The 57,671-nt window shown below is 42.9% G+C and carries 39 protein-coding genes, 2 tRNA genes and 1 rRNA gene (1 of these 42 running past the window's edge); 13 read left to right on the forward strand and 29 right to left on the reverse strand.

Going from position 1 to position 57,671, the window contains the following annotated elements; genetic code table 11:
• Window positions 1–696: 696 nt before the first annotated feature.
• The 5 genes from HMPREF1212_RS17445 to HMPREF1212_RS17465 form a co-directional block, all read right to left on the reverse strand.
• Window positions 697–770 (reverse strand) — tRNA-Ala (locus tag HMPREF1212_RS17445).
• 27 nt (window positions 771–797) lie between these two features.
• Window positions 798–871 (reverse strand) — tRNA-Ile (locus HMPREF1212_RS17450).
• A gap of 157 nt (window positions 872–1,028) precedes the next feature.
• A 16S ribosomal RNA gene (locus tag HMPREF1212_RS17455) occupies window positions 1,029–2,555 on the reverse strand.
• A 403-nt stretch (window positions 2,556–2,958) separates the two neighbouring features.
• On the reverse strand, window positions 2,959–4,107 hold the full coding sequence (locus tag HMPREF1212_RS17460; RefSeq protein ID WP_046150486.1) for a 6-bladed beta-propeller: 1,149 nt from the start codon (window positions 4,105–4,107) through the stop codon (window positions 2,959–2,961).
• A gap of 151 nt (window positions 4,108–4,258) precedes the next feature.
• The gene (locus HMPREF1212_RS17465; protein ID WP_046150487.1) at window positions 4,259–5,950 is read right to left on the reverse strand and encodes a hypothetical protein; all 1,692 of its coding nucleotides are present in this window, start codon (window positions 5,948–5,950) and stop codon (window positions 4,259–4,261) included.
• A gap of 141 nt (window positions 5,951–6,091) precedes the next feature.
• On the opposite strand from HMPREF1212_RS17465, the gene HMPREF1212_RS17470 reads away from it, so the two are divergent.
• Window positions 6,092–7,381: a 3-keto-disaccharide hydrolase gene (locus HMPREF1212_RS17470; RefSeq protein WP_046150488.1), complete on the forward strand. Its 1,290-nt coding sequence runs from the start codon at window positions 6,092–6,094 to the stop codon at window positions 7,379–7,381.
• Window positions 7,382–7,440: 59 nt separating this feature from the next.
• On the opposite strand, the gene HMPREF1212_RS17475 is transcribed toward HMPREF1212_RS17470, so the two are convergent.
• The 9 genes from HMPREF1212_RS17475 to HMPREF1212_RS17515 all read right to left on the reverse strand — a co-directional run bounded on the left by HMPREF1212_RS17475 (window position 7,441) and on the right by HMPREF1212_RS17515 (window position 22,280).
• Window positions 7,441–7,806, reverse strand: a complete 366-nt coding sequence (locus HMPREF1212_RS17475) for a hypothetical protein (RefSeq protein WP_028727804.1) — start codon at window positions 7,804–7,806, stop codon at window positions 7,441–7,443.
• A gap of 110 nt (window positions 7,807–7,916) precedes the next feature.
• Entirely contained in the window at window positions 7,917–9,509 is a 1,593-nt protein-coding gene (locus HMPREF1212_RS17480) for a beta-N-acetylhexosaminidase (protein ID WP_046150489.1), read from the reverse strand.
• A 182-nt stretch (window positions 9,510–9,691) separates the two neighbouring features.
• The gene (locus HMPREF1212_RS17485; RefSeq protein WP_046150490.1) at window positions 9,692–10,546 is read right to left on the reverse strand and encodes a sugar phosphate isomerase/epimerase family protein; all 855 of its coding nucleotides are present in this window, start codon (window positions 10,544–10,546) and stop codon (window positions 9,692–9,694) included.
• Window positions 10,547–10,567: 21 nt separating this feature from the next.
• Window positions 10,568–12,082, reverse strand: a complete 1,515-nt coding sequence (locus HMPREF1212_RS17490; protein ID WP_046150491.1) for a Gfo/Idh/MocA family oxidoreductase — start codon at window positions 12,080–12,082, stop codon at window positions 10,568–10,570.
• A 108-nt stretch (window positions 12,083–12,190) separates the two neighbouring features.
• Complete coding sequence (locus HMPREF1212_RS17495; protein ID WP_046151218.1) at window positions 12,191–13,588, reverse strand: sugar porter family MFS transporter; 1,398 nt, start codon at window positions 13,586–13,588, stop codon at window positions 12,191–12,193.
• Between the two features lie 10 nt (window positions 13,589–13,598).
• On the reverse strand, window positions 13,599–15,743 hold the full coding sequence (locus HMPREF1212_RS17500; protein WP_046150492.1) for a hypothetical protein: 2,145 nt from the start codon (window positions 15,741–15,743) through the stop codon (window positions 13,599–13,601).
• Between the two features lie 79 nt (window positions 15,744–15,822).
• On the reverse strand, window positions 15,823–17,556 hold the full coding sequence (locus tag HMPREF1212_RS17505; RefSeq protein ID WP_046150493.1) for a RagB/SusD family nutrient uptake outer membrane protein: 1,734 nt from the start codon (window positions 17,554–17,556) through the stop codon (window positions 15,823–15,825).
• 11 nt (window positions 17,557–17,567) lie between these two features.
• A complete protein-coding gene (locus HMPREF1212_RS17510; protein ID WP_052725041.1) occupies window positions 17,568–20,960 on the reverse strand; it encodes a TonB-dependent receptor in 3,393 nt (1,130 codons plus the stop codon).
• Between the two features lie 264 nt (window positions 20,961–21,224).
• Window positions 21,225–22,280: a FecR family protein gene (locus tag HMPREF1212_RS17515; RefSeq protein ID WP_046150495.1), complete on the reverse strand. Its 1,056-nt coding sequence runs from the start codon at window positions 22,278–22,280 to the stop codon at window positions 21,225–21,227.
• Between the two features lie 149 nt (window positions 22,281–22,429).
• On the opposite strand from HMPREF1212_RS17515, the gene HMPREF1212_RS17520 reads away from it, so the two are divergent.
• Complete coding sequence (locus HMPREF1212_RS17520) at window positions 22,430–22,993, forward strand: RNA polymerase sigma-70 factor (RefSeq protein WP_028727795.1); 564 nt, start codon at window positions 22,430–22,432, stop codon at window positions 22,991–22,993.
• Between the two features lie 321 nt (window positions 22,994–23,314).
• Window positions 23,315–26,107 carry a TonB-dependent receptor gene (locus HMPREF1212_RS17525; protein ID WP_046151219.1) on the forward strand — a complete coding sequence of 931 codons (2,793 nt, stop codon included), beginning with the start codon at window positions 23,315–23,317 and terminating at the stop codon, window positions 26,105–26,107.
• A 102-nt stretch (window positions 26,108–26,209) separates the two neighbouring features.
• Here HMPREF1212_RS17525 and HMPREF1212_RS17530 read toward each other — a convergent pair whose 3' ends face one another.
• Together HMPREF1212_RS17530 and HMPREF1212_RS17535 are read right to left on the reverse strand one after the other, a co-directional pair.
• Window positions 26,210–27,496 carry a Gfo/Idh/MocA family protein gene (locus tag HMPREF1212_RS17530; protein ID WP_028727793.1) on the reverse strand — a complete coding sequence of 429 codons (1,287 nt, stop codon included), beginning with the start codon at window positions 27,494–27,496 and terminating at the stop codon, window positions 26,210–26,212.
• Window positions 27,497–27,605: 109 nt separating this feature from the next.
• The gene (locus tag HMPREF1212_RS17535) at window positions 27,606–28,199 is read right to left on the reverse strand and encodes a rhomboid family intramembrane serine protease (RefSeq protein WP_028727792.1); all 594 of its coding nucleotides are present in this window, start codon (window positions 28,197–28,199) and stop codon (window positions 27,606–27,608) included.
• A gap of 98 nt (window positions 28,200–28,297) precedes the next feature.
• On the opposite strand from HMPREF1212_RS17535, the gene cls reads away from it, so the two are divergent.
• On the forward strand, window positions 28,298–29,737 hold the full coding sequence (gene cls, locus HMPREF1212_RS17540; protein ID WP_046150496.1) for a cardiolipin synthase: 1,440 nt from the start codon (window positions 28,298–28,300) through the stop codon (window positions 29,735–29,737).
• On the opposite strand, the gene rsmD is transcribed toward cls, so the two are convergent.
• From rsmD to HMPREF1212_RS17555, 3 genes are read right to left on the reverse strand one after another with little or no spacing between them, the layout of a single operon-like run.
• On the reverse strand, window positions 29,734–30,282 hold the full coding sequence (rsmD, locus tag HMPREF1212_RS17545; protein ID WP_028727790.1) for a 16S rRNA (guanine(966)-N(2))-methyltransferase RsmD: 549 nt from the start codon (window positions 30,280–30,282) through the stop codon (window positions 29,734–29,736). The two genes, cls and rsmD, sit on opposite strands and share 4 nt — an antisense overlap.
• Window positions 30,270–31,097 carry a DUF3822 family protein gene (locus HMPREF1212_RS17550; RefSeq protein WP_046150497.1) on the reverse strand — a complete coding sequence of 276 codons (828 nt, stop codon included), beginning with the start codon at window positions 31,095–31,097 and terminating at the stop codon, window positions 30,270–30,272. The genes rsmD and HMPREF1212_RS17550 overlap by 13 nt, the downstream gene beginning before the upstream one ends.
• Window positions 31,098–31,107: 10 nt before the next feature.
• On the reverse strand, window positions 31,108–31,734 hold the full coding sequence (locus HMPREF1212_RS17555; RefSeq protein ID WP_046150498.1) for a hypothetical protein: 627 nt from the start codon (window positions 31,732–31,734) through the stop codon (window positions 31,108–31,110).
• A gap of 94 nt (window positions 31,735–31,828) precedes the next feature.
• On the opposite strand from HMPREF1212_RS17555, the gene HMPREF1212_RS17560 reads away from it, so the two are divergent.
• The 7 genes from HMPREF1212_RS17560 (at window position 31,829) to HMPREF1212_RS17590 (ending at window position 39,037) form a co-directional block, all read left to right on the forward strand.
• The gene (locus tag HMPREF1212_RS17560) at window positions 31,829–33,244 is read left to right on the forward strand and encodes an ATP-dependent DNA helicase (RefSeq protein WP_028727787.1); all 1,416 of its coding nucleotides are present in this window, start codon (window positions 31,829–31,831) and stop codon (window positions 33,242–33,244) included.
• A 110-nt stretch (window positions 33,245–33,354) separates the two neighbouring features.
• Complete coding sequence (locus HMPREF1212_RS17565) at window positions 33,355–34,065, forward strand: hypothetical protein (protein ID WP_046150499.1); 711 nt, start codon at window positions 33,355–33,357, stop codon at window positions 34,063–34,065.
• A gap of 3 nt (window positions 34,066–34,068) precedes the next feature.
• Window positions 34,069–34,773 carry a 16S rRNA (cytidine(1402)-2'-O)-methyltransferase gene (gene rsmI, locus HMPREF1212_RS17570; RefSeq protein WP_028727785.1) on the forward strand — a complete coding sequence of 235 codons (705 nt, stop codon included), beginning with the start codon at window positions 34,069–34,071 and terminating at the stop codon, window positions 34,771–34,773.
• An 18-nt stretch (window positions 34,774–34,791) separates the two neighbouring features.
• On the forward strand, window positions 34,792–35,664 hold the full coding sequence (locus tag HMPREF1212_RS17575) for a Cbp1 family collagen-binding glycoprotein adhesin (RefSeq protein WP_028727784.1): 873 nt from the start codon (window positions 34,792–34,794) through the stop codon (window positions 35,662–35,664).
• Complete coding sequence (locus HMPREF1212_RS17580; RefSeq protein ID WP_028727783.1) at window positions 35,664–36,356, forward strand: YjjG family noncanonical pyrimidine nucleotidase; 693 nt, start codon at window positions 35,664–35,666, stop codon at window positions 36,354–36,356. Before HMPREF1212_RS17575 ends, HMPREF1212_RS17580 begins: the two co-directional genes overlap by 1 nt.
• 280 nt (window positions 36,357–36,636) lie before the next feature.
• Complete coding sequence (locus HMPREF1212_RS17585) at window positions 36,637–37,500, forward strand: Rpn family recombination-promoting nuclease/putative transposase (RefSeq protein ID WP_046150500.1); 864 nt, start codon at window positions 36,637–36,639, stop codon at window positions 37,498–37,500.
• A 538-nt stretch (window positions 37,501–38,038) separates the two neighbouring features.
• Window positions 38,039–39,037 carry a glycoside hydrolase family 43 protein gene (locus HMPREF1212_RS17590; protein ID WP_046150501.1) on the forward strand — a complete coding sequence of 333 codons (999 nt, stop codon included), beginning with the start codon at window positions 38,039–38,041 and terminating at the stop codon, window positions 39,035–39,037.
• A gap of 95 nt (window positions 39,038–39,132) precedes the next feature.
• On the opposite strand, the gene HMPREF1212_RS17595 is transcribed toward HMPREF1212_RS17590, so the two are convergent.
• The 10 genes from HMPREF1212_RS17595 to HMPREF1212_RS17640 form a co-directional block, all read right to left on the reverse strand.
• Window positions 39,133–40,713: a peptide chain release factor 3 gene (locus HMPREF1212_RS17595; protein WP_046150502.1), complete on the reverse strand. Its 1,581-nt coding sequence runs from the start codon at window positions 40,711–40,713 to the stop codon at window positions 39,133–39,135.
• 81 nt (window positions 40,714–40,794) lie between these two features.
• Window positions 40,795–43,977: a beta-galactosidase, LacZ type gene (locus HMPREF1212_RS17600; RefSeq protein ID WP_046150503.1), complete on the reverse strand. Its 3,183-nt coding sequence runs from the start codon at window positions 43,975–43,977 to the stop codon at window positions 40,795–40,797.
• A 10-nt stretch (window positions 43,978–43,987) separates the two neighbouring features.
• On the reverse strand, window positions 43,988–46,000 hold the full coding sequence (locus tag HMPREF1212_RS17605) for an MGH1-like glycoside hydrolase domain-containing protein (protein WP_046150504.1): 2,013 nt from the start codon (window positions 45,998–46,000) through the stop codon (window positions 43,988–43,990).
• Window positions 46,001–46,169: 169 nt separating this feature from the next.
• On the reverse strand, window positions 46,170–47,693 hold the full coding sequence (locus tag HMPREF1212_RS17610) for a RagB/SusD family nutrient uptake outer membrane protein (RefSeq protein ID WP_046150505.1): 1,524 nt from the start codon (window positions 47,691–47,693) through the stop codon (window positions 46,170–46,172).
• A gap of 18 nt (window positions 47,694–47,711) precedes the next feature.
• On the reverse strand, window positions 47,712–51,128 hold the full coding sequence (locus HMPREF1212_RS17615; RefSeq protein WP_052725042.1) for a TonB-dependent receptor: 3,417 nt from the start codon (window positions 51,126–51,128) through the stop codon (window positions 47,712–47,714).
• Between the two features lie 116 nt (window positions 51,129–51,244).
• Window positions 51,245–52,225 (reverse strand): FecR family protein, encoded by a 981-nt coding sequence (locus HMPREF1212_RS17620; RefSeq protein WP_046150506.1) that lies wholly within the window; start codon window positions 52,223–52,225, stop codon window positions 51,245–51,247.
• A gap of 75 nt (window positions 52,226–52,300) precedes the next feature.
• Complete coding sequence (locus HMPREF1212_RS17625) at window positions 52,301–52,888, reverse strand: RNA polymerase sigma-70 factor (protein WP_046150507.1); 588 nt, start codon at window positions 52,886–52,888, stop codon at window positions 52,301–52,303.
• Window positions 52,889–52,904: 16 nt separating this feature from the next.
• Window positions 52,905–53,774, reverse strand: a complete 870-nt coding sequence (gene rfbD / locus HMPREF1212_RS17630) for a dTDP-4-dehydrorhamnose reductase (RefSeq protein WP_046150508.1) — start codon at window positions 53,772–53,774, stop codon at window positions 52,905–52,907.
• 4 nt (window positions 53,775–53,778) lie between these two features.
• Window positions 53,779–54,327, reverse strand: a complete 549-nt coding sequence (locus HMPREF1212_RS17635; RefSeq protein WP_028727778.1) for a DUF4924 family protein — start codon at window positions 54,325–54,327, stop codon at window positions 53,779–53,781.
• Window positions 54,328–54,329: 2 nt separating this feature from the next.
• On the reverse strand, window positions 54,330–55,250 hold the full coding sequence (locus HMPREF1212_RS17640; RefSeq protein WP_028727777.1) for a Mur ligase family protein: 921 nt from the start codon (window positions 55,248–55,250) through the stop codon (window positions 54,330–54,332).
• 95 nt (window positions 55,251–55,345) lie between these two features.
• Here HMPREF1212_RS17640 and HMPREF1212_RS17645 point away from each other — a divergent pair, with 95 nt between their 5' ends.
• Complete coding sequence (locus HMPREF1212_RS17645) at window positions 55,346–56,176, forward strand: MBL fold metallo-hydrolase (protein ID WP_046150509.1); 831 nt, start codon at window positions 55,346–55,348, stop codon at window positions 56,174–56,176.
• Window positions 56,177–56,299: 123 nt separating this feature from the next.
• Window positions 56,300–57,671 carry the 5' portion of a glycoside hydrolase family 20 protein gene (locus HMPREF1212_RS17650; RefSeq protein ID WP_046150510.1) on the forward strand. It continues 950 nt past the right edge of the window, so 1,372 of the gene's 2,322 nt are visible here — the first part of the coding sequence; the start codon lies at window positions 56,300–56,302; its stop codon lies beyond the right edge, outside the window.

The raw sequence follows: 57,671 nt of genomic DNA on the forward strand, positions 1-57,671 counted from the left end.
GCTCCGACCGCTTGTAGGCAGACGGGTTCAGGGTCTATTTCACTCCTCTGTTCGAGGTTCTTTTCACCTTTCCCTCACGGTACTGGTTCGCTATCGGTCTCTCGGGAGTATTTAGCCTTACGGGATGGGCCCCGCAGTTTCACACAGGATTTCTCGTGCCCCGCGCTACTCAGGATACCACTAGGCTTCGTTAGTAAGTCGTATACGGGATTTTCACCCTCTATGATCACTTTTTCCAAAGTGTTCTACTTTACTAATTTCTTGCCACAGCGTGGTCCTACAACCCCAATACTGCCTAAACAGTATTGGTTTGGGCTCTTCCGCGTTCGCTCGCCACTACTTGCGGAATCATTTTTATTTTCTTCTCCTATGGGTACTTAGATGTTTCAGTTCCCCACGTTCGCCCCTCTTACGAGGTGACTGGCCTTCAACCAGCCGGGTTGCCCCATTCGGAAATCTGAGGATCAAAGATTATTTGCATCTCCCCCCAGCTTATCGCAGCTTATCACGTCCTTCATCGCCTCCGAGAGCCAAGGCATCCACCGTCTGCCCTTGCTTACTTTCTTTTTTCCGGTCACATTGCTGTGAACTTGGATTGATATATCTTCAGCTTGCTCTTGTTACTTTATTTTACGTTGTCCATCATGTCAAAGATCTTCTGTATTACTTCGTTTCTTATGTGTCTGTAATTTTGTGTGGAGAATAACGGATTCGAACCGTTGACCCTCTGCGTGCAAGGCAGATGCTCTAGCCAGCTGAGCTAATCCCCCAGAGTCTTCTCTTTACCAGAGATTCTGTAGTCCCAGGCAGAGTTGAACTGCCGACCTCTACATTATCAGTGTAGCGCTCTAACCAACTGAGCTATAGGACTGGCTTATCTTAATCTCCTGAAACTGCCGGATTTCCTTCAGCTTCATCTTTCTCTACTGGGTATCCAGTTTATAAGATCATATATAAATACATATTCAACCGTAGTACAAGTTAACTAATACCTCTTAGTCAACTTGATAACGAACTCTTCGCTCCAGAAAGGAGGTGTTCCAGCCGCACCTTCCGGTACGGCTACCTTGTTACGACTTAGCCCCAGTCATCGGTTTTACCCTAGGCCGATCCTTGCGGTTACGGACTTTAGGTACCCCCAACTCCCATGGCTTGACGGGCGGTGTGTACAAGGCCCGGGAACGTATTCACCGCGCCATGGCTGATGCGCGATTACTAGCGAATCCAGCTTCACGAAGTCGGGTTGCAGACTTCGATCCGAACTGAGATGGGGTTTAGAGATTAGCATCCTGTCGCCAGGTAGCTGCCCTTTGTCCCCACCATTGTAACACGTGTGTCGCCCCGGATGTAAGGGCCGTGCTGATTTGACGTCATCCCCACCTTCCTCACAGCTTACGCTGGCAGTCTCTTTAGAGTCCTCAGCACGACCTGTTAGTAACTAAAGATAAGGGTTGCGCTCGTTATGGCACTTAAGCCGACACCTCACGGCACGAGCTGACGACAACCATGCAGCACCTCGCAAACGGCTATTGCTAGAGATCCTCTTTCAAGGACTGTCCAAATGCGTTCAAACCCGGGTAAGGTTCCTCGCGTATCATCGAATTAAACCACATGTTCCTCCGCTTGTGCGGGCCCCCGTCAATTCCTTTGAGTTTCACCGTTGCCGGCGTACTCCCCAGGTGGATTACTTAACGCTTTCGCTGTAGAGCTTACTGTGTATCGCAAACTCCTAGTAATCATCGTTTACTGCGTGGACTACCAGGGTATCTAATCCTGTTTGATCCCCACGCTTTCGTGCTTCAGTGTCAGTTATAGTTTAGTAAGCTGCCTTCGCAATTGGAGTTCTGCGTGATATCTATGCATTTCACCGCTACACCACGCATTCCGCCTACCTCAAATATACTCAAGTTAACCAGTTTCAACGGCAATTTTATGGTTGAGCCACAAACTTTCACCGCTGACTTAATAAACCACCTACGCACCCTTTAAACCCAATAAATCCGGATAACGCTCGGATCCTCCGTATTACCGCGGCTGCTGGCACGGAGTTAGCCGATCCTTATTCATAAGGTACATACAAAACAGGACACGTCCCGCACTTTATTCCCTTATAAAAGAAGTTTACGAACCATAGATCCTTCATCCTTCACGCGACTTGGCTGGTTCAGGCTCTCGCCCATTGACCAATATTCCTCACTGCTGCCTCCCGTAGGAGTCTGGTCCGTGTCTCAGTACCAGTGTGGGGGACCTTCCTCTCAGAACCCCTATCCATCGCAGACTTGGTGAGCCGTTACCTCACCAACTATCTAATGGAACGCATGCCCATCTATCAGCAATTAATCTTTAACAAATATTCCCATGCGGGACCCCTGTTTTATGCGGTATTAGTCCGACTTTCGCCGGGTTATCCCCCTCTGATAGGTAGGTTGCATACGCGTTACTCACCCGTGCGCCGGTCGCCACCAATGTATTGCTACACCGTGCTGCCCCTCGACTTGCATGTGTTAAGCCTGTCGCTAGCGTTCATCCTGAGCCAGGATCAAACTCTTCGTTGTATAAATTGTTTTGTCTTGCTCAGAATCCGTTTTTTATTTCAAGTTTTGACGGTATTAATTATAATACTTGTACTACTTGTTGATATGTAAATCTTTCAAAGAACTTTCGCTTTCTTTTCGATTGCGGCTGCAAAGGTAAGGACTTTTTTTTAACTACCAATTTTTTTAGAAGAAAATTTGAAAAGTTTTTTTTCAGTCGCTGTGACGGTTGGATTGTTGCTTAGCATCGCTAACCTCATCCCCTCTACACAGGTTACCTCTTTCATCATGTATCATGCGCCGTTCTCTCTCGAATGCGGGTGCAAAAGTAGAAGAATTACTATTACACTCCAAACTTTTCACCAATTATTTTTTATTTATTTTTTCACGGTAGGCACTGTATTATAATGTACGGGCGAATAGGCTAGAAAATGTTTTTTATCTTAGCCAGCATGACCACAGGATTATCCTCTTCTTTTAAATGAGCTGCAATATCTCTCAATTTGCCTTTCAGTTTACCTTTCTCTTCAATAAGTGACAAAGCTTCCAAAGATACGGCGAAAGCAATCTCTTCATTCAAAGCACATACTGATAAATCCTCTTCACGTTTATCGAAGTCTGCATTATAAACAATAGAATGATAAATCTTTTTTTCCTTCTTGTCATATATTAAATCAACAGTTAGCATTTTGTTATCCTTTTCGAAATTGCATTCCTTTTTCACCGTCTGCATAAAATAGTAACGATCCGTCAAGATTCCCGGAAATAGGAAGACTTCCGGCGTCATTGTCTGTACAGAAGGAATTCTGACCATAAACGGGCGAAAATCCCCGTTTGGCCGATGGGCATAGATAGTATCGGCTGAAGGTTCGCTCAAAATCCAATCACCCTGATAAGAAGATACAAAACTATTACCGGGAACGCTTGCATACACCCCATCCGCAACACGCTTTACGATTATCGGCGATATTCTCTTCTCGTATGGAACCTCAATATCCGTCCAACTTCCATCTTGTGCAGACAAAAGAAAGAATGTAGATGTAGAAGACTCGTTCTCTGGCGAATAAACATTCTGAGAAAGAAAATGATTTTCATCATAATCGTACAAGTTCGTAACAAGTGCACCTTTTTTATAAGGAATTGTCCTTTTATAATTTCCATCCAAATCATATACTTGAATTTTACTTGAAGGACCATCATTCACAAATATCTCATCCTCTTCTTTATTTAAATGAACATTAAAAGGCAATATATACTCCTCCGGACCTTGCCCTCTACGATTAATCTTCTTCAATCCTTTGCCAGTCGACCGGTCAAATATCAAAATTTCCCCCTGATGCACATTCGTCAATACCAAGATATCCTTACCGACATCCGCGATCTTTCCTTTGACAATAAATTCATCCGTCGTTTCCAACAAAACATATTCCACATCTATAAAATCCTGCAATATCAGTTCTTTCTTTGGATAATCCGCCGTAACATCTACCGTGATAAGACTGTCTGATTTATTACCTTCACATCCCATTAATATTAATAGGATAGTTCCCAAAATAAGATTTCTACTTTTCATGTTTCCAGTTATATTAGTTATTAAACATTGACTATTTTGTTTGGATTGGTAAAAGTAGAAACCGACCCAAAGACAACCAAGGATTTGATGTCACAAAAATGTCACATTTTTAAGCTACTAATAGACAACATTATAGAAGGAAAAGGAAACATTAAAAAGTTTTAATGAACTTATCGAAATCTTGTGCGGATCCACTCTCTTGAGTCAGCTTTTCATACAAACGCTTACGTTTATTGGATATCGCCTGGCTATTCACCGACAACAATACAGCAATACGTCCTACCGGAATCTGCAATTTTACCAAACAACATACATTCAAATCCAAGTCAGATATACGAGGATACAACATTCTTATCTTACCTGTAAAATCTTTATATAATATATGATCTATCATTTTTATAACCTCCGGCCACTGTGTCTCATTCAGTTTTTTCCAATCCGTATATACTCCCCGATATAAATCGGAGGAAAAGAACGGATGTGCAGAATTCATCTTCCCCTGAATAGACCTTGTAAACTGGGTGGATTGTTCTGATAGTTGCGCCACAACCGCTTCATACTGTTGTTCCAATTGCGCCACAACAGCATTTCGCTCTTCCAAATATTGCTGGCTATTCAAGTATTGTTGTTCCTTACGACGCAAAGATTGATTAAGCTGCTCCTCCCTCTTTTTCCTTTCTCTCCACAGATAAAAAACGAGACAAACGACGAACAGCAGACATCCGGCTCCTCCCAGAGAAAGTTTATACAAGTTGCCCGTTTTACGATCCGACTCTTGCCGATAATATTCCTTTTTCTTTTCAATCTCCCGATAATCATACAAACGTTGTAACCTGGCAAGAGTTTCCATTTGGGTCAGGTTATCAATCGAATCACGAAAAACGTTATATTGTTCCTGATAAAAGGCATAAGCCGACCAATTTTTCCGGGACTTTTCCAACTGCGCCAAATTTAGATAAAGATCTTTCAATGTATACGGATTTGTACTTTGACGGCAAAAAGATAAATAATGATATGCCGAATCTTTTTCCCCCATTCTCAAATAAAGACTCCCCAACCCCAGAGTGACTAAGCAAGAATCCTCCGTAGTCCTAGCCCGGGTATAAGCATTATAGGCATAAGACACCCCTTTTGCATAATCTCCCATTTGTTCATACGTACCTGCCAATTCATTATACATACAAAACTTGTGTGCATCCGAAGTGTACTCCAATGCTTTTGTATAATTAGTGACGGCACTATCCAAACGATGCTCATTCACATGAATCCGAGCAATATCCCTGAGGGCTAATGATAAACGAACCGTATCCTGTTTTTTCTCAAAATAGCCGACAGCCTTTTGCTGAAAATGCGAAGCCTGACCATACAATTTTTGATAGGTGTACAACCTGCCCAAATTGGTACATATACGCCCTAAAAATGTGTATTTTTCCAATTCAAGTCCCAATTTATACGCTTTTAAGTAATAATCCTGTGCCTGAATTGCATCATTTAAATCTTGAAGAACAATTCCATAATAATAATATGCCTGCATCTTACGCTCGGGCAAATCATTCTTATCATAATAACTCACTGCAATCTGTATCAAAGAATCAGAAGTATGTCTTATCTGCTTTCTATCTATCACCGATGTATATAACAGACACCAAAGAGCTTGTTGCTGCTCAGACAATTCTTCTATTTGTTGAATACTATCCAACAATATCAATGTATTGTCCGGTTCTTTCTCTATAGATTTTTCTGCCACTCTCAACAATGCAGTCACCTCCCCTTTCTTGCTTCCAAAAAACACAAAGCCGAGCAGAACCAATAGAAGGGAGAAATGTAGTATCCACTTATCCATTAAGTATGATTTAATGCATGCAAGATAAAACTTTATTTTCAGAAATGCAGTTAGCCTCTCTGCGTATTTTTTGCAGAATCTTTTAAATAACTTTTTTATCTTTGCAATTTATCAATATCATTAATTTAAACTTAATCTAAAATGGAATCAGTAATGAAAAGAGTAACAGCCACAAGCTTGTTAGCCTCTTGTGCAGTATCATTGGCTTTGTTTACTTCGTGTGCGGGTGCAGAGCAAAACACACTTACTCCCGAAGAGGTCGCCGATGGATGGCAACTCCTTTTCGACGGAAAAACACTCAACGGTTGGAAAGATTACAATGGGACAACCCTCACTCAGCCTTGGCATGTTGTTGACGGATGTATCCAAGCAAAAGGTGACGGCAGTGATGCCAGCGGTTATATTGTAACTGACAAACAGTATGAAAACTTCGAATTATCATGGGATTGGAAACTATCTAAAGGAGGAAACAGCGGTATGCTTTACCATGTTGTTGAACGTCCCCAGTTTGCAGTACCTTATGTAACAGGCCCGGAATATCAGTTGATTGATGAACCGAATTTCCCGGAACCTCTGGAAGAATGGCAGAAATTAGGAGTTGACTACGCTATGCATTTACCAGACAAGTCCAAAATGAAAGTAAATCCGCAAGGAGAATGGAACAACTCTAAAATAGTATTCGATAACGGTCATGTAGAACATTGGTTAAACGGAGAAAAGATTTTGGAATTTGAAGCCTGGACAGATGACTGGTATGAAAAGAAGAATAGCGGTAAATGGTCGAATGCCCCAGAATACGGCTTGGCTAAGAAAGGTGTCCTTTGTTTACAGGATCACGGTTATCCCGCATCATTCCGTAATTTAAAGATTAAAGAACTTCCCCGTAAAAGCAAAGAAGTTAACTTATTTAATGGTGTCGACCTGAAAGGCTGGGAAGCCTATGGTACTGAATTATGGTATGTGAAAGACGGCTTGCTGATTTGCGAAAGTGGTCCTGACAAGAAATACGGTTACCTGGCAACCCGCGATTATTACGATGATTTCGATTTGACCGTTGAGTTCAAGCAGGAGGCTGATGGTAACTCGGGGGTATTTATCCGCTCTTTCATCGAAGAAGATGTTAAAGTAAACGGATGGCAGGTTGAAGTTGCCCCCAAAGGTCATGATACCGGAGGTATTTACGAATCATACGGACGCGGATGGTTGATCCAGATCCCGGACGAAAAAGAAACAATCCTGAAGGAAGGTGACTGGAATACTATGCGCATCAAAGTGCAGGGTGACAATGTTCAGACCTGGTTGAATGGTGAAGAAATGGTTAATATCAATGACGAAAAGATCGGTGCCGGTCAAGGCCGTATTGCTTTGCAGATCCATGATGGAGGTGGCATCAAAGTATTATGGCGTAATCTGAAGCTGAAAACTTTATAATCCCATTTATAACAGACAAAAAAGCCCGATGGATATTCCACCGGGCTTTTTCATTTTTATCATTTACGTCCATGCCCTTTACGAGGGCCATTCGCTTTTTGTTTCTCCTGATAGAGTTTGTACTGTTCGTCTGTCAGTATCTTCTTTATCTGAGCATCCTTTTCACTAAGCATTGTCGACATTTTTTCGCGCATTTTTGAACGATCCTCCTTTACAGCCTCACGTTCTTTTTCCATTTGAGCTCTGAACTCGGTTTCTACCTTACGGAACTCCGCAGCTTGCTTATCATCGAGTTTTAACTCTTCGATCATTTTTTCACTACGCTTTGAGGGATCTCCCTTCTTTCCCTGGCGATTACCACTCTGAGCAAAAACTGTTGTTGAACTGATCAAGATAACCAAAAACAATCCTATTACCTTCTTCATAAACTATTACTTATTACTTAATTAATATACTTTTGTTTGTGAAGCGCTTCGAAGTAATAGACACTGTTATTTGGAAATAGTTTAATCGTCCCGCTAAAAAAAATCTTTTTTTATTCGGTTGGCCCTATAACGATTCCCTCAGCAGTCCACTTACCAGTAAAATAATCAAGCGATCTCAGGAAACGGTTATAATCTTTTTTATCAGCACCCGTCCATCCTGTTTCTGCATAAGCTGCAATACGGGGATAAACCAGCCGGTTCATGCTCTCAACCGTTGGGATAAATTCCCCCCACATCTGACAGCCCAATCCCAGCACTCTGCTCTGTTCTTCCGGAGATAATCCTTCCGGAACCGGATTAAATGAATAAGCCTTAGACAAAGGGATTGACTCATAATTATAATCTACATAAGTATATTCATGATAAGAGTTCACCACATCATATCCCTTATCAATCGTTTTCTTGATAAGAGCCGGATCACCTTTCCAGAAATGAACGATCGTTCCTTTAGCTAACTGTTGTTCCACCTCTTTCGTATCTTCGGCAGACTGATACTCATGCAGTTTATCACCGGTAATCTCGTTCCATCCCATCATTCGCTTCCCTTTTGATGCTAGCATGTTGGAAATCTCATTCGTAAAATAAACCTGAAGCTCAGCCGGTGTTTTCAATCCGTTCTTTGCCATATAGCTACGGATAACCGGAGAAGCTTTCCACTGATCGTATTTAACTTCATCCCCTCCGATATGGAATACCGAACCAGGGAACAGAGCTATCACTTCATTCGTTACATCATCAAAGAACTGCATCACTTTCGGATCAGACACATTAAAAACTTCATAATGTACACCGAATTTACCTGGAACTTTGATCTGCTTGCCACTGGTTCCCAACCAGGGATAGGAAGCGATAGCGGCACTGGCATGTCCCGGCATACTTACTTCCGGCACAATCGTGATATGACGTTTAGAGGCATAATCAACAATTTCTTTGATTTCCGCCTGGGTATAAAATCCTCCGTGAGGTTTACCGTCATACACATCGCTACCAAAATGATTGATCTCAGATGAGTCACGGTAAGCTCCCACCTCCGTCAATTTCGGATATTTCTTAATTTCAATTCGCCAGCCTTGATCATTCGTAAGATGCCAATGGAACACATTCATTTTCAATCCTGCCATTTCATCCAACAACTTAAGCACAACATCTTTCCCTTTAAAATAACGTCCTTCATCCAACATAAAGGCACGCCAGGAAAAAGCCGGATAATCGGAAACAGCCGCTCTTTGTACTACATATTTACCGTCTTTTTCCTTTATAATCTGACGCAGGGTTTGTACTCCGTTCAAAACGCCGGCTGGAGTTCTGGACTTTATTGCGATCTTACCGGAAGCGACTTCCAGTTGATAACCTTCCGGTTTATCCGCCAATACAGCAGGGTCAAGTACGAGGTTTATATCCCCCTTCCCTTCCTTAAGGGTTGCATTTACTGAAAAATCAGCAGCAAGGACATTCTGTAAATACTGAGCTTCATTAACAAGATTCCCGGAGTAAGATATTACCGGCTGATTACTCATTTTAAAGAACCCCGGAGTATAACTGATCTCCTGAGGTTGCGGAATGATCGTGTACTCTTCAACGGGAGGGGTCTGACAGGCACACAGGAATAAAAAACACAAAGAGATTAACAAGTTTGTTCTCATAGAATTAAATTTAAATTAGGATAAAAGCATAAACACCTTACATAAATACCCTTTATTCAACAATTGTACAAAGATAAAACATAAATACAGATCCTCAAAAACTAAAAACTGGAATGTCTATTTAACATTCCAGTTTTCACAATTATTCATCAAACACAAACGATTAAGTGGTTCATTGGGTACTAAAACAGCTCATTTGTTACTTGATTGAAATAGGTTATGCATTCTTTTATATCAGAAACAGAATTTTCCCAGTTATATTCATATTCGATTGAGAATACCCCTTTGAAACCCTGTTCCTTCAGTTCCTTCAACATCCCTTTAACATCGAGTATACCTGTCCCCCAAATCACATCATGTTGTTCCTTTTCTCCAACCTTTTTTATTGCTATATCTTTAAAATGAAGGGAAATAATGCGTCCACTCAATTTTTTCAGACATTCTATCTGGTCGAGTCCTTCTCTGCGCCAATGTCCAACATCGGCACACGAACCGATCAAATGGCTGCGGTGAGAGATAGCCTGCAATAAATTCTCCGGTTTCCAGTAATCGGATGGCTGAGGGTGATTATGTACCGAAATGTTGATTCCGTATTGTTTCGACAATTTTTCTACCAAATCCCAGTCGCCGGGTGCCGGTTCACAAGTGATAAACTCCATTTCCATCGCCTTGGCAAAACGGAACATTTTTTCCCAGTCGGAAGATTTCTCGGCAACATATACACCAGTTCCAACAATTGTTATTCCCTTAGAAGCAGCCAGTTCTTTCAACTCCTTTTGAGTTTGGGTATCCAGGTTGAAGTTGAACACCCGGTCACCCCATTTACCTCCCAACTTGTGTCCGGGATATACTTCTATATATTTTAAGCCTAATTCCTGTGTCTTATCGAGAGCTTCTGTTAGTGAGAACAGGTGAAAACTATATGATTGCATCCCCAGCCGCCAGCCGTTCTTTCCTGCTTTGGTCTGTGCCTGTACAGGAATGGAGAATAAACCGCAAACCAACAACAGTAAGATATTGAATATTCGCTTTTTCATGATCGATTTATTTTATTCTGATTATTTAGGCATATCCGGTAAGGAGAAACCATTGTTGTAAGTGTGCCTGATCCATTCGTTAGCCATTTCTACCGCATTAAATTCAGCAAAGCGGCGGTCGAAACGAGGATCACCGTCTATTACTTTGAAATCGTCTACCGTAACGATCTTAATTTTGTCTGTCGGAGAGATATTGGTAAAGCACATATTCTCGCCGTCCCATTGCAATTCACGGTGTAACCCCTGCAATCCAGATAACCGTACGGCCAAGACTCCCATCACAACCATTTCGTTGAACGGACCGGAAAACTGGAAGTTAGAAGAAGCTTCTGTCCGGTTTTCGGGAGACTCTTTACATGCACGTATCCAATCCTGTTCGTGGGCATTTGTCGACCAGATATCTCCGTTACCGCCTTTGATCCTAGCAATAGAGGGTTTAGGCTGATTAAAATGTTCCATATCAGAGACAGGTAATAAAGTCGGATTCATCCCATAACATCCTGTCATGATTTTACCTTTCGTACCCATAAAGATAATACCTCCGTTTTCATCACCCATCATTTGTCCATCTTTCAGTTCTTCCGGACGGGGTGGCATCAACCCTCCATCATACCAGTAAACTTTTACTTCCGGCATTTTTATATTTCCTTTTGCCGGCCGCTCCGGGAAAGTATAAGTAACAACCTGAGCATGGGGAGGAGAGTACAGATTACTCAATGTGGAACTACCGATAACGCTGGTCGGATATTTAAGATCAAGAGCCCAGTACAACGGATCCATGATATGGCAGGCCATATCTCCTAGCGCTCCTGTTCCGAAGTCCCACCAGCCGCGCCAGTTCCAGGGGGTGTAAACCGGATTATATGGGCGTTTCTGTGCCGGCCCGATGAATAAATCCCAATCCAAAGTCTTCGGGCATTTGGCAGCCTCCTTGGGTTGCATCAATCCCTGTGGCCAAATCGGGCGATCAGTCCAGCAATGGACTTCATACACTTCACCAATGACACCTGCTTGTATCCACTCCGCAATCTGGCGACACCAGTCAAATGAGTTACCCTGGTTTCCCATCTGTGTGGCTACCTTATATTTCTTAGCCAGTTTGGTAAGTAAACGTGACTCGTAAACAGAATGAGTAAGCGGTTTTTGTGTATAACAATGTTTACCCAATGTAACGGCATGAGCTGTTACACCAGCGTGCGTATGGTCGGGTGTTGCTACCATGACAGCATCAATCGACTTTCCGATCTCATCAAACATCACACGCCAATCTTTAAAACGTTTTGCATTCGGATAATCCTTAAAGGTCTTATCTGCATAATGCCAATCGACATCACAGAGTGCAACAATATTTTCCGTATTCATATTTGCCAGATTACGACGTCCCATACCACCGACACCGATACCAGCTATATTCAACTTATCGCTCGGAGCAATATGTCCGTAAGTTCTGCCTAATACAGAACTCGGAATAATGGTAAGACCAGCTGTCATAACAGCACTTGTCTTCAGAAAATTTCTTCTTGAAATGTTTTTCATAACTATTACTATAATACAAATCAGCAGTTAATACTGATTTTGTTAATTCAAAAATTAGCCTAACAACTACGATAGTCACTATCTAGCTTTACCACGTAGCATATTTTCTCATTTTATCCAGTTTTGTTCTATTTCTTCCAATGATTTACCGGTTGTTTCCGGAAGTAATTTCCATATTATTAATATGTAAGGTACACACATGACCGCAAACAGGAAAAATGTACCTGACGGGGTTAAAGTCAGGAGCATCCAAGGTGTAAGTTGCCCTATTAAATAAGTTCCGACCCACAAGGCAAAACCTGCAATAGACATGGCCAGTCCTCTAATTTTAGCAGGATACATTTCCGAAAGAAGCACCCAAACCACAGCACAGATAGAGACAGCACAGCAAAAAATATAACACAAGAAAAATACCAATAAAAAAAGACTAGGTATAGACATTGATCTATTCAGTATAAAATAACCACCGATAAGCAACAAAGAAACAATCATCCCTGACACACCATAATATACTAACTTTTTTCGCCCAACCCGATCTATTATTACCAATGCGAGAATGGATGTCATCATATTAACAAGCCCAACCAACACCTGAGATAAAAGAGAATCTCCACTGGAAAGACCCGCACTTTCAAATATAGATGGTCCATAGTAAAGAACTGCATTAACACCCATAAACTGTCCCAAAATAGCGATACAAACACCTATTAACACTATCTTTAGGATTTTCGGTTTAAATAACAGAGCCCATTCAGACTTTGATTCACTCCGGATGACAGATAATGTTTCATTCAGTTGTATCTTAATTTCATTCACATTGCGATAAATTCCGGAAAAAACAGAAAAAGCTTCCGTTTCTCTCCCTTTCAACAGTAACCAACGAGGGCTTTCAGGTATAAAGAAAATAATCACAAGAAAAAACAAAGCCGGAAAAATTTCCATCCCCAACATGCCCCGCCAAACTTCCGTTATGAACAGACGGTTTAGCCACGAAGTCGTTAAAGAAATATCTCCTTTCCCTAACTGTAATAAAATGTAATTAGTCAGATATGCACCTAAAAAACCAACTGTAATTGCAACTTGATAAAGTGACACCAACCGCCCACGGTATGCAGCGACTGAGACTTCTGAAATATAGAGAGGAGACACGATTGAGACTATACCAATACCAACACCACCTATGATGCGATAAATGACCAGTTGATTAAAATTTGTACTGAATGCACAACCGATAGCAGAAGCAGAAAACAAAATGGCTGAAAAAATCATTGTCCGCTTTCTCCCCGTTATATCACTCAATATACCAGCCATAAGCCCCCCTACTATCGAACCGATAAGTGCACATCCGACATACCATCCTTGTTGCAGCGAATCCAACTGAAACAATTGGGTGACCTGAGCGATCGTCCCGGAAATAACAGCCGTATCATATCCAAACAGGAAACCGCCCAGAGCTGCCACCACGGAAAGAAAAACAAGATAACCAAAGTTGATTTTCGTTTTCATACTCACTTTATTAGTTTCCAAACATTGTTTGTATCACCTCATCCATATGAGGTTTCATTGAAACACCCTTTGTTTTATCCCAAAAGCTGGTATCATCCTCAATCAATACCTGAGTACCAATGATCCAACTCTGGATCCAACCGGTCAAGGTAGACCATGCCCCCCAACCATGATCGGCATTTGAAGCCCAGTAGTCCCACCGGTTATAATCGAATGCACGATACCAGGCTCCATCTAAATGGGCATATCTGTCACTTTTTACCTGAATACGGATCAGGAAATCCGACAATTTTTCTACCGCTTCTTGATATTGGGTATTACCTGTCGCTCTTGCAGCTTCGTTCAATGAGAAAAAAGCAAAATTCGAAGTATATAACATATCCGCCACCGGATCACCGTTATGTGAAATAAGCGGAGCCTCCGTCACACCATAATCCTTATTTGATTTAGCTTTTCCAAACGTACCGGTACTACTATTACCTAATTCTTCCCTGATCGCTCCTGATATTTGTTGATTTTCCAACAAACGACTTACTACCTGATCTAGCCATTCCCTATGCTCCGAAGTATCCTGCACCCGTACTAACCAAGCCAACGGCAGTATCATTCGAGCCCGCTCTTGCTGAATTCCATTTGTCCACTTCCAACCCTCCGGATAGTTTTCCATTGTAAGCCTGATAGCTTTTTCAGCTTTTTCTAATAATGGTTGATAACCTGTTTTGTCATAAAGCCATAGATAACAGGCCCACATCCAGGATTCAAAATGAGGATGAGGATTCACCAGTTCCGGACGCTTAGCATAATATTGCCAACCTTTTTCCAAAATCTGAGGTTCCTCCAAACGACCACCATTGCCGAAAAAACCATTTACATTACTTAAACGGAAATTAGCTAGTATATTCTCGATAATTTCTTTATTCCACCGATCATAATCCATAAAAGCAGAAGCCCCTATCAATCCTAATACCAAACGAGCATTGTCATCAGCATAAAAAACATAAGGATGAGTATCAGACCATCCGATCAAACCATAGACCGGACTGGAAGGATCTATTCTTTTTCCAGCTCTAAATGCTGATTTTTTCAGTACATATTCCATCAGATTCTTAGACACTTCTTCATAGGTTGAATTATTCAAAGACTTCCCTCCAGCAGCAAGAGCAAATGCAACTTCCCCTTGCACATCAGCTCGAAGCCAATACCGGAAATCTTGTTCTCCATCATAATAGATATTGGATGCATGGCCTTCAAGAATTCCCATCGAGCCATTTCCAACTTTGCTATCAGCCGGAAGTGCGCGGGCTACAGGCATTAACCCGTCCCCCTGTCGTTCCAACTGCAATTTTTTCCATGAGGGATCAATAAAGAAACGGCCATTGAAAAACCACTCCAGACCTCTGCTTATCATATCCTTTCCTGCATCAGCCGGAAGAGATTGTTCTCTACTGTAAGTAGGTCTAACATCAGACGGCCATTCTGTTGAAAATGTGAAATCAGAATCATTTGTTACAAACGAAATAATATATTTCCATACAGATTGCCAGGCGCCAAGAGGTTCGTAGCGACCTGTCCGGAAATTACTGAGTTTTGTAAATGCGACCAATATATTATCTTTCTCACATAACAAAGGATAGCTCTCCACATCTTCTATCCCATACTCTGCCTGATCAAAACCTGCAACACGAGCTAATACAATCAATGGGTCATTCACTTTTACTACACGAGTATAGCAATCATTAACACCTATAATATCCATCGGTTCCAGATTCATCAGTTTGTCACTGGTTATTACTCCACGTTCCAAAGATGCATGAAAAGTTTCTTTTTCAACACATAGATCTGGTAACTTATCCGGATATTCCAAATAAAGCCTAATCTTTTTCTGTTGTGCCAATTTATATGTTTCCTGTGTAATTTCCAGAGGACACATCGGATAAGTATCACAAACGATAACGGCTCCTGAACCGTTGGTCGCATTTTCAATCATTACTTCCGGAGAGTCAAATATTATCAATTTGAACCCCTCACTTTTAAGTAATTGATACACTTCATTCTGCTCACTACCACAATAATATATTGTTTTATTTTCAACACAACTGCATAACAAAAGAAAGAGACCCCAAAAACATAATAATTTTAATTTCATATTTTTCATATATTACTATTTGAAAAAAACTGTCACGAAAATAAAGGAGGATATATAAAAATCCCCCTTTATATACTCATTTTGAATATCAATATCCTGGATTTTGTTCTAAGTTCGAGTTTAGAACTAATTCATTTGAAGGCAACGGTTTCAACCAGTTTTTCTTTTCATCAAACTGCCAACCATTCTTTGCCGGACTATTCCAATGAGGAGCAATATAACCGGCATCACTCACTGGTATTGCGCTAGGATCAAGAACTGGTTTGAACTGGTCTTTGATATCTGCAAATTGTTTCATTTTTGCTCCTAACATAGGACGTTTAATCAAATTAACAGCCGCCCATCTCATTAAATCATCAAAGCGATATCCTTCGCAAGCAAATTCAACCCTCCGTTCACGACGTATCTCATTCAGTAGCGGGCTCAATTCCGGGAAGTCCCACCTCGGATCAATAAAGCCGACATCCACTGTCATATGAGGCATGTCCACCCGATCACGCAATTGGTTTACCGAAATATCCAGATCATTCTGACTACACTCACCCAGCTCAGCCTTGGCTTCTGCATAATTACATAAAACCTCTGCATACCGGAAAATAATACTTGCTGTAATATATCCACCTTCATGTACTGCGGCCGGATCACATCCTTTATATAATTGATAACCGGTTGTATTTCTCAAACGGGAATCATATGTCATATCCGGTACAGTAAAAGAACCGCTCACTTGTCCGTTCACAATCACACGTGGATCACCTTTCTGGTAAATTGTTTGTCTCAAACGAGGGTCTCTATCCTGTACTTCTTTCTCCACCAAATCATCCCCCTGGTAAAGAGGACTGATACTGATAGGTTTACCATCTGAACAGAGATAAGCTTCTATCATATACTTAGATACTCCGGTATTATTATCACTTACACCCCAAATACTCTGGCTGTTATTATATACCCCTAATCCCATATCATATTTTTTCCAAAGTAAAACTTCTTTGTTAGCAGATAAATCTGTCTGATTAAACAAGTTCCAGTAACCTTTACTTTTATCTCCCCCTACCGGTTCTATTGCATAGACGTCCTTATCGATCACCGCCCGTGCTGCATTTGCTGCAATCCGGAAGAAACGATTCGGATCTGCATTTGCAACGCCAAAGGCCGTTCCGTTATGGTATTTTTCCCACGTTCCTTCATATAAAGCGACACGACTCTGAAACAACAGAGCTACATCTTTATGAATTCGTCCGGAAGTAGCCATACTCTTTTCCGGTAATAGACTAATAGCCTTATCTAAATCAGCTATAATAGAATCTGCTATTACCGTCCGTGAAACCCTGCTATCAAACAGTTCTTCTGAATCAGCATACAAAGCTTTCCCAATCCAGGGAAGATCACCAAACTGTTTCAATTTGTCATAATAAAACCAGGCACGCCAAAAATAAATTTCACCAATATAAGGAGCCGTTTCAGAAATAGGGTCCTGCGATTTATGGTAGTTATCAATGAAGAAATTCAGTCCTCTAAGCATTGTCCAGTCCCATCCACCTCCGGAAGATGGAACTGTAATCGTTCCGGATATTTGGGCATCATAATTATATGACCCGGAGACCAGATTATCTGAAGCATTATCCTTCTCATATGGTCCGTAATCATGACCACTCAATACCGGGAAATTCCCATAATACTTATTGGCATAAAGTTCCATTTCCTTTGCTGAAAATGTCATCTGCTGATCTGTGATCTTATCCAAAGGATCCCGGTCTAGGAAATCTTCACAAGACGTAATGAACAATCCTAACAGTACGATAAATAAGCTATATTTTTTCATAATAATTCAATTTAAAAATCAACATTAAAACCAAAAGAGAATGTCTTCGATAAAGGATAAACTTTTCCGGCTCCCCAACTTCCGTTTAAAAGTTCAGGATCAAAATTTTTCTGCAAAGATGTAATTGTAAAGAGATTTTCTCCACTGATAAACATACGGATACGCTCTAAACCGATCTTTGACATAATAGTCTTTGGAATTGTATAACCTAACTGAAAATTCTTCAGGCGTAGATAAGCTGCATTCTGTAGATAACGAGTTTGCGACTGTTGGTTTTTATATACTTCAGAAGAATTATAGGGCTTCGGATAATAAGCACTAGTATTTTCCGGAGTCCAGAAATCTGATGTTTCTTCATACATATTAGAACCAAACCCACCAGTGAATCCCCAGAAGAAAACTCCGCTATTTCCACCTGTCGGAGGACAAAAATCACGCTTCCCTACCCCTTGCAGGAAAATGTTCAAATCAAAACCTTTCCACTGTGCACCTAAAGAAATACCATAGCTAAAACGTGGAGTTGTATTTCCAATAACAGTTAGGTCTCCATGATCATCTTTCGTATTTTTACCTTTATCAATTTTACCATCATTATTTAAATCCTTATACTCCACATCTCCAACTGTCCAGTTTCCATAGATATATGACTGATCAGATATCTTTTTCAACTGCTCTTCCGTTTGTATGATACCTGCTGTTTTATATCCCCAGATTTCTCCGATCGTCTGCCCTTCATAGTAGGTTGACAAAATCTTTGTGGGATTATTATAAGTGATAACCTTGGATACATAATCAGATAAAACCAAATTTACATTATAAGAGAAATCGCTTCCTATCTGATCTCTCCATCCCAGATTCAATTCGAAACCAGAAGTACGTAAATCGGCATTATTTTCTTGTGGTACACTTGCTCCCAATACCGCCGGCAGGGCATTGGCAGGGCCAAACATGTCAGTTGTCGTACGACGATACCAGTCAAATGAAAGATTCAACTGATTTGATAAGAATGAAGCATCTACTCCCACATCAATGGTAGAAACTGTTTCCCAAGTCAGATTACGGCTGACCAACCCGGGTGCTTCCAGATAGTTCGGACGTACCCCGTCTATCAGATAACCATAATTATTGCCTACATTCACTGTACTCAAATACAAATAATCACCCACATTCTGATTCCCCAACGATCCATAAGAAGCACGTAGTTTCAATGAGTTCACAATATGTTCGATTGTCCAGAAGTTTTCTCTGGCAATATTATAACCGACAGAAACGGAAGGGAAAAATCCAAAACGGTCACCACGCTGGAATTTGGAAGAACCATCATAACGAGCATTAAACTCAATCAGGTATTTTTCTTTATAGTTATAATTAGCACGGATAAAAGTACCCATATTTGCCCAATGCGTCAGTGTCTGGGAATTCGTCTGTTCACCAATCGCAGTTGATAAAGAAGGAATATCCTGATTTATCAAATTACGACGCATAGCAGTCAAATAATCATATTTACTTAACTCCAATTGCTGACCAACCATGACCGACATAAAATGGTCGCCAAACAAATGTTCATAAGAAGTATAAGCATTAAATGAGCTATAATCAGTTTGAGCCTGCAAAGTTGAAAAAGCATCATGATTTGGAGCCATTACCGGAACTTCGGAGACCGTATACTCCCAGATTACCGCTTTGTCGTGAGTAGACTCTTTTCTTGCCGTATTTCGGTAAGTATAATCAACGTTTATCTTCCAACCTTTAATCGGCTCAGCCTCTAAAGCTCCCGTTGCACTAAAAACATTGGTATTGTCAAGTGTACGTCCCCCGTCTATTTGTTTATAAATATGAGAGGTTGAAGCCCAATGTCCGTTCGGATCTTTCAAAGACCAGTTCGGATAGCGGGTTGTTGCCAAATGTACCCAGTTACCTATATCCCCATTATAAGCCTCTGAAACGGTATTATTTTTATCCCGGCTGAATTTGACTCTGACATCTCCACGCAACCATTTATAGGGTTCAAAATGTAAATTGCTTGTCAGGTTAAAACGTTCAAAACGATCTTTTCCATATCGCAACAATCCATTTTCCTTATAATAGCCGGCTCCCACATAATAATTGGATTTCTCCGTACCACCTCTTACACTCAAGTCATGTTTATGATTCCATGATCCCGGTTTAAAGAATGCCCTGAACCAATCCACATTATCATTATCCAATGTAGCATACGACCAATAATCCGTATTATTCGGATTCGGAATGTTTGACGGATAATGTCCCGGATCTGCCATATAAGCTTTGATGCGCCCAATATGTTCATCACTGAACATCGGAGACTGTCCTGAGTTTAGTGATGCGATATTATACGCATTCGCAAAATCAAGTGAGTTTACCTGATTCGGAATACATGTTGCATGATTATAGCCTATCACATTATTATAAGATACGGTCACCTTTTCATTTTTAGCCCCCTTCTTAGTCGTTACCAGAATAACACCATAAGCAGCACGTGCACCGTAAATAGCAGCAGAAGCCGCATCCTTCAAAACAGTCAGAGTTTCTACATCGGCAGGATTAATATTATTAATATTATCAGCCGGAACTCCATCTACAATAAATAACGGAGCCCCCCCGGAAAGACTGGTTGTACCACGAACATTATAATCCATCGTTGAGCCGGGAGCCCCACCATTTCCAGAAACTGTCATATTCAAGTTTCCGACTACTCCCTGCAAAGCCTTTCCAATGTTTGTAACAGAGCGGTTTTCCATTGTTTTATTATCTATTTGTGCAACAGCACCAGTCAGATTCACCTTCTTGGTTGTACCGTAACCAACCACTACCACTTCTTCCAACGCCTGACTATCTTCCAACAATGAAACAGAAACATCAGATTTACTTCCTACAGCAATATCTCTTGTTGTATATCCGATATAAGAAAATTGAAGAACCGCATTATCACTGGATAGCATCAAAGAATAAGAACCATTCACATCTGTAGTCGTCCCATTCGTTGTTCCTTTTTCAACAACATTCACCCCAATAACAGGCTCTCCTAAATGATCAGTTACTTTTCCGCTAACTTTTTTACCAACCTGATCCGATCCGGCCACATCAATAGTTGTCAAAATTACATCTTTATCTATCACTTTATACCGTACATTCGACTCTTTAAACAAACGGTTCAATACAACAAATACATCTTCATTCTGTACATTGATAGAAACCTTCCGGTTGACATTTATGATTTTGTTATTATAAAAAAATTGGAAATCGGTCTGTTGTTCAATCTCTTCCAATACTTCTGCGACTGTCTTTTCTGTTCCAAATACAGAAAGTTTTGTCGTTTGCGCATAAGATTGGGACGCAAGTGCCATACTAATAGACAAGCATAACAATAAACAGGTTAACTTCATGGTTCTTGTTATTTTAGGTACTAAATTCAGGATACAAATTTCCCTATCCTGTTGGATATAATAATTCTTTACCATACTTTTGTAAATGATTTAAGATTAAAAAAATAAATTCCTTAGTCTGTTTATAGACCGGCTATTGAATATTTCATACGGGAAGATGCTGGTAACATGTTTCCGTATGTTTTTCAATAATAAGGTCTGCAATGATTGTTCTATTCCATAGGCTTTCTGTTTTTAATGATTATCCAACATTATACTATGTCTCTATTTCCGTTTATTGGTCAACTCGACCACCGTATAATTAATTCCTTTACTGTCATCTCCGGTAATTTGCCTGATCTTATAATCTATTCCTGATGATATTTGCAGGTAATCCAAAATTTGTGACAATTGTTTATCGATGAACGTTCCGGTAAAGTAATAGGATTTTATCAAAGGATCCTTCACTTCGAATTTTACATTATAGAAATAAGACAAATCACGCAACACTTCAGGCAAAGGAGAATTATAAAACATTAATTTTCCTTCTATCCAGGCAGTTTCATATACAGGATTCACAATTTCCATATTCATTTTTCCAGTAGAGAGAATATATGTAGCTTTCATTGAAGGAGATAGTTCTTGTCTCACTACAGTGCCATTCTCTTTTTCTGTTTCAATATTAACTTTCCCTGAAACCAAAGTCGTTTCTATCTGTCCTTCTCCCAGATACGCCTGTAAGTTAAATTCAGTTCCCAATACTTTTACCCTCATTTTTCCATCAGCGACATTCACTATAAAGGGCTTTTCCGGATCATGTGTCACCTTAAAGTAACCTTCTCCATCCAACGTTACAGCCCTTTTATCGTTATCATACGGAACCGGATAAATCAGCGTAGATCCTGAGTTTAAATATGCAACTGTCCCATCCGGCAAGTTACAACTGGTACGCATCCCCGGATTTGAACGAACAGTAACCATTTGTGCTTTCACCTCACTGTCTGTTGTATTCCACCATGAAAGAAGAGTTGACAAAAAGAATCCAACAACAAGACAAGCAGCAACAGTAGAAAAACGATAAATATTTTTTTTCCATACACGCTGCCTAACCCGTTCTTGTACCTTCTCAAAAGCTTTAAGAGGATCACGCTGTTCAATACGCCTATGTGTATATTGCACATGATAAATACGAGCAATTTGTAACAAGGTTTGTTCATTCTCTTCTTTGTCATGCAGCCAGCTCTCAACAATAGCACATTCTTCTGCCGAAGCTTTTCCCCCGATATACAACAACAATAATGAAGTTTCCGGTTCTTCTATATGTTTTCTCTGTTCTTCCATTTTATCTGTTTCTATATATACGACAAAAATCCCCCTCTTCTACCCTAAACAATATCATAAAAAATTTTATACATATTCCTTTTTTTTCTAAATATAATTAGAATTATCAACTATCTTTGCCCGAAACCTTCATAAACAAAATTTAGTAAATGAATGATATTCTATTAGTTAGACAATTACAAGAAGGTAATTCCGAGGCTTATAAACAAATGTTTATCAAGTACTATTCTCCTTTATGCGAATACATTTCCCAATACGTAACAGATGAAGACGCCGAAGAACTGGTACAAGATCTAATGCTTTTCATATGGGAAAACCGAAAAAATATCATTATCACTCAATCCTTGAAATCATATTTATTTATAGCAGTTAAACATCGGTGCCTGAATGCGATTCAAAAGAATTTGTATCATAAGAAAGTACATACCCTTCTTTATGAAAAACTAAAAGAGCAATTTGAAGATCCTGATTACTACTTCGTGAACGAACTGACAGAGAATATAAACAATGCTATCAAAGAACTTCCTGACACTTACCGAGACACGTTCACCTTAAGCCGTTTCGGTGAACAAACCAATGTTCAGATAGCAGAACAACTTGGAGTGTCCGTCAAAACCGTCGAATACCGTATCAGTCAATCCCTGAAAATACTTCGTGTTAAACTGAAAGACTATCTCCCTCTTCTTTCCTTTTTATTCGGGTTTCCTTCCTGATACATCCGGAGAAAGTTCAATTTTCCTTGCAGGAAAGTTGTTGCCGAGGGCGTCAGCTATATTGTCGACAGTGTCAGCTATATTGTCGAGGGCGTCGGCAAAGCTTTCGACAGCGTCGGCAATAACTTTTCCCGGCAACAAAATCAATTTATATCGGGATATTTTTAACTAAATGCCGGGAAGAATGGCTTTTCCCTTTTGGTTAATAAATCAAAATCATCACAGATATTATTAAACTTAATCAAGTCGGAGCCGTCTATCTTCTCGTAACCGGAAACCAGTCCGGATACATATTTGTTTGATACAGATAATATATTAGTTATGAAATCGGGAAGATACTTTTTATGGTTATTTCTTATTCTCTTTTCTTTGCCGGCATTCGCACAGCGGGGTGGAGTTGATGTCACAGGAACTGTGATAGAAGAGGGGAACAACGAGCCTATTGAACAGGCTACGGTACGCTTGTTAAATGTAAAGGACAGTACGATGGTCGGAGGGGTGGCCAGTTCGCGTAATGGTAATTTCACACTGAAAGGGATCAAAGCCGGCAGTTATCTGCTGCACGTTTCTTTCGTAGGGTTCGATCCATTATATCAACCTTTACGGATCACAGGGAAAACCAACCCGGTGAATGTCGGCAAACTTGCACTTAGCGACGGTTCCATTATGCTCGGAGAAGCAGTGGTAATCGGAAAAGCACCGGAAGTGGTTGTCCGCAACGACACGGTCGAATATAATGCCGATTCCTACAAAACGACAGAAGGAGCCGTGCTGGAAGATCTGTTGAAGAAGATGCCGGGTGTGGAAGTCGACAGTGAAGGAAAGATCACCGTCAACGGAAAGGAGATCAAGAAGGTATTGATCGATGGGAAAGAGTTCTTCTCCGACGACCCGAAAGTGGCTTCGAAAAACCTGCCCTCGAAGATGATTGAAAAGGTACAGGTACTGGATCGCCTAAGCGATATGGCACGGATGACCGGATTTGACGACGGGGATGAAGAAACCGTTATCAACCTGACTGTGAAGCCGGGGATGAAACAAGGTTGGTTCGGGAACGCCTTTGCCGGATACGGCAGCAAAGACCGGTATGAAGGGAATTTCATGGTCAACCGTTTTATCAATAATGATCAGGTAACATTCATGGGAGGGCTGAACAATACGAACAATATGGGATTCTCCGATATTGCTTCCACCATGTTTTCCGGGATGGGCGGACGACGTGGAGGACGCGGCGGAGGTGGAGCCGGAAACGGTATCACCTCGTCAGGTAATGCAGGGATGAACTTCAGCAAAGAACTCAACTCAAAAATGACATTAGGAGGTAACATCCGTTACTCACATGCTGATAATGATGCTGAAAGCAGGATAAACAGAACAAACATCCTACCCAACGACAGTTCTACAATCTACAACGAACTGAGCAACAGTAATACGAAAAGCGATAATATCGGAGCAGACTTCCGAATGGAGTGGAAACCGGACACAGCAACCCAGATCATTTTCCAGCCGAGTTTCAGCTATAGCAACAGCCATAACCGCGAGTTCGGTTCATTCAATACATTGACTAACCGGGGAGATACGGTTAATATAGGAGAGTCCGATTATCTTTCCGACGGCGAAGGATACAATGTGAATGCACGATTGGAGTTCAGCCGGAAGCTGAATAGCGAGGGCCGTGTGTTCAGTGGCTCTTTATCCGGAGGAGTAAGTGATTCATATAACAAAGGTTTGAACTACTCCAACACAGAATATTTCCAGGGAGACGATCCGAACGAACTGATCGATCAGCAGTTCAGGTACGATAACAAAGGTTTCAACTATCGGGCATACCTGTCGTGGGTCGAACCGATCGGCAATAATAATTTTATTCAGGCGACATATAGTTTCAGCCAGAATAAGCAGGAAGCACTGAAAAACTCTTATGTAAAAGAAGAAGGTAGCGAAGAATACAATGTTCTGGATACGGCATACAGCAAAAGTTACCGTAACAATTTCATTAATCAACAAGCAAGCCTGGCCTTTAAAGCTGTTCGTGAGAAGTACGACTATACGGTCGGTATGAATCTGGCCCCTTCCCATAGTGTAAGTGAAAACTTTGTTGGCGACTCGACATTATCAAAGTTAACCCGTAATGTGATAAACATCTCACCGATGATCCGTTTCAACTATCGTTTCGATAAGCGCACGAACTTACGGATCAATTATCGGGGACGTACTACTCAACCTTCCATGACGCAACTGCAGCCGGTCGATGACATATCCGATCCGCTAAACACCGTCACAGGTAACCCGGATCTGAAACCGACTTATTCAAATAACTTATTTGCACGTTATCAGAAATTCATCCCTGAAAAACAAACAGCTTTCATGGTGATGCTGAATGCAAACTATATAGTAAATGATATCGTTACCAAATCTGTCTATGTAGGAGAGTCCGGAAAAAAGATGACTACTTACGAAAACGTAAGCGGCAACTATAACGGAAATGTCCGCGTATTGTTCAATACTCCGCTGAAGAACAAAAAGTTCTCCATCAACTCCATGACAATGGCTTCATATAACAATTTAAACGGTTTCATCAACGATAAAAAAAATACGAACAAGAATTACACTGCAATGGAGCGTGCCGGTTTAGATTTCCGTTCAGATTACATAGACTTGGGACTAAACGGGAATATCCGTTATACCGGAACCCAAAATTCTTTGCAAGGACAGAACGATCAGAATATATTCAATTATGGTGTCGGAGGAACAACGGCTATTTATCTTCCGCTCGATTTTAAGATCGAGAGCGATATTACCTGGTCGGCCAACTCGGGTTATGCCGAAGGATATAAACAAAAGGAAGTTTTATGGAACGCATCTGCATCCAAATCGTTCCTGAAAGGTAACCAGGCGACATTGCGTTTCAAGATCTATGATATCCTGCACCAACGCAGCAATATTTCTCAAACCGCAAATAACAGCTATACCCAGTATTCGGAATACAATACATTGAGCAGCTACTTTATGGTTCACTTCATCTACCGGTTCAGCATCTTTAAAGGGGGAGCCAGTATGAACGACGTACGCGGACCGGGTGGCAGAGGTCATGGCGGCCCGCCACGGTTCTGATATCCGAACGTAAAACATTTCAGCCTATAAACAGTAATCGGTGGTAAAAGCTCGTCAGAACATTTACCACCGATTGCGTTTTCCTATACATTATTATATATACTATACTTTCAGGCTATACGGTTCGCGTATCGGATTACCACGTCGCTTGTTCGCTTCATCATCAAAGAAGAACTCTTCTTTCTCCGGATTCCACACCAATTTACGGTCGAACTCATAACACAAATTCACGATATGGCACAGGGAAGCCGTGCGGTGTCCGATCTCCACGGTGCTAAGCGGTTGCTTGCGGGTCTTCATGGAAGTAAGGAAATCATTATAATGATCGTCACTCTTGTACAGCTTGATCTTATCCTCTCCGATCACTTCGTCCTGCAATTTCGCCGGGATCGTATCCAGGAAACTACGGCTGATATCGATCACTCCGTCCGAACCGATAAAACGAACGGCGTTGCCATCCGCTTTACGGAAAGGCTCATGTGTCATAACAGTACCATTGGCGTAACGCATACTGAGAGGACGCAGTTCCCCTTCTTCCGGCGGAGTAAATTCGATCGGGCCGGAATCGTCCATGCCTAATGCCCATTGGGCGATATCAAACATATGAGCACCCCAGTCGCAGATCATACCGCCACCATATTCTTTATAGTTTCGCCAGTTCGGGAACATATTACGTTCCATAGGCGGTGCCAGTTCTTCATTATAAACATTCATAGGAGCCGGGCCGATCCACATTTCCCAATCCAACGTTTTAGGAACCGGTTGTGCAGGCAAATCGTACTTTACGGGAGGAGGTCCGATGGATACTTTCACTTCCTTGATCTCACCGATATAGCCGTTGCGAACCAATTCGCAGGCATGGCGGAAGTTACGCCACGAACGTTGCATATTACCGACTTGCAATACACGGTTGTACTTTTCTACGGCATCGGCCATAGCACGACCTTCTTCGATACTATGCGACATCGGCTTCTCTACATAGACATCTTTTCCGGCACGACAAGCTTCTATCGTTTGTACAGCATGCCAATGGTCGGGGGTTGCTATAATCACGCCGTCTATATCACTCCGGTTCAATAATTCATGGTAGTCTGCATAAAGCTTAAATCCTTTATAGGCCTGCCCTTTTGCCTTTTCCGTTTCTTTTTCAACAATTTCCTGCATGGCTTTCAGCTGGCGGGATTCGCAATCAGCGGCAGCTATCAGGTTAGCACGCCGGGCAAACTCCGGAGCAAGTGTCCACCGGCCCTGTGCCCCACAGCCGATAATTCCCAGATTTATCTGATCGCTGGGAGCTACAAAATTAGTTCCGCCTAAAATGTGACGAGGTAAAATCGTGAAGCCCGCAATAGCCAGTGCCCCACTTCGGATGAAGTTCCTTCTTTTCATTGTGTCTGTCTTATGGTATTACTTACAAATTGAGATATTTCCACAAATCTATAAATAATACCTTAAAAAACAAATACTTGAACAGTGCTAAATATGGAAAATATTCCGATTAAAAGTGAGAAAGGAACGCTTTTATCAACGAAGGATTAAGTAAAGCCGGATATAGGAAACCGTAGACAGCACCGTAAAAATGGGCATTGTGATTGATATTGTCTCCCGCACGTTTAGCCATATATTGACAATAAGCCAGATAGAGCACTCCGAAGATAATTCCCGGTACTGGAATAATAGCAAACAGCAATATTTTACTCCACGGGTCGAAGAGGATAGACGAGAACAGGATGGCCGACACAGCGCCAGATGCCCCGATAGAGACATAATACGGATCGTTGTGATGTTTCAGCACATCATAGATAGAGGCAAAGATCATCCCACCGAAGTAAAGACCCAGATATCCCCACGTTCCGAAACCCAGGTATCCGAAAATACTTTCTATATAAGTTCCGAACGACCAGAAAGTAAACATATTCACCAACAGATGTGTCATATCCGCATGTACAAAGCCATGTGTAACCAGCCGGTACCATTCATTATTCTTTACCGTACGGTAAGGTATCAGCGCTAATTTGCGAAACAGTTCCTGGTTATTGAAACAAAGATATGAAACAACGACTGTTATACCTATAATAATATATGTAATCATCTTCTTCCTATTTTATATTATCCGGCAAATGTAGTAAAGATTTGTTATTTCCGAATTACCTTATTACCTTTATCAACCTGTAACAAAGAATAAAAAGGATGCCGGCAGTCATACATATACAATGGGTCGTTGGGGTAATATTCATTATATTATACTCAATCACGATCATGGGGTTAGTGCTGGTTATCATTGCAGAGAACAGGAACCCGTTAAAAACCATCCCCTGGGTAATCGTATTATTACTCGCTCCCGGTGTCGGTCTGCTCTTTTATTTCTTCTTCGGACAGGACAACAGGAAGCAGCGGATCATCTCACGCAGGACTTACAAACGCATCATGAAACGGCCGCAGGAAGGCAAACTGCCCCAGGATGCCTGTACCGTCCCCGCCCCATATCAACCGTTGGTCACTCTTTTGAATAACAACAACCAGTCATCGCTGTTGTATGGTAGTGAAATCAAAATATATACAAACGGGACGGAGAAGTTCAAAGACCTGCTGAAAGATATACAGGGTGCAACGCATCATATCCACTTCCAATATTATATCTTCTGTGATGACGAAGTCGGCATACGGTTCAAGGATGCCCTGATAGCGAAGGCTAAAGAAGGCGTCAAAGTGCGGGTACTCTATGACGATGTGGGTTGCTGGAATGTAAAAGATAAGTTCTTCAACGAAATGAAGGAAGCAGGGATTGAAGTCTATGCCTTCCTGAAAGTAGCGTTTCCGGTCTTCACCAGCAAGGTGAATTACCGAAACCACCGGAAGATTGTCGTGATAGACGGACAAATCGGTTATATGGGCGGCATGAACATAGCCGACCGGTATGAGAAAGGGACGGCATGGGGCACCTGGCGCGATACGCATTTCCGGATCATCGGCAAAGGTGTGCACGGGCTTCAATCGACATTCCTGATCGACTGGTATGTTGTCAGCAAAAAACTACTGAACGACAAGATATTTTATCCCCCGGCAAAGATATACCACGACGATAATATCATGCAGATTGCCACCAGCGGCCCCGTCGGTCAATGGCGTACCCTGCTTCAGGCTTATATCTTCACGATAGCCAATGCTAAAAAGTATATTTACATACAGACACCTTATTTCCTTCCGACCGAAGGGCTGAACCAAGCTTTGCTGATTGCAGCACTGGGAGGAGTCGACGTGCGCCTGATGTTACCCAAACGTTCGGATACACGTACGGCCAACATGGCAACGCACTCTTTTATCGACGAGATGGTAAAAGCCGGCGTCAAAGTCTATTTCTATAAGCCGGGCTTCCTTCATTCGAAACTGATGATCACGGACGACGCACTTGCCTGCATAGGCTCGGCCAATATGGATTTCCGAAGCTTCGAACATAATTTCGAGATCAATGCATTCGTCTACCAACCCTCTTTCGCCTTGCAGATGAAACGGGTATTCCTGCACGACCTGCACAGTTGCGAACGGCTGGTTCCTTCCCGTTGGCTCAAACGACCGGTCAAGCAACGCCTGGCAGAGTCATTCATGCGGTTGTTCTCCCCGCTCCTTTAAGCCTTTTCTTCTTTAATAAAGATACTGAAGTTGACAGAGCCGTACACCCGTCGCTGATCAAAATAAGGAAGCTCGGAGAAGTCATTATCCCTGGGATGCTCCATGACAAAGATACCCCCGTCGCGCAACAGCTCTTTTTCGAACACCAGTTTCGGAACTTCCGGCAACTCTTTCAGCGCATAGGGAGGATCGGCAAAGATAAAATCGAAACCTTGTTTCGGAGCAGAATGAAGATAACGGAACACATCACCCCGGATCAGACGCAGCGAGTCGGTTTTCAGTTCCTTAGCCACCTTTGCAATAAAAGAGGCATGGGCATTGTTCTTCTCCACAGCCGTAACGCTTTTACATTCGCGCGACAACAGTTCGAACGAGATACTGCCTGTCCCGGCAAACAGGTCGAGTGCGTCTGCACCTTCCAGGTCGGTCAGGTTGTTGATTACATTGAAAAGATTCTCTTTGGCAAAATCGGTAGTCGGCCGTGCACTGAAAGTAGACGGTACATCGAAACGCCGACGGCCATATATTCCGCTTATAATTCGCATACAGATAAAGCTATTAAATCCAACGGGGCCTGTACGATCTCGGCTCCCAACAAATAAGCGTCCGACGGTATTTCTGCCGGACTGATATATTGTATATAATTCCGCAACGTAGCAGTTATCGTGTTACGAAGGGAAGCACCTCCATACATATGAAGCTGATCTCTTTCCTGATCCATCCCCACCTGTTTCCATACATATAATATATAGTATAGGATATCATCCGGTTTATCATACTCGAAAGAGTTGGCAAAAAGCAAAGATCCTCCGGCATAACAAACCACATCCATCATCCTCCGGTGTAAGACAACATACAACTGCCGGGGTATCAACTGCCGGCTCTGTTGTTTCCACAAAGCCAACTGGGGAGTGATATGATGGATAAATGCAGGATTGATCAGCGAACGGGAACAAAACTCATATACATCTTCATCGATACCGAACACCACTTCTACCGCCTCACGCGTCAGCAGGTTGTTCAGGCATTTGCTTTCAGGGGAGAAGAAGGTGAACGATAACAGTTCGTCCTTCTGTTTATCGGTAAAGACCTCTTCAGGCACCATCGTATATTGCGGAGTTACACAAACCAGATTCGTCCGCTTATAAGAATAAGTAAGAAACTCGTGCTCAAAGAAAAACTCTTTCAATGAAGCAATATAAGGCTTCGTCCGGTCGAACTCCACGTTCCTGTAAAAGAAACTTTCGTTCACCGAAGGGCTGTATCCTGAAAAAGAAAGTCCATCCGACCTAAGCCGGATGGACATTATATATTTTCCAGAATTATCAGCAGTCAACGTATCAGGAATACTGATAGTCATAAGCGATCGATTATTCCCAGTTACCTGCGTTGTTATTAATTTCAGTCAGTGAACCTACGCGTAAACCATCATATTTACCCAGCTTTTCAGCTTTATCTTTCAGGTTTACAACCAACTGTTTGTCAAGATCACCCAGATAATCGTCATACTTAACGCCAGCTTCAAATACTTTTACAGTATAACCGGAACCGGAAGTCAACGTAGCTGTGTCCATAGAGAACTGAACGCCTGCACCCGGAACATTAGCCAGATCATCCACATTGTAGTTTGCTCCGAACAAAGTATCCTTAGCCACAACCCAAACTGTATCACGTTTGATCAAACCTTTCTTTACAGCTTCTTTCTCAGTCATACCTTTTTCCAGCTGCTCGTCAGTCAAAACACCTTCTTTGATCAGGAACGGAAGTTTGTCGTCCTTCAGGAACTTAATCAAATCGGCGAATGTACCTGCATGAGTTTTGTACACATTCTTGTACTCGATCTGAGCTTTACGAATATCGATCAGACGAGCCTTAATAGCACTTTCACGCGCATCTTTTTCCTTGTTGAATTCGATCGGCGTCATAATGCTTCTATAGCACATGTAAACAAGCAGGACAACTGCAACTGCTACTAAAATCTTTAATGTAACTTTCATGGTTTGTATTGTTTTTTTGAATTTATTTCGTTCGGCAAATTTAAAAAAGAATATTTAATACACTACCTTTATCACCAAAATTATTGCAATCAAAATGATAAATAGTTATTTAAGCCGCCAAATTACGCAAAATTTCCCATATAATCCTACTGAAGACCAGAATTTGGCCTTAAAAATACTGACGGAGTTTCTACTTTCGGACGAAACCGACTCGATATTATTGCTAAAAGGATATGCGGGAACAGGAAAAACGTCCCTGGTAGGAGCCCTTGTCAAGACACTGACTGAACTAAAACAGAAAACCGTCTTGCTTGCCCCCACCGGAAGAGCGGCCAAAGTATTCTCTAATTATTCCGGCCACAAAGCCTTCACCATACATAAAAAGATATACCGCCAGAAGGCTTTTTCGAACGAACCGACCGGATTTTTACCGGCTGATAATTTACATAAAGATACATTATTTATAGTAGATGAAGCGTCCATGATCTCGAACGACGGGCTCGACTCGGCATTTTTCGGTACAGGACGTTTGCTGGACGATCTGATACAATATGTATACTCCGGCGAGAACTGCCGCCTTATCCTCATGGGTGACGTGGCACAGCTTCCCCCGGTCATGCAAACAGAAAGCCCAGCCTTGAACGCAGAGATATTGAAAGGATATAATCTGGAGGTACGGGAAATCACGCTGACACAGGTCGTACGACAGAGTGAAGACTCGGGTATCCTGTTCAACGCCACCCGTTTGCGTAATGCCTTACGGGAAAACACGGTAGAGATCTATCCGAAGCTTAATCTGAAAGGTTTCGCCGATTTCAGGAAAGTGAACGGGGACGAACTGATCGAAGAAATCTCCTCGGCCTACAGCCGCGACGGAGTGGAAGATACGATGATCATCACTCGGTCGAACAAACGGGCTACAATTTACAATAATGGTATCCGCAACCGAATCCTGTACCGCGAAGAAGAATTATCGTCGGGCGACCGTTTGATGGTGGCCAAGAACAATTACTACTGGACAAGCGAATGCAAGGAGATGGATTTCATAGCCAACGGAGAGATCGTGCAGGTAGTTCGTGTCAGACGAACCAGCGAACTATACGGATTCCGTTTCGCCGATGTTACCGTACGCTTCCAGGATTACGATCTTGAAATGGATATCAAGATACTGCTCGACACCCTGCAAACAGACTCCCCCGCCCTTCCAAAAGAGCTGAATGACAAGTTGTTCTACACCATACTCGAAGACTACGACGACATCCCGACCAAGGCGGGCAAAATGAAAAAGATGAAAGCCGACCCGCATTACAACGTTGTCCAGGTGAAATACGCCTATGCCATCACCTGCCACAAAGCACAGGGCGGACAATGGATGAACGTCTTTCTCGATATCGGATATATGACCGAAGAAATGCTGGGTGAAGATTTCTACCGTTGGCTCTATACCGCCTTCACCCGCGCCACTCATCGGTTATATTTGGTTAATTTACCGGATGAGTTTGTTGAGTGACAGTACATTTTTCATATATTAGCCGCGTTACATGAATAGAAATAGTTATTTTTGTTGCAATAATACCGGGATGCCTTTAATAGGCTTCCCCGTAAAGAATAATATAAGGAATGGCAAATAAAGAAAAAATAGATTATCTGTTACTCGATCTCAAAGAACTTGAGACGCTGATTGCCGGGATGCGGGATGCAGAGGTTTACCCGGTGTCCTTCTTTAGCCAGACTTTCAATCTGACACACAAAGTACTGAATGATCTTCATTCACTGGAAACGGCTCAGATCGAAATGTTACGCGAACAAATGGAAGCCCATCAGGCACTGATCCAATCGTTGCCGAATCCGGCTGCCGCACCGATGCCCATTGTGCCCGAAGTGCAGGAAGTACAGGAAGTACAGGAAGAGCCGGTTGCTGAAACAGTAATCGTCCGGGAACCGGAGGTTAAAGTGGAAGTGAAGGAACCTGTCCGGGAAATCATTATCGAGAAACCGGAAATCATTACTCCGCCGGCTAAACCGGAAAAGCCGGCTGAAACACCTCATAAACCCATTACAACGGAAAAGCAGGGCGTATTCCTGAGCGACCTGCTCGAAAAGAAGAATCTTTCCGACTTCCGTAAGGCATTCAGCCTGAACGATCGTTTCCGCTTCCGCCGCGAACTGTTCGGGGGCGATGAGGAGAAAATGAATAAAGCGATCACCGACCTCAACGACATTCATTCATACGAAGAATCGGTGGCTTATCTGAATAACGAACTGAAATGGAATATAGAAGATGAAGCCGTTGCCGACTTCATCAAGCTACTTGAAAAACGATTCCTGTAAGATATGGCAAAGTTAACAGTTGTACCCACTCCCGTAGGAAATCTGGAAGATATGACCTTCCGGGCGATCCGTGTGTTGAAAGAGGCCGACCTGATTCTGGCCGAAGACACACGTACGACTGGTATTCTACTGAAACATTTTGAGATACAAAACAAGATGCAGTCGCACCACAAGTTCAACGAACATAAGACGGTGGAGCAGATCGCTTCCCGCATCAAAGGCGGCGAAAACATTGCACTTGTTTCCGATGCCGGCACACCGGCCATTTCCGACCCGGGCTTTATGCTCGTAAGGGAATGTGTACGACAAGGTGTAGACGTTGAATGCCTTCCGGGAGCAACCGCATTCGTTCCGGCCCTGGTTAATTCCGGGCTACCCAACGAGAAATTCTGTTTCGAAGGCTTCCTTCCCCAAAAGAAAGGGCGGCAAACACGCCTCAAGGAGTTGTCTACCGAAAACAGAACGATCATCTTTTATGAATCACCTTTCCGATTAGTAAAGACGCTAACCCAACTAGCCGAATTCTTCGGAACCGACCGGCAAGTCTCCGTCTCGCGCGAGATATCCAAACTGCACGAAGAGACTGTACGCGGAACCCTCGAAGAGGTTATAGCTCACTTTACCGTGAACGATCCGAGAGGTGAGATTGTTATAGTATTAGCAGGCTTGAAAGATAAAAAAGAAAAAGAGACAGAAAAAGATGTTTAACTCAAAAACAAAAAGAAAATGAAGAAGTTATTATTAGCTTGTACCTGCGCAACATTGCTGGTTTCCTGCGGACAGAATTCGGCCGAATATAAAAAGCTGAAAGCCGAGAACGATTCTCTGAAAATAGAGAACACAAAGAGTAGCAGCGAAATGAACGAAATCCTTTCCATCCTGAACGATGTAGAGGCAGACATACAGTCTATCCGCGATGCAGAAAACTATCTGAACATCCAGCAGCAAACCGGAGGTGAGTTCAGCAAGAGCAACCGCGAACAGATCAAGCAGAATATGCAGTTGATCAGTGAGACACTGAAGAAAAACAAAGAAACGATCAATCAGCTTGAGGACAAACTGAAAAAGAGCGGCATCCAGTCATCCGCACTGAAAAAGACAATCAACCGCCTATCTTCCGAACTGGATCAGAAGGCTACCATGATTGTTGCTTTGCAGGAAGACCTGGCTAAAAAGAATGTACGTATCCAGGAACTGGACGAAATGGTTTCTTCCCTGAACGAAGATGTGGAAAGCCTGGCAACGACTGCTGCCGCCCAGTCTGAAAAGCTGAACGAACAGGATAAGGCTCTCAACACAGCTTACTATTGTTTCGGTACTTCCAAAGAACTGAAAGACCAGAAGATCCTTTCAGGTGGCGGTCTTTTCTCTAAATCAAAAGTATTGCAGAGCGGCTTCAACAAAGATTACTTTATTTCTGTCGACATCCGTGAAGTAAAGGAAATCCCTTTGTTTGCTGCTAAAGCTAAACTGAAATCCAACCATCCGGAAGGTTCTTACGAATTCGTAAAAGACGAAGACGGCAACCTGACACTGAATATCACAGATCCAAGAGCATTCTGGAGCCTTGGCAAATATCTGGTTATCGAAGTAGGATGATGAAATACAAAAACCTCTTTATAGACTTGGACGATACCCTTTGGGATACGTACCATAATAATAAAGAATGCCTCGAAGAGATTTATACCGATCACCACTTTGATCGGTATTATGCCTCCTTCGAGGCTTTCTTTGCAATCTATTGGCCACATAATGAGTTACTGTGGAGACAATATCGGGCCGGTGAAATCGACAGGCAGACACTTATCGTCGACCGTTTCCGTTATATGCTTCGCCCGATGGGTATTGAAGACACCCAATCTGTCCTGGCAGTCAACAACGACTTCCTGCAACGCACCACCACCAAGACGCGCCTTGTTCCCGGTGCCATCGAGCTACTCGAATACCTGCGTCCTTCTTACCGGATGTATATCTTATCGAACGGTTTCCGTGAAGTACAGGACAAGAAACTGCGCAACTCCGGCCTGGCTCCTTACTTCACCCGGATGATTCTCTCTGAAGATGCCGGAATCCAAAAACCCCATAAAGGGATATTCGACTTCGCCCTGATCAACACCAATTCCCGCCGTACCGAATCACTCATGATCGGCGACTGCTTCGAAGCCGACATCGAAGGCGCCTACCACTCCAAAATAGACCAGCTCTGGCTCAACCCGAAAGGAGTACCGGCCAAAGGCTTTACCCCGACTTATGTTGTCAGTAGCCTGGAAGAAATAAAAGGAATATTATAAAAGAGTTAATCCGGCTTCAGCATTCATACAAGCCCAGCACACTGATATTCAACACAACAAGAAATGAACGCGGTAGTATTTTCGGATTCATCGGGCCTTCATTTCGCCTTCATAGCTTACATCTTCAACCATTTACATATCCGATCGCACAACGTTAATTGTCAGCCAGTAAAACTCATAGTCTAATAAAAAGTACTATCTATACTTGCAATAAATAAAATATTGACTACATTTGCCCCATCACCTGCTATTAGGTGTTAACCATTACATACCATAAGCTATGGAACATTACGTTAACATTATGCTCGACAGCGGCTTCAAGGCTGTATTCGGTAACAAACAAGTAGCTATCGATTTCATTAATGCCACTCTGCAAGGCGAACGTAAGGTAAAAGACCTTACTTATCTGGATAAAGAGATTATTCCCGAATCATTGGATCAACGCACAATCATTTTCGATTGCCTTTGTGAAGACACAGACGGGACAAAGTTTATCCTTGAAATGCAGAATTGCCCCCAACGTTACTTCTTTAACCGCGGATTTTATTACATTTGTCGTATGATCTCCCGTCAGGGAGAAATAGGATCGGAGTGGAAATATGAATTGCTTCCGGTCTATGGTATCTTCCTGTTGAACTTCAGCTTACCTGAATTCCCTACCTGGCGTACGGATGTAGTATTGGCAAATGAAGCAACAGGCAAATCTTTTAGTGAAATCAAACTGAAACAAGTCTATATTTCGTTTGAGTTATTTAATTTACAGAAAGAGGAATGCATCACTCCTCTTGAGAATATGATTTATATATTGAAGAATATGAATATATTTGATGTGTCACCTTTTAAGGAGGAAAACGAGGCGTTCCGCCGCATACTCGATGCAGCAAACGTGAATGCAATGGATCCCCATGAGCGTGCCGTATATGACGAAGTACTGAAGCGTTACCGCGATTGGCGTTGCACAACAGAATATGCCATAGAACAAGCAAACGAGAAAGGTCTAAAACAAGGCATGGAAAAAGGGATAGAGAGAGGAATGGAGCAAGGCATGCACCTCGTCGCAACAACCATGAAGCAGAAAGGATTTGACTTCAAGGATATATCGGAATGTACAGGTCTCACCCTGGAAGTAATAGAAAAGCTATAGTAAGCCCTTAGTACCGGAGAACTAAGCTTTTAGCATAGCACTATTAAGCTATTATCTCCGCTATTTTAAATATGAAAGGCTAGCCATACAAAAGAGTAAGGCTAGCCTTTCATATTTGCAATCCATGCCTTACATATTAGGAAAGTGAACCTTACGTTTTTCAAAGTAAGGAGAAAAAAGTTTAGATATAGGGAGATAAAGACTTAGTTCTCCTATGCTGAGGGCTTAGTAGCAGGTTGCCGGAGATAAGATTTCGGGGTGAAAGTTAGCTCTTTTTCGATGTAAAGTCAAGAGATTAAACCGATATAAATTGAGATGAATGGTAAAATGAAGGCTATATGAAGGCAAAACAAAGCAGTGCCTTCATGCCATGAAACCCAGATTATCAACAGGCATAGTTAGCATATGAACCCATGAAGGCAAAATCCGCATAAACATTTTTTGGGAGTCTGTAAGCAGCTTTATAAGATTATATCCCTATTTTTGCACACGATAAGTGTTTCGATTACTCATATTATCAACTTTAAATACCATTGTTATGAATAAACTTTGTCTGATCGTATTGACTTGCCTGACTTTCTCGCTCATACTTCCGGCCCAAAAGAAAGGAAATATCCCCGCAAGAAAGAATATTCCGCTGGATTCCATCACATTAAGTGATCCGGCTATCCTGGCCGACCGGAAAACCTCGATGTACTATATGACCGGTACCGGAGGCCTGCTTTGGAAAAGTAAAGACCTGAAGCTCTGGGAAGGGCCTTTTCAGGTTGCCCAAACAGATCCGCAATCATGGATGGGCCCTACCCCTATGATCTGGGCGGCGGAATTGCATCACTATAAGGATAAGTATTACTATTTTGCCACATTCACGAACCAGGCGGTAATGATCGATACGGTTCGCAGTACTCCGATAGAGCGCCGGGCTTCGCATATCCTGGTAAGTGATAAACCGGACGGCCCCTATGTCCCGATGAAAGATCCGACTTATCTACCCGCCGATAAGCCGACTCTGGACGGTACTTTCTGGGTGGATAAAGACGGAAAGCCCTATATGATCTATTGTTACGAATGGCTGCAAAACTGGAACGGTACAATCGAAAAGATTGAACTGAAACCTGATTTAAGCGGTTCTGTCGGCGAAGGGAAACTCCTTTTCCGTGCCAGCGACTCTCCGTGGAGCCGGGAGAAAGACGAAAATGGAAAGATTGGCCCGCACAAGGTCACCGACGGCCCTTATCTGTTCACGACAGGAACAGGCCGTCTGGGAATGATCTGGACTAGCTGGATTTATGATGTCTATGTACAGGGAGTTGCCTATTCGGAAAGCGGTACGCTGGATGGCCCCTGGATTCAGGAGAAAGAGATTATCACTCCTGAGAACTTCGGTCACGGGATGTTGTTTCAGACACTGGAAGGCAAATGGCTGATGTCTGTTCATAGCCATGAAAACAGGAACGGACACTATCACCGCGTTCCTCATCTGTTTGAAGTCGATCTGTCGGGAGATAAACTGGTGGTAGGCAAGCCTTATAAATAAATATTGCCGGACAAGATAAAAGTAAACGAAAAGAGCCGTGTCGAGATTGTCGACACGGCTCTTTCTGAATATAGAGATTGTTATCTCAAACAATATCAGAACTCCGAAGTAAAGTGGAATTTAATATCCGGGAAGTCCTGTTGCGCCATAGTCAGCACATAACCGGAGTCTGCCAGATATACATCACGCCCTTCCTTATCGAGAGCCATATACTGCGATTTACGTTTCTTGAAGTTTTCCAAAGCAACCTGGTTATCACTTTCAATCCAGCAGGCTTTGTAAAGGCTGATCGGTTCCCATTTACACTGTGCACCGTATTCGTGCAACAAACGATACTGGATAACCTCAAACTGCAACTGCCCTACCGTACCAATGATCTTACGGCCGTTGAACTGGTTGGTAAAGAGCTGTGCAACCCCTTCATCCATCAATTGCTCGATACCCTTGTTCAGCTGTTTAGCCTTCATCGGATCGGCATTTTCGATATATTTGAACATTTCCGGAGAGAAGCTGGGCAGTCCCTTGAAGTGAAGCTCTTCACCGGAAGTCAGCGTATCACCGATCTTGAAGTTACCGGTATCCGGCAGACCGATGATATCACCGGCAAATGCTTCGTCCACCGTCTCTTTCTTCTGAGCCATGAACGCTGTCGGGCTACTGAAACGCATCTGTTTGCCAAAACGTACATGCTTATAGTTGGCATTACGCTCGAAACGGCCGGAGCAGATCTTTACGAACGCAATACAACTGCGGTGGTTCGGATCCATGTTCGCATGGATCTTGAAGATGAAGCCGGTGAAGTTATCCTCTTCCGGATCGACCACACGTTCAACAGCCTGTATAGGACGGGGAGACGGAGCGATCTTGATAAAGCAATCCAGCAACTCTTTCACACCGAAGTTATTCAGGGCAGAGCCGAAGAATACCGGGGCGATGTCTCCTTTCAGATAAGTATTCACATCGAACTCCGGATAAACACCTTCGATCAGTTCAATATCCGAACGAAGTTTATCAGCCAGATTAATACCGATATGGTCTTCCAGTTCGGGATTGTTGATGTCGTCAAAACCGATCTTCTCCGTTACATACTGTTTGCTCGGAGTGTAAAGGTCAAGTTTCTTTTCATATATATTATATACACCTTTGAAACGCTGTCCCATATCAATCGGCCAGCTCAGCGGGCGCACCTTGATCTGCAGTTCTTCTTCTATCTCATCCAGAAGGTCGAAAGGATCTTTACCGTCGCGGTCCATCTTGTTGACAAACACGATCACCGGCGTTTTACGCATACGGCAAACTTCCATCAGTTTACGTGTCTGTGCTTCCACACCTTTGGCAATATCGATCACGATAATGACACTGTCTACGGCCGTTAAGGTACGGAAAGTATCTTCGGCGAAGTCCTGGTGACCGGGTGTATCGAGGATATTCACTTTATGATCCTCATAGTCGAAAGCCATTACAGAGGTTGCAACGGAGATTCCACGTTGTTTTTCTATTTCCATCCAGTCGGAAGTAGCCGTCTTTTTGATCTTGTTAGACTTCACGGCACCAGCCACATGGATAGCCCCTCCGAACAACAACAGTTTTTCTGTCAATGTCGTCTTACCGGCATCCGGGTGGCTGACAATAGCAAACGTTCTTCTTCTTTTAATCTCTTCTGAATATTGACTCATCTTATTCTTAATATTGTATTTTACAAAGACGGGGCAAAGATACAAAACGAAGGGGCAGGTTCCAAACCTGCCCCTATCTAATTATAACGGATATAAACGGAACCCGAAGCTGTGTCTTACAGCAGGTATCAGATACGGTTGATGCGGATAGGCACCCCAGCTGGTATCGCCGCCTACGCCCATTTGTTTCCAGTCGATATTCCAGGTTACCATGTCTTTCGGCTGTATATCGGACAGGTGACGCTGATGCTTCTTCAGATCGACTTCACTCAGGTCTTCGGTCGGGAAGAGATAGGCACTGGTGCTGATATAAGGTTGGCCTACAGCTTTCAACCCACTGCCTGCCTTATTGGTGAGGGTCATCCAGCGGACTTCGGTTTTGTTGCCGTTCTCCTGCGGACGGTCGTAAGGGAAATACTGTTCCCAGACATTCCCTTTATAACGTCCCACAAAAGCACTTGTCCAACGGTCGGAATAGTTCTCATGCGGGCCACGCCCGAACCATTCCATCTGGTCGTACTCCCGGTTCAATGTCAGGCTTACTCCCAGGCGTGGAAGTAGCGGCAAAGTATCATTGGCAGGAATAAAAAGACAACTTACATCGACATATCCTTCTCCTGAAACCAGGTATTTCACTACAAAAGAGGAATGACCGACCGATTCCGGTAACTGATAAGTAGATGTCAGCTCATATTTATCTGCTGTAATTAACTGTTTTTCTATCTGTACCAATTTTGCCTCCCGTCCGGCATGCCGCCATGGATCGCAACGTTTAGCCAGATCGCTTCCCAGATCATTATCCGTAGACGGCCGCCAAAAGTTTGGACGCAGGGCTTCCTTTATCATTTCTTTGCCATCGGTCTGATAGGAACACAGGGCACCGGTTGAGAGATCGAAAGCGACTTTCATCTTCCTCACTGTCACTTCCATACGCCCGGAACGTTCTTCTGCTTTCACAGGAACGGCAACCTGCAAAGATGGATCCGGCTTACCAAACGGAAGTCTCACCTGTTCACAGGCCAGTTCTTCTCCGGCTTTCAACAATCCGGCATCCGATTTTTGATAGGCATAGAAATTCAGATAGTACTCCACTCCCGGTCTTTCATCGATCGCAGGGAAAGATGTTTTGAACAAACCTTTCTCCTGAGCAGGCAATTCCACCTTATCAATCGTCCCGCTTGCCAGCACTTCACCGTTTCCTTCCAGACGCCAGCCGAACGTGAAGTCGGAGAGGTCGGTGAAGAAGTACTTATTTGTCAGTTCCACCAGACCATTATGGTAGTCAGCCAAGCGGAAAGCGATGTTCTGGTAGACCTTCTTCACTTCCCATATATGCGGTTTCAATGTGCGGTCGGCAGCGATCAGTCCGTTCATACAAAAGTTCTTACTACTCGGTGTTCCTTCCGGTGCCATATCACCACCGTAAGCCCAGTAGAAACGGCCGTCTGAAGTTTTCCGTGCAATTCCCTGATCGACCCAGTCCCAGATAAATCCACCCTGCAAGCTCGGATACTTTTCAATCACATCCCAGTAATCCTGCAAATTACCGACGCTGTTACCCATCGCATGTGCATATTCGCAGAGGATAAGCGGTTTGTTGGGTAGATAAAGAGTCCAATTCAGCAATACATCCAGCTTTTTATACATCGGACAGAAAATATCGGTATAAGGCCCTTTAATCCCGTCTTCCGAATGAACCGGGCGATGCGACCTGTCATGGTCATGTATCCATTTATAAGTCGTAGCGAAGTTACATCCTTCGCCAGTTTCATTTCCTAGCGACCATACAATGACACAAGGGTGGTTTTTATCCCTTTCAAACATACGTTCCGTACGATCGACAAAGGCTTTCTCCCATTCTGGCTGATTGGCCAGGCATTTATCAGGGTCGTACCCCATTCCGTGACTTTCGATATTGGCTTCATCCACAACATAGATACCATACAGGTCGCAAAGTTCGTACCAACGCGGATCGTTCGGATAATGGGAAGTGCGCACACTGTTGATATTGAATTGCTTCATCAATTGTATGTCTTTAATCATCGAGGCCTCGTCCACTACATGTCCGGTAAGAGGATCATGTTCATGTCTGTTCACTCCTTTTATATATACAGGTTTACCGTTTACCCATAGTTGCGCATGTTTCGTTTCACATTCCCGGAAGCCGACCAGGCGGGAAACGACCTCTTCTACTTTTCCGTTTACCCGCAAAGTTAAGAGCAGGCGATACAGATTCGGCTTCTCCGCACTCCAAAGCTGCGGTGCGATGATCTTTTTATGAAACAGGATATCAGGATTTTCTTTTTGCTGCTTTTTCCGCTCCGTGTAAATGCTGCGACCATCCGGCTCCTGGAGTTCTATTTCTACCTCGGCTCCTTTTATCTTTTCCGGATTTCTGTTCCCTAGTTCAAGATACAGACTGAAGTCGGCATCGGTATACAGATCATCCAAATCGGTCACAACTTCAAAGTCTCGGATATGTGTCTGCGGACGGGCATACAGATACACATCCCGTTGTATGCCGGCAAAACGCCAGAAGTCCTGGTCTTCCAGATAGTAGCCATCACTGAATTTAAAAACCTGGACAGCAATTTCGTTCTCTCCCCCCCAATTCAGATAGTCGGAAAGATCGAACTCGGCAGGTGTCTTGGAGTCTTGCGAATAGCCGACCTGTTTGCCATTCACCCAAACATAGAAGGAAGAAGCCACGGAACCGAAATGAAGTACGACCTGGCGATTCTTCCAGTTGGCAGGCACGGTAAACGTCCGTTTATAAGAACCGACAGGACTGTTATCGACCGGGATCAACGGCGGATTTTTCTTAAATCCATAGCCGCTACCTACATAGAAAGGATAGCCAAAACCTTGCAGTTCCCAGTTCCCCGGTACAGTTATATCAGCCCAACCGGAGATATCAAAACCCTGCTCCCAAAAGTCAAGCGGTCGTTCGGCTACCTTCGGAACATACTGGAACTTCCAGGTTCCATTCAGACACATATAATAAGGAGATGCCGACTTCATGCCATCAACAGCCAGTTTCTTAGTCGGATATCCCAGAAAAGTAGCCGCAGAAGGCAAACGATTGATGTGTAACACGTCGAAGTTTTCCCAATCGTTATTCGAATGGGGATATTTATCACGACGCAGCTCTTTCGCCACCTCTTCTTTCGCTTGTGGCTTTTCCATCGGTGCTCCGTCGAACTGGGCATGGGCGGCAAACAAGAAACCGGACATCCCTACAGCCAACAATAATTGCTTTCTCATATCTGTATGTTTATTTATTCAACAACATTTTAATAGTCACTGCCGACGACCAGCTAAAGTTAGGACAGTTCAGGGTTTCGCCCGTAAGCGGATTATAATTCTCATGGATCGGGCCATCCGTAAGCAATCCCTGCGCATTATCAATGTATTTAGCAACAAACCCATCTGCTTCCTTCTCGAAACCATAGTTACGTAAACCTGTCACACCAAAATAGACCTGGTCTATCCAAACAGGGCCACGCCAGTATCCACGGGTCGGACGGAGCCTGGGGTGACTGATCTCCAGCGTACCCAATGGAACCTTTGAGTTAAACTTCTCCGGGTCGAGCATCTTATCCAAGACTTTCCGTGCCTGTTGCGGAGTAGCCACACCGGCCCAAAGCGGCAACCAGCATTCGGCTCCCATCACTTTAATGAACTCACCGGTTCCCAGACGGGTATCATAAAAGAAACCGGTCTCCTCGTCGAACATCTTCGTTTGGATATGCACTTTCAGGACTTCCGCTTCTTGCTTCAATTGTGATGCCAGTTCATTCTTTCCCAGTATCTCCGCCATTTCTGCCAGAAAACCTTTTTCGGCATAGAGGAAAGAATTAAGGCAGATGTTCTCCTGATCCATCGACCAAGCCTTTTCCGGTTCATTCTTCAGCATGACGGCATCGTCGAAACGAACTCCGTTATCCATACCGCTTTCCCAACAGGCTGCTATCAAGGTGCCATCCGTAGAGCCATATTCGCAGATGCCGTTCCTATCATGATCGCGGTCGGTATACCACCATTGATGATACTTATACAGTTTATCGAACATTTCCGCCACAAAAGCCTTATCGCCAGTGGCATCATAAATACATTTAACAGCCCATGCTGCCAAAGGGGGCTTCGTGTCACGCCAGTTGATCCGTTCTTTATTTCGGCTCACAAAATCGGGGATCATTCCATTCTCCGCTTGATAATCGAAAAGACAACGTATCTCATTCTTTGCTTCTTCAGGGTTATACAGGGCATTGGCAGCCGCATGTTTCCAAGAATCCCACGACCAGATACCAAAGAAACCGCTATAGGAAGGATAAGTCCCGTCATGCAGAATATCCCCCGATGGGGTACGCCAGTTAGCCACCAGCGTCATCAAGGCTTTAGTTACCACATGCCTGTATTTGTTCTCTTTCATAAACGGACTATCATTATCGAACAGGGAAGATAAATAAGTATTCCACCGTTTTTCATTCTCGACAAAGACCCTGTCAGCATCCAAACCTTTAAGCAGTTCGAACTCTTTATTCAATGTTGCCTCATCAAACGCAAATGTTTGAGTGGACACTGTTTCAAAGCCACTACCGGGTGTAAGCTGTAAGTTTTCTTTTTCTGCAACAAGCAAACTGTCCTTTCCCACCAACCGCACATCCTGGGCTGTATTGAACGAGATAAATGTAAGCGTCTGCTCCTGGTTATGAACGACTTTCACACCTTTACCGGTTGCCGACAAGGTCGCACTATTCTCATAGACTCCACCACGCCACTGTAAAGAAACAGTCAGATCTTTCGAGCTTATATTCTTCACACTGGAGCGGATCACCGCAGTACGGGCGGACGAGAAACATAGCTCAGTCACAAAGCTCAATTGTTCATTCCTGAATTCCTGAACCAGTTTGCCCGGATAATATTTAGAAGTCTGTATATTACGGGCAAGATCATACTTCTCACCGTCAACCCAGATAACCGGCTCTGCAAGTGAAAGGGCAATCCATCCTCTACCAGTCATCATGTAAGGGCCTACAAAACTACCGGCCAGTCGGGTCGCTTCATTTTCCGGCAGTGCATATCCTGTCCATGAACCCTGATCGGCAAACACAAAGAGATCGCGGTCTTTTTCTGTTTGCGGTACGTTCTTGATATTTATCAGGTTATAAAAGTCGTTACGGTCATTCTTCATTTCTTCCGATGAAACGTCATTCTTCACTCCTGAGCAACAGGAAAACAATAAAAGAATGGAACAAACCGAAAGATGGTTTATTATATTATTCATGATTAAGAGTATTTATTAAATGAAGGTTTCTATAAAAAATAAGTTTTTGCACAGAGTCTCTTTATAACGTTACCCAGAGCCTGTATGTAACGTTCCCCATAGGCTCTGGGTAATGCTATAAAGTCACTCTGTGTAATGTTACAAAGAGGATCTGTGCAATACCAGACTTTTATTTAGAGAAATTCGGATTTTGCTCCCAGTCCGGATTTAACAGAAATTCGTCGTGTGGAATAGGCAATAGCTTATGCTTTGTGTCTACATAATTATCAACAAAAGGCTTCTTATGATCCCTCAAAGCTTGTTCTACAATTCCCCAGCGTATCAGATCATACCACCGTGAACCTTCAAGAGCCAATTCGCAAGGACGTTCTACATTCTGCAAATGCTTCAAGACAGCATCTTTACCCATATCTTTTGGAAGAGCCGGAACATTTACACGAGCACGAACCTGGTTGATATAGTCTATAGCCTGCGAGGTGGCTCCCCTATGATTAAGGCATTCTGCATACAATAAAAGAACATCCGCATAACGGATTACCGGAATGTTAAAAGCACTCCAGTCCCAATATTGACTCAGTGACTCGTCCCAAGTAACAAACTTATGCCAGTAAATCGCATCTTTTGAATGATAATCGCTGAATTGTTTACCTTCTTCCATGTAGAAAGCTTTGGTCTTCGGATCATCGAATAGAATGGTAGCATATAAACGATCGCTGTAATTGCCGTCAACCGTTTTGTCTTGCTTCATGACATCAAACAGCCAGAAAGAGGGATAGGCCTCTTCATACCCCTCGGCATCACTGGATGCCAGGTGAATAGCCAGACGGTTAAATTCGCGACGCCCACCGTCCATATTCCCGGAGTATTGCACTTCAAACACGGCTTCTTTACTGTTTTTATGTAATCCATCCCACAAATCGGCATAATTACTAATCAACTCATATTGTCCACTATCAATGATCTTTTTCAATTCTTTTTCCGCTTTATCCTGTTGGTTACGAAACATATAGAATTTAGCCAGTATGCCTGCTGCCATATACCTAGTAGCACGTCCTGCCTGCTCCGGTTTCCATCCGTCAGGTTCGGGCAGATAATTCTGTACATCAATCAATTCTTTTTCGATAAAGTCTGTAATAACTCCAGGTTGTGATTGCTGAGGATAGAATTCTTCGTCCGTCCCTTTCAGTTCATGTTCATACAAAGGTAAACGTTCACCAAAATTCAGATACAACCGATAATAGTAAAAAGCACGTAAAAAGCGGGCTTCCGCCAGCGAACAGTTCTTCACTTCTTCCGAGACACCCTCTACGTTGGGTATATTGTCAATACATTGATTTGAATAATTAATACCTTTGAACAAGTTAGTCCATTCGCTATAACCCAGTGCATCGTTCGGTGTATTGTTATACATTGCCAGATTCATCCATGAGGTCACATCAGCACGAAAGTCCAGTTCATCACTCCGGTAATTATCTACTACGATATAACGCTCAAAAGGCATCCCCCAATCCATATTGGGTTGTAAATAGGCATAGGCAGACGTAAGTCCTTTAAGTATATCACCTTCCGATTTCCAGAATGTAGAAGGAGTCAGATAGTTCGGATTTGTATTCTCATCCAGGAAAGTGCCCGTACAAGCCGATAACCCGAGATTAAGTGCCAGACCTGCAATAAATATATTCTTCAGTTTCATGATATTCTTCTTTAATGATTAAAAACCAAATTTCAAACCAATCATATAAGAACGACTCAAAGGATACAAAGCGTCGTCGATACCCATATAAGTAGTTCCGGAGTCGCTATTTGATGTTGCTCCGGTTGCCGGATCGTATCCTTTATAACCGGTGATCGTGAACAAACGGTTAGCTGCTAGATAAACACGTAAGTTATCTATATGTAACGACTTACAGACCTTTGTTGGCATACTGTAACCAATCTGCAGATTATTCAGCCGCAGGAAATTTCCATTCTCGACAAAACGATCCGAGGTCTGGATATTACCGTTAGGGTCGCCTACTACCGCACGTGGAATATCTGTATCCGGATTTTCCGGAGTCCACGCATTCAATGCATCTTTACCATAGTTGAAAACTTTGTCCATACGCTGTAACTGGCGTTTCATATAATTGTAACGCTTCACTCCGAAATTACCGTAAAAGTTTGCTACCAGATCGAAAGCCCCGTAACGTAAATTGACATTGAATCCGACAACAGCTTTCGGATTGCCACTCCCCACTTTAACTTTGTCATTCGAGTCAAGTTTTCCATCCCCATTCTGATCAATAAAGCGGATATCACCTGGTGCAGCAGCCGGTTGTAAAGGGATCCAGTTACCTGCAGCATCTTTCGACCCGTGCTGGGCATTCCAGTCATCCACTTCTTTCTGATTTTGAAAAATACCAGCTGTTTTCAGTACCCAAAATTCTCCAATCTCACCACCGACATAGGTTCGTGCCGGACCATATTCGTCCAGATAACCGGGATCCGACATTTCTTTGAGGACACTCTTGTAATGCGATACGTTCAGATCCAGATCATATTTGAATTTATTTCCTACGCTTCCGTGATAGATAGCCTGCATTTCAAAACCGGTTGTCCGCAGGCGTCCCTCATTTACGATAAGGCTTCCAAAACCTGTACATGCACTGATATTTTTAGATGATAGCATATCTTTCGTATTCTTGATATAAGCCTCAGCGGAAAACTCTAGTTTATTGTTCCAGAATCCCAGGTCGATACCGATATTTTTGTATAACGTTGTTTCCCATTTGATATGTGTGGAAGGTAAACCTATAATAGCATACCCCATGTTAATTTGATTACCGCCAAAAGGATAATTCAGGTTATTCGTATTGGATGTCAGACGGGGGATATATTTATAATTACCGATCGATTGATTACCTAAAGCACCGTAGCTCAAACGCAACTTAAAAGTTGACACAGTCTCTTTCATCTTCATCCAGAATTCTTCATTCGCAATATTCCAACCGAGAGATGCAGAAGGAAAGAAGCCCCATTTGTTACCTTCACCGAAACGGGAAGAACCATCATAACGAGCTGAAACCATCGCCATATAACGATAGTCATAGTTATAACCAATACGCCCGAAAGCAGAACGCAGTGCATAACGGTTGTATCCTCCTCCCACTGCAAAATTAGTTTGTCCATGCTCCAGGTACTGCATATCATTGTTTTCGAACTGAGAGGCAGAACCGGACTGGTCATCATACCTGTTCTCTTCCTGGGAAATACCCAGTAATGCCTGTAAACTATGTTTTTCTGCAAATGTTTTATTATAATTAGCAGTCAATTCCAACAGGTCTTCTATCCGTTTACTTCTTTCTTCGTATAAAGAAGCTATTTTATTCACTTTACTGGCTCCTACGTAATAGGTAGGGGTAAATGATTTATAATGATAGAAGTTCATATTACGTCCGGCCTGGAATTTAACGATCAGGTTTTCAATAGGTTCATACTGGACATAAGCCGAAGCCGAAATGTAATCATTGGCTTTAGTCGTTTTGATCAGATTATTGAAAGCAACCGGATTTGCGGCATCCGACATGCCCATACCGGATATTGCACCACCATACCCTCCATCATTTTCCGGATCGTAAACAGAGACCAACGGTTCGATATTCGTAGTCTGGTACATACCCGGAAAACCGGTATCAGCTTCCGGAGTTGTCGTTTTTCGTCCGTAACTAATAGACTCTCCCATTTTGAATTTACCACGCTTGATATCTGAATTCAAACGAAAACCAAACTTCTCAGAGTCTGTGCCGACAATAATTCCGTCTGTTGAAGAATAAAAACCAGACAAGGCTACGTTCATTATTTCATTACCTGCAGTATATCCTAAATTATATTTCTGAGTCAGGCCACGACGATAGTATTCTCTCTGCCAATCCGTGTCGGCAAATTGTCCGGGGTTTTCTTCATATGCCGCAATATATTTAGGCCAGCGACTTTGCGGTAAACCGGCATTGGTCAGCGCCATCTTACGTACTTTTATGAATTCTTCCGAATTACAAACATCCATCCGCTTAGGCAGGTCGTCCATACCGAAATAGGCAGAAACCGAAATTTTAGGTTCCTGCTTTCCTCCGCGATTCGTTTCGATCAGAATAACACCGGCAGCCGCACGTGCTCCATAGATAGCAGCAGTTGCCGCATCTTTCAGAACCGTCATGGATTTGATGTCTTCCGGATTTAGATAGGACATATCACCTGGTACTCCATCAATTACAACCAATGGCTCATTGCTGGAACCCCAGGATGTCATACCACGTACAGTTATCGTGGGATCACTTCCCGGTGCACCTGTTCCAAAATTGACAGACAGCCCCGGTGCCATCCCTTGCAGAGCTTCTGCAGCACCTGCCGTAGGTAAATTTGCAAGCTTTTCACCGGACACAGTCGTCACAGACCCGGATACATCCGATTTCTTCTGTGTACCATAACCGATCACGACCACCTCGTCCAGTTTTTTAGTATCTTCCGACAATATTATATTTACTATATTGTTTTTTCCCGGAGTAGCTTTCTGTTGTATATAGCCAATATAGGAAATGATCAGGCTGCTGTTTCCCGATATTTCCAAAGAAAACCGACCCTCTATATCAGATATTGTACCGTTACTTGTTCCTTGCTCAACAATATTAGCCCCAATAATAGGTTCTCCTCTGTCATCCTTAACAGTTCCTGTTATCTTACGCATTTGTTGGGCTTTTATCAAAGCAATATTCCGACTTGATCCTTTATACAGGACAATATGCTTATCGTCAATATCATATTTAATATTTTCACCGGAAAATAACTGGCCCAGTACATCCGTAATACTTTTATCGTTTACATTCACCGACACTTTACGGTGTACATCGATCTGTTCCATATTATAAGTAAAATAATACAGACTTTTCTGTTCAATAGCGGAAAGCACTTCCTGCACTGTTACGTTTTCCATATCTAGCGAGAAACGAGCAGACTGTGAATATGTGATTTCAGCAAATACAGGTAGAGTTCCAAAGAGTACAAACAAGAGTAGACATCTCATAATAGATAAACTTTTTCTTTGCCACGATGAAAATCTAATACATCGAAGCATACTTTTCATAATATAATCCATACATTTGTAGATGATTAGTTAGTAATAAATCTAGGTTATTAGAAAATTTATTTGATTAATCGTATCGGAACCGGAAGTGTTGGGAGCATTTTCGGTTCTTTATTTATATATCCGTTCTATTCCATAGGCGATCCATTTTTATAAATTATTACCTGGTTACCATCCAGCTTGAAATCCAGCTGACGGGTACCTTTCAACAAAGCAAGAATTTGAGATAAAGTGACATTATTCTCCACGCGTAAAGAGAATTTCCTTTCGGCAAGTCCCGCTCCCTCTATTCTTATGTGAACATTGAAACGACGTTCCAGATCTTTTACTATCTCAGAAAGAGAATTATCGACATAGGCAATCTCACCAGCTTTCCAGACATAGAAAGCATTACCATTCACACGATGCAACTTCAAACCTGTTAATTTTGAATAGGAAACCTGTTCATTCGGATTCAACATCGCAGACTCCCGCTCATCAGTTGTACAAACTTCTACCTTTCCTGACTTTAGCGTGACATACGTCACTTCATCCCGGTAAGCTTTTACGTTGAATGTAGTACCCAGTACTTTTATTGTCATATCCGGGACTTGTACAACGAACGGACATTTTTCATCGTGCGTTACTTCAAAAAAAGCCTCTCCTTCCAATTCCACATGACGTTGCTTGTTTGAGAAAACAGCAGGATAATGCAAACGACTGTTTGAATTCAAACAGACTTTCGTTCCATCCGATAAAACAAGGTTAACACGCTGCCCTTTGGGAACCTCAACCATATTCACCGCATCCGGAACAACCGAGCGATCATAAAAAATATCAACTGTAATCAATAAGGCTATCAAACCAACCGCTGCGTATTTCCAATAATGCAGACCAAACAGTTTATATTTTCGTGATTGTGGTTGTAATATACGGGACAGACGTTCATAGGCCGTTTCAACTCGACAGGAATGAGCGATAGCGGCTTCGCGCTTCATCAACCAAAGTCGTTCTATTTCAAAAAAGATATCGGCATTCTTTTTGTCCACCAATATCCAGCTCTCGATCCTTTCCGACTCAACCGGAGTAGATTGACCTTTTAAATATTTTATGATTTGTTCTTCGTTCATCTTGCTCAAAATTATCGCTTATATATAAACGAAGATCGAGCAAGGGAAAACTACGGGGTGATTTTCCTGTTTTTTTTACTTATATGTTGAAAAACACAATATAAGTATAAAAAGGTGGTGTAAATCCTTTCGAAGAAATATAATAGCCTGACGAATATGCCATTCCACTGTGCGGGAAGAAATCCCCATTGTTTCAGCAATATCCTTATGACTCATGTCCTCGAAATAACACAAACGGAATATTTTAGCACACTTAGGAGATAGCTTTTCAACGGATTCATTAATTACATCCTGCAAATCATGACTTATAACTGATTTTATTACATCATTCTCATCAGAATGCTCCTCCAACCAAAGTAGACGGAGCTCTCCAATCCTAACTTTCCTCTCATACTCTTCTACAACCATCTGGTGCTTTAAATAATCCAGACAGCTATTCTGTGTACATTTATATAGAAAAGATTTTATATCGTTAACTTCTACTGTTTCTTTCCGCTCCCAATAAAATAAAAAAACATTCTGTACCAGATCTTCCGCAGTATATTCATCTACAAACCTGGAAGCTAAAGCGACCAAACGTGGATATAATACCTGAAAAAACCGACGAAACGACGGTAGGTCTCCTTGCCTGACTTTTTCTATATCAAACGTTAGTTTCTTCAATGTAGAATGGGCTATTTCACGTTAGTACTTTTTCTTTTAAACAAACACGAAGGCTCTCCTCCCAATGCGGGATAGCAATACCGTACGTTTCTTTTATCTTACTCTTATTCAATACGCTATAAGGCGGACGCACTGCCCGTGTAGGATAATCTTTTGTTTCAATCGGCCGGACATTACAAGCTATTCCGGCTATCTGCAGTACTTTCACGGTGAAATCGTACCAACTGCAAACACCCTCGTTCGAATAATGATAAATTCCCGGAACGAAAGCTTCCTTTTCATCGGCAGTAACAACAGTCAGGATCGCTTCAGCCAGATCGCCGGCATAAGTCGGTGTACCTATCTGGTCGAATACGAAACCAAGCTGATCCCGTTCTTTACCCAGACGGAGAACGGTCTTGACAAAGTTATTCCCAAATTCGGAATACAGCCAGGCGGTACGGATGATTACCGCATCCGGGCAAACTTCCATCAGGGCTTCTTCACCGGCCAACTTGGTACGGCCATAAGCAGAAACCGGACGTGTATCGTCGGTCTCCTTATACGGACGGTAGCTTGTACCGCTGAACACATAGTCGGTTGATACATGGATGATTTTTGCTCCGGCTTCACGGGCAGCTTCACCCAATACATGTACCGCATAACAATTCAAACGGCGACATAAAGCCTCGTCGTCTTCCGCCTTATCTACAGCCGTGTAGGCTGCACAGTTCAGTATATAGTTTACCTGGTTATCTTTTATCGCGGCTTTTACCGCTACAGGATCTGTTATATCCAATGTATCGACATCCGTAAAAAGGAAATTGTATTGCGGATGTTGGCTTGCCAGCAGACGGATAGAATTGCCCAGCTGTCCGTTGGCACCTGTTACTAAGATTGTTTTCATGTCTTTAATCTTCTAATTTCAGTTCTCCGTTCATATCCTCGCGATATTTCTCGGCAAGAAGGGCCAGAAAAGAACTGATCTGCTTAATGGCTTCCTGGGTTTCCGGACTTACCGGCTTTCCCTGCATCCGCAGAAGCAGAAAACCATAGATAGCATTAAAACAGGTTTCCAGTTCGGGTAGCTCTTCTCCCCCGGATTTAGCCCGGAGCTGAACTATATATGGGAGCGTTTTATAATAGGCCGCCCCGTAAATCATTTCTTTCGGAGATTTAAGCAGCCGCAGATGCAGGTCGGTCAAGGTGATAATCACATTCTTATTCAACTGAATATGTCCCTTTTCCATGACACCTTCGCTACGCATCATTTCGATCAGTTCTTCATACCATCGGGCGATTTCTTCCTTTACTTCGTCCGGTTGATCGTACTGGGAGATAACCGTACGGCGGATGGAATCGATATCAAAATGATTGGCACGTATCAGGTCTTCCACCTGCCACATGTATAACAAATACTCGGCTATATTTTCTTTTCTTTTCTGTTTTGCTATAATCATAGCTACAAAGATACACTATATTCAGATAACGCCCGATAAAAATCGGCATCTTTAACACCTAACTGACGGCAGGCCAGACGGGCAGCATTCAGATTGGTAAGGAAATAACTGTCGGCTATCCGTATCGGGAAGTCCCCGTAACGGGTTTGCAGAAACGTAGCTCCGTCTTTCTCGATCACAGCATGTTCTCCATACGGGATAGCGGTGATGTCCTCACGAACGTTCTCGGCCAGTTGCTTGACCATACGGTCGCCTTCGAAATAGATCAGTTTGCCTTCACGCTCTATCAGCTTTGTGAAACTCCTGAATGTATCATAATAAGCATCCGGTGTGGCATGGTCGGTATCCGGTGTCCACGACAGATTGGTAAGAATAGCGATATGCGGGCGATAAAATTCCAGTTGGAAACGTTTTTCCAACGCAGAAGTAACATGTTCGTCTCCTTCAATCAGGGCAATGCGTGCTTCATAGCTCATCCGTACACGGTTAGGCAGCAGAGCGACCTCGCTAGTCAGGGCATAATCGAAAACCAGCTTCTGCCGCTGAAGGGCACAAACGATCATCGAGATAATTGTTTTCTTTCCGCGGCTACCCGCAACAACTACCCGTGTTTTCTCCTTAGTACGCTGAAATATGAATTCAGGGATTGAGAGAATCAGCAAGCCTAATTCTTTGGCCTTTATCAATTCCGGATTATCCTGTTTGACAGTGGCACCCAGAACGACAAAATTACTATCTTTAATTAATCTCTCCGGAAACCATCCGTTTCCATGACAAGTACAACCTGCAGCGCGGAGCTTTGCAACAACTTCTTCTGTTATACCATCGCCGGAAACGCTTACTTCATATCCCTTCTCGTGAATAGCCAAAGCCAGGTCAAGGACAAGAGGTTCGGTTACGGAGATTAAATGAACTTTTCGCATCGCTTAGATTTTGGCGCAAATGTACACATTTTCATCAAGCTTCAACATATGGGGAATAGAAAAAACTTGCTTATATTTGACACAAAAAAAGTGAAATGGAGATAGATCTTATTGACACAGGATGTTTTTACGCGGATGGGGGAGCTATGTTCGGCGCTATTCCCAAGACAGCGTGGAGCCGGCGTTATCCGAGCAATGAAAAGAACGGTTGTATCCTGACGATGAGGAGCCTTCTTATATCAAAGTATCCCGAAAAAATAATACTTGTCGATAATGGTGCGGGCAATAAACATCTCGATCAACTCAGTTATTATAATTTCTTCAACCTGGTCGATCTGGAAGAGGAATTGCGAAAAAAAGGGATCACTCCGGAACAGGTGACGGATGTGATATTGACTCATTTACATTTCGACCACTGCGGCTATTCCACCAGGAAAGAGGAAAAGACCGGAGAGTTATACCCGTCTTTCCCTAACGCCACACACTGGGTCAGCCGGAAGCAATGGGAGAATTTCCTGCATCCTAACCCGCTCGAAAAAGATTCCTATTTCATGGAAAACATGCAAGCGATCGCAGATAAAGGTTTGTTGCGCCTGATCGATACCGACACGAAGCTTTGTCCGGATATCGAACTGCGTATCTTCGACGGACATACCCCCGGACAGCTCGTACCTTATATCACCACCTCTGAACAGACTTTTGTTTTTGCCGGCGATGTAATCCCTCTCGTTGCAAGTGTTTCGCCCGAATGGATATCGGCTTACGACACCTATCCGGTGACCTCTTACCAGGAAAAAGTACGCATGTTGGAAGAAGCCGCCCGCGAAGGCCAGGTACTGATCTACTGCCACGATGCTTACACCAAATGCAGTACAGTAAAGAAGGTTAATAACTTCTATAAAAAAGACAGGCTTGTAGATATATAATTATTCCTCTTTATCCCTCTGATTATTACATATATGAAATAAATTCCTATCTTTGAACACAATCTCTGACAAAATATAAAATAAGCAGAAAAAGACATTATCATTTATAACTTTTTATAACGCATGAATAAACTAAGCAAGTACGCGCTGCTTTGCGCAGCTTTTGCAGGAATGGTAGCTTGTTCCGACGGGAAAGTCGTAACAGGTGATTATCAGATCATTCCGCTGCCGCAGGATGTATCCCTGACAAACGGGACTCCTTTTATCTTAACGCCTTCTACTTCTATCATTTACCCGGAAGGAAATGACTTACTGAAACAGGCAGGCGAGTTTCTGGCCTCTTATATTAAGGAAGCGACCGGCTATGCTCCAAAAGTTGTGACCGACAAGAGTGCCAAACCTATCAACCTGTCGATCGACAAAAGCATCTCCAACCCCGAAGGCTACCGCCTGACAGTAACACCCGAAGGGATCGAACTGACCGGTGCAAGCGAAGCAGGCGTATTCTACGGTATACAGACTTTACGCAAGACGATCCCCGCAGTAGCCGAAGGAATGAATATCGAACTCCCGGCTGTAACGATCAACGACTATCCCCGTTTTGCCTATCGTGGCATGCACCTGGATGTATCGCGTCACTTCTTCCCTGTCGACTCTATCAAGAAATATATCGATATACTGGCGTTACATAATATGAACACATTCCACTGGCATCTTACCGACGATCAGGGATGGCGTATCGAGATCAAGAAATATCCGGAGCTGACAACAATCGGTTCCAAACGTAAAGAAACCGTGATCGGACATAATACCGGCGAATATGACGGTAAACCTTACGAAGGTTTCTATACACAAGACGAAATCCGCGACGTAATTGCTTACGCCAAAGAACGCTTCATCACGATCATTCCTGAAATCGACCTGCCCGGACACCAGCAGGCAGCATTGGCTGCTTATCCGGATCTAGGTTGCACAGGCGGCCCGTACGAAGTATGGACACAATGGGGTATCTCCGATGATGTGATCTGTGCAGGAAACGAGAAATCGATGCAGTTCCTGGAAGATGTATTGGCAGAAGTGATCGACCTGTTCCCGTCCGAATATATCCATATCGGAGGAGATGAATGTCCGAAAGTACGCTGGAAGACTTGTCCGAAATGCCAGGCTCGTATCAAAGCGGAAGGTATTAAGGCTGACAAGAAACACAGTGCGGAAGAATATTTGCAAAGCTCTGTAATCTCACAGATGGAGAAATTCGTGGAAAGCAAAGGACGCCACATCATCGGCTGGGACGAAATCCTGGAAGGCGGACTGGCTCCGAATGCTACGGTTATGAGCTGGCGCGGTGTAGACGGAGGTATCGAAGCGGCTAAACAACACCACAACGTTATCATGACTCCGAACACATACCTTTATTTCGACTATTACCAGTCTACCGACACGGAAAACGAACCGATGGCTATCGGTGGTTACCTGCCGCTGGAACGGGTCTACT

The sequence above is a fragment of the Parabacteroides sp. HGS0025 genome (assembly GCF_000969845.1).
Classification (GTDB): Bacteria; Bacteroidota; Bacteroidia; order Bacteroidales; family Tannerellaceae; genus Parabacteroides; species Parabacteroides gordonii.

Bases quoted from the DNA above. Each gene is read 5' to 3' on its own strand.
- HMPREF1212_RS17615 (WP_052725042.1), bottom strand. From the start codon at position 51,128: ATGGATTATATTATGAAAAGTATGCTTCGATGTATTAGATTTTCATCG.
- HMPREF1212_RS17500 (WP_046150492.1), bottom strand. From the start codon at position 15,743: ATGAAAAATATGAAATTAAAATTATTATGTTTTTGGGGTCTCTTTCTT.
- HMPREF1212_RS17460 (WP_046150486.1), bottom strand. From the start codon at position 4,107: ATGAAAAGTAGAAATCTTATTTTGGGAACTATCCTATTAATATTAATG.
- HMPREF1212_RS17645 (WP_046150509.1), top strand. From the start codon at position 55,346: ATGGAGATAGATCTTATTGACACAGGATGTTTTTACGCGGATGGGGGA.
- HMPREF1212_RS17550 (WP_046150497.1), bottom strand. From the start codon at position 31,097: ATGACTATCAGTATTCCTGATACGTTGACTGCTGATAATTCTGGAAAA.
- HMPREF1212_RS17525 (WP_046151219.1), top strand. From the start codon at position 23,315: ATGAAATCGGGAAGATACTTTTTATGGTTATTTCTTATTCTCTTTTCT.
- HMPREF1212_RS17565 (WP_046150499.1), top strand. From the start codon at position 33,355: ATGGCAAATAAAGAAAAAATAGATTATCTGTTACTCGATCTCAAAGAA.
- HMPREF1212_RS17505 (WP_046150493.1), bottom strand. From the start codon at position 17,556: ATGAAAAAATATAGCTTATTTATCGTACTGTTAGGATTGTTCATTACG.
- HMPREF1212_RS17480 (WP_046150489.1), bottom strand. From the start codon at position 9,509: ATGAGAACAAACTTGTTAATCTCTTTGTGTTTTTTATTCCTGTGTGCC.
- HMPREF1212_RS17535 (WP_028727792.1), bottom strand. From the start codon at position 28,199: ATGATTACATATATTATTATAGGTATAACAGTCGTTGTTTCATATCTT.
- HMPREF1212_RS17475 (WP_028727804.1), bottom strand. From the start codon at position 7,806: ATGAAGAAGGTAATAGGATTGTTTTTGGTTATCTTGATCAGTTCAACA.
- HMPREF1212_RS17640 (WP_028727777.1), bottom strand. From the start codon at position 55,250: ATGCGAAAAGTTCATTTAATCTCCGTAACCGAACCTCTTGTCCTTGAC.
- HMPREF1212_RS17530 (WP_028727793.1), bottom strand. From the start codon at position 27,496: ATGAAAAGAAGGAACTTCATCCGAAGTGGGGCACTGGCTATTGCGGGC.
- HMPREF1212_RS17510 (WP_052725041.1), bottom strand. From the start codon at position 20,960: ATGAAGTTAACCTGTTTATTGTTATGCTTGTCTATTAGTATGGCACTT.
- HMPREF1212_RS17490 (WP_046150491.1), bottom strand. From the start codon at position 12,082: ATGAAAAACATTTCAAGAAGAAATTTTCTGAAGACAAGTGCTGTTATG.
- HMPREF1212_RS17610 (WP_046150505.1), bottom strand. From the start codon at position 47,693: ATGAAACTGAAGAATATATTTATTGCAGGTCTGGCACTTAATCTCGGG.
- HMPREF1212_RS17585 (WP_046150500.1), top strand. From the start codon at position 36,637: ATGGAACATTACGTTAACATTATGCTCGACAGCGGCTTCAAGGCTGTA.
- rfbD (WP_046150508.1), bottom strand. From the start codon at position 53,774: ATGAAAACAATCTTAGTAACAGGTGCCAACGGACAGCTGGGCAATTCT.
- HMPREF1212_RS17465 (WP_046150487.1), bottom strand. From the start codon at position 5,950: ATGGATAAGTGGATACTACATTTCTCCCTTCTATTGGTTCTGCTCGGC.
- HMPREF1212_RS17520 (WP_028727795.1), top strand. From the start codon at position 22,430: ATGAATGATATTCTATTAGTTAGACAATTACAAGAAGGTAATTCCGAG.
- HMPREF1212_RS17605 (WP_046150504.1), bottom strand. From the start codon at position 46,000: ATGAATAATATAATAAACCATCTTTCGGTTTGTTCCATTCTTTTATTG.
- HMPREF1212_RS17580 (WP_028727783.1), top strand. From the start codon at position 35,664: ATGAAATACAAAAACCTCTTTATAGACTTGGACGATACCCTTTGGGAT.
- HMPREF1212_RS17470 (WP_046150488.1), top strand. From the start codon at position 6,092: ATGGAATCAGTAATGAAAAGAGTAACAGCCACAAGCTTGTTAGCCTCT.
- rsmI (WP_028727785.1), top strand. From the start codon at position 34,069: ATGGCAAAGTTAACAGTTGTACCCACTCCCGTAGGAAATCTGGAAGAT.
- HMPREF1212_RS17495 (WP_046151218.1), bottom strand. From the start codon at position 13,588: ATGAAAACGAAAATCAACTTTGGTTATCTTGTTTTTCTTTCCGTGGTG.
- HMPREF1212_RS17635 (WP_028727778.1), bottom strand. From the start codon at position 54,327: ATGATTATAGCAAAACAGAAAAGAAAAGAAAATATAGCCGAGTATTTG.
- HMPREF1212_RS17555 (WP_046150498.1), bottom strand. From the start codon at position 31,734: ATGAAAGTTACATTAAAGATTTTAGTAGCAGTTGCAGTTGTCCTGCTT.
- HMPREF1212_RS17595 (WP_046150502.1), bottom strand. From the start codon at position 40,713: ATGAGTCAATATTCAGAAGAGATTAAAAGAAGAAGAACGTTTGCTATT.
- HMPREF1212_RS17620 (WP_046150506.1), bottom strand. From the start codon at position 52,225: ATGAACGAAGAACAAATCATAAAATATTTAAAAGGTCAATCTACTCCG.
- HMPREF1212_RS17575 (WP_028727784.1), top strand. From the start codon at position 34,792: ATGAAGAAGTTATTATTAGCTTGTACCTGCGCAACATTGCTGGTTTCC.
- cls (WP_046150496.1), top strand. From the start codon at position 28,298: ATGCCGGCAGTCATACATATACAATGGGTCGTTGGGGTAATATTCATT.
- HMPREF1212_RS17515 (WP_046150495.1), bottom strand. From the start codon at position 22,280: ATGGAAGAACAGAGAAAACATATAGAAGAACCGGAAACTTCATTATTG.
- HMPREF1212_RS17560 (WP_028727787.1), top strand. From the start codon at position 31,829: ATGATAAATAGTTATTTAAGCCGCCAAATTACGCAAAATTTCCCATAT.
- HMPREF1212_RS17485 (WP_046150490.1), bottom strand. From the start codon at position 10,546: ATGAAAAAGCGAATATTCAATATCTTACTGTTGTTGGTTTGCGGTTTA.
- HMPREF1212_RS17590 (WP_046150501.1), top strand. From the start codon at position 38,039: ATGAATAAACTTTGTCTGATCGTATTGACTTGCCTGACTTTCTCGCTC.
- HMPREF1212_RS17600 (WP_046150503.1), bottom strand. From the start codon at position 43,977: ATGAGAAAGCAATTATTGTTGGCTGTAGGGATGTCCGGTTTCTTGTTT.
- rsmD (WP_028727790.1), bottom strand. From the start codon at position 30,282: ATGCGAATTATAAGCGGAATATATGGCCGTCGGCGTTTCGATGTACCG.